The following is a 56,868-nucleotide window of genomic DNA, read 5'->3' on the forward strand; positions in this document are numbered from 1 at the left end:
GGCTGTGGGGGGCCGAGGGGTGGAGCTGAGGCGTTGAAGAGAGGCGGGCCGTCAGCGGCCGGTGTCGAAGACCTCGTCGCGTGTCGTCGCGAGCGCGCTCTCCAACGCACCCCGCAGTACGGGGTGTTCACGGACGTCGCCGACGACGAGGCGGGGGCGGGCCGCGGCCAGTTCCTCCAGCTCGTCCTGGACGAGGGTGCGCAGCACCTCGCCGCCGGCGGTGAGCGAGGCGCCGCTGAGGACGACCAGCTCGGGGTCGAGGACGGAGACCAGGGAGGCGAGACCGGTGGCCAGCCGGGTCGCGTAGGTCTGCAGGAGCAGCCGGTGCATGACGGTGTCCTCGGTGGCGGCCCGTTGGATGAGGGTCGCGGCGGCCTCGGGGTACGGCGTCGACGGGACGTGGGACATGCCGAGCTCGTGTGCGAGCCGGGGGATCGCCTGTGAACCGGCGAGTTCCTGGTAGCCGCCACTGTTGGCTTTGGTCACCTGCCGGACCAGGGGGGTGCCGGGAACCGGCAGGAAACCTACCTCGCCCGCGCCGCCGGTCCAGCCGCGGTGCAGCCGGCCGCCGAGGACCAGGGCGGCACCCAGGCCGCCCTCGTTCCACAGCAGTACGAAGTCCTCGTGACCGCGGGCCGCGCCGAGCCGCTGCTCGGCCACCGCCACGAGGTTGACGTCGTTCTCGTACTCGACCGGCATGGGCAGGGCCGCGGCGAGTTCGTCGAGCAGCGCGGGGGTGTGCCAGCCGGGGAGGTGGGAGGCGTAGCGCAGCCGGCCCGTGTTGGGGTCGAAGGCGCCGGGGGTGCCGATGACGAGCCGGCGGACGTCGTCGCGGGCGAGGCCCGCCGCCTTCACCGCGCCGTCCAGGGCGTCGGTGACCTGCCGGACCACGGGGTGGGCCGGGCGTCTGCCGGGGGTGGGCAGTTCGTACGACCCGATCGTGCGGCCGGTGACATCGGCTACGGCGGCGAGGATGCGTTCGGGAGTGACATCGAGCCCCGCGGCGTACGCGGAGGTCGGATTGACCTCGTACAGCTGGGCGTTGGGGCCGGGGCGGCCCTCCGTGGTGCCGGTCGCCAGCACGAGGCCGGCGGCCTCCAGGCGGGCCAGCAGCTGGGAGGCGGTCGGCTTGGACAGGCCGGTGAGCTTGCCGATCCGCGTGCGGGACAGCGGCCCGTGCTCCAGGAGGAGGTCCAGGGCGGCACGGTCGTTCATGGCGCGCAGGACGCGTGGGGTGCCCGGCGTACCGGCGGTTCCTGCCATGGGATCGACACCTGCCTCTCGGCTGACCAGCTTCTCAGCGATCTACGACGGAAGTCCATCCAGGATCACTGTTAGGAAAGTTTCCTGTCTGGTTGTCGAGGAACGTAGACCCGAACGGAAGGTGGCGTCAAGAGAGGTCTATACCAGGCGACCCAGTCGTTACGTGGCGCCGCTGTGCTGGGCCACCTGCTCGTGCCGGGGGAGCAGGAGCGGTGTCGCCAGCAGCAGGACTCCGGCGAGGGCGATCGCCGTGCGCGGACCGGTCTGCGACGCCAGCAGGCCCCACAGTGCCGTCATGGTCGCGGTCGTCGTCCTGCTGGTGATCGACCACGCCGACAGGGTGCGGGTCGTCCGGTCCGGCGGGGTCCGGTCGAGGCGGGTGGTGGCGAGCACCGGAGTGAAGACGCCCATGCAGGTGATCAGGCCGAACTCGACGGCCATGACGAGGAGCAGCCCGGGGGTGCCGGGGCCGACGAAGGCCAGGCCGACCGGCCAGCAGGCACGCAGGGTGCCCACGGTGAGGAGGACACGGTGTCGGCCGTGCCGGGCGACCAGCCGCCGGGACAGGCGCGAGCCCAGCAGGCCGCCCAGGCAGGGCACGGCGAAGGCGAGGCCGTACTGCCAGGGGGCGAAGCCGAGTTGGCCGAGCATGAGGACGGCGAGCAACGGGGCCGGCGCCATGATCAGGGCGTTGACCAGGAGGGTGTTGAGGAACAGGGGGCGCAGGGTGGGGTGGGTGAGGATGTGCTGCCAGCCTGCCGGGAGGTCACTCATGCGTAGACCGGCGGGGGCGGCGGGGGAGGGGTACTGCCTGTCGGTCGCCTGCCTGTCGGTCGCCTGCCTTTCGGCCGGGTGCCTTTCGGCCTGTCGGCTGCCGGTCTGTTGCCTTTCCTTACCGCTGATCGCGCGGATCCCCAGCGCCGACAGCAGATAGCTGGCCGCGTCCGCCAGTACGGTCGTCATCGGGCCGAACACGCCGATCGCCACCCCGCCGAGCGGTGGGCCGAGCGCGGTGGCCGTCCATGTCGTGGCCTCGAAGCGGCCGTTCGCGACGAGCAGGTCCTCCGGCGGCACGAGCGATTTCAGATACGCCCCGCTCGCCGCGCCGAACGTGATGTCCGCCGCGGCGACCACCACCGACACCACCAGCAGTTGGCCGAGGCCGAGCTCGTCCAGCGCGAACGCGGCGGGGACGCTCAGCAGCGCCGCGCACCGGACCAGGTCCGCCGCGATCATCACGGGCCGCTTCCGGCGGAACTCCACCCACGCCCCGAGCGGCACCGCCACCACCGCTCCGACCGCGAGCCCCGAGGCCGCCAGCAGCGCCACCTCGGTCGCCCCGGCGTGCAGGACGACGACCGCGATCAGCGGGAAGGCGTCGAAGGCCAGCCGCGTGCCGAACGTACTGACCGCGTACGCCGCCCACAGCCACCCGAACCGCCGCCCCAACGACCGCCCGCCGCCCGCCACCTGTCCACCGCCCTGCCCGTCCCGCCCCGCACAACCGCGCGTTGACCCGGGACATCCAAGCCAGCGGGACACGCCCAGGGCAAACAACCGAGGGGCAGAGCCGCACAACCGTTGGTTGTGTCTGCCCGTCGTGCCCGTCGCACCCGTCGCTGTCCTTCGTCCGGAGCTCGACCAGCGGGAGCGCGATCACGCGATCGTCGAGGGGCCGCTACTTCGTCACGCTCGGCGGTGCCAGCGGCGTCGCGGCCTGGGCCTGGGGTGAGGAGGTGTTGGCGTAGGCCGAGGGGGCGGCCATGCCCGCCGTCGGGTCCGCCGTGGGCTCGCCGTCCACCAGGACGGGAGCGCGGCCGACGATCGGGATGTCGGCCGCGTCGAAGGCGCGCTTGACGCGCCAGCGCAGTTCGCGTTCGACGGTCAGGGACTTGCCGGGCATGGTCTTCGCGGAGACGCGGACGACCATCGAGTCCAGCAGCACGCTGTCCAGGCCGAGGACCTCGATCGGGCCCCAGAGGAGCTCGTTCCAGGGCTCCTCCTTGCTCATCTTCTCGGCGACCGCGTCGATGGTGCCCTTGACCTTGTCCAGGTCCTCGGAGGAGCGGACGGTGACGTCGACGCCGGCCGTCGACCAGCCCTGGGAGAGGTTGCCGATGCGCTTGACCTCGCCGTTGCGGACGTACCAGATCTCGCCGTTGTCGCCGCGCAGCTTGGTCACGCGCAGGCCCACCTCGATGACCTCACCGGAGGCGACGCCGGCGTCGATCGAGTCGCCGACGCCGTACTGGTCCTCCAGGATCATGAAGACACCGGAGAGGAAGTCGGTGACGAGGTTGCGGGCACCGAAGCCGATCGCGACGCCCGCGACACCGGCGGAGGCGAGCAGTGGGGCCAGGTTGATGTCGAAGGCGGACAGGGCCATCAGCGCGGCCGTGCCCATGATCAGGAAGCTGGCCACCGAGCGCAGGACCGAGCCGATCGCCTGGGAGCGCTGACGGCGGCGCTCGACGTTGACCAGGAGGCCGCCGATCGCCGTGCCGTCGACCGCCTGCACGGTGCGGTTCATCCGGTCTATGAGCTTGGTGATCGCCCGTCGGATCGCCACTCTCAGCACCGCCGCGATCACCAGGATCAGCAGGACCTTGAGACCTATCGCGAGCCAGGTCGACCAGTTCTGCTCGACCCAGCTCGCGGCCTGGGTCGCGCTCTCGTGGGCGTCCTGGATCGAGGGAACCGCGGGGGTCGTCGACTCCGAGGGGGTGGGTGACGGGGTCGAAGCGGCGGCGAGTAGGCCGGCGGGCAAGGACACGGAAGGTACCTCCAGGTGCAGCGTCCGCCCCATCGGCATGCGGTCAAGGTCACGAAAAGGTCACCGGCAGGGCAGGCCCACCACACTATCGGGGCATCGTGTGTGGATCGGCGCCATGTTCGAGGGAGAAATGGTGCCCACCTGGGGATGAACTGGTGGGATGAACAGTTCGTCGTCCTGGGGATGAATCAGATGTGGTCGAAAACACTCCCAGCCCGTTACCGGCACATGGTGGCGCTTTCACCAGGCAAGAGGGGAGACTGACTACAGATCGTCCCGGCGCGAGCCACGCGCCGCCGACGCCCAAGGAGGCATCCGTGCCGCATGTCCTGGTCCTCAACGCGTCGTACGAGCCACTCGGCGTCGTACCGCTCCGCCGCGCGCTCGTCCTCGTCCTCGAGAACAAGGCCGTATGCCTCGAGGAGTCCGGCGCCTTCATGCACAGCGCGACCGTCACAGTCCCCGCACCCAGCGTGGTCCGGCTCAAGCGATTCGTCCGGGTTCCCTATCGGGGGCCCGTTCCTCTTACCCGCAGGGCGCTCTTCGCGCGTGACGGGGGCCGGTGCATGTACTGCGGTGGCGTCGCAACCAGCGTCGACCACGTCATCCCGCGCAGCCGCGGGGGCAAGCACGTCTGGGACAACGTGGTGGCCTCGTGTCGCCGCTGCAACCACGTGAAGGCCGACCGACACCTGTTCGAAATCGGCTGGCGGCTGCGCCACAAACCCGCTCCACCCACCGGTCTCGCCTGGCGCATCATCGGCACCGGGCATAGGGACCCGCGCTGGCTGCCGTATTTGCAGCCATTCGGCGCGGAGGACGCCATGGCCCGGATCGACGGCATTTCCGCCTGACGACCCGGGCCTTCGCATACCTGCTGTGCGGCGCCTGCAACCGTCCGGCCCCGAGGGTCCCCCGTGCCCCCGGGGCCGGACGGCTGCGTGGCCGTGCGGCCGTTCTCCTCCGGGCCGCGGCCCGGTTCTCGCGCGGGCCGCGGTACCGCTGTCACACGTACCGCAGCTCCGCCGGGCGCACCGAGCGGTGCAGCAGGGGCAGTGAGGTGGCCGCCGCAAGCAGGCAGCAGGCGTACACCGCGAGGGGAACCAGCAGGGAGACGTACGGCACGTCCGGCACCACGTACTCCGTGGTGATCGACGCGTACCCAGCCCCGATCGCCATGCCGCCGGCGCCCGCCGCCACGACCGCCGGGATCAGCGGGAGCGCGGTCTCCAGGAACAGCGCCCGGGCCAGCACCCCGCGCGGCACCCCGGCCGCGTTCTGCACCGCCAGGCCCCGGCGCCGGGTAGCCAGGGACTCGGCGGTACCGACGGCGAGAGCCGACAGGACGATCCCGAGGGCGACGAGGATCGCGGCCGCCGTCAGATCGAGGCCCGCCGTGTAGAACTCCATGCGCATGCCCAGTTGGCCTTCGCGCCGCATGCCGTGCAGATCGGCGAGCAGCACCTGCCGCACTCCCACGAAGCCGGTGCCGACCACGGTCACCAGCAGCACGGCCCCGTGGGTGCGGGCCGCCGCCCACGGGTCGTCACGCAGCCGTTCCGCAGCGATCAGCAGGGCCGGGCGCTGGGCCCGGACCGCGAGGGTGCGGCCCAGCAGGCCGGAGGACCAGCCCGTCAGCCACACCGCCGCGGCACCGACGAGCAGGGTCATGGCCAGGATGATCACCGGGAGGGGGGAGAACACGTGGGGCCTGTCGAACACGGGGGTCAGCAAGGTCAGTACCGCCAACACCGCGAGCAGCCCGGCCCCCGCCAGGAACACCCGCCCCGGACGCTGGGCGGTCCGCACCCGGCGCACCCAGCCGAGCGGTGACGCCACCACCCGGCGCAACGCCAGCGCGGCCGCCGCCGCGCCCAGCGCCGGTACCGCCAGGGCGACCAGGGTCATCCCCGCCCAGGCGAGAGCGGTCGGACTGGTCCACAAGGACAGCAGTACCGGAACCGCGACCGCGGTGGCGAGCGCCGAGCCCAGCAGACAGGCGATCCCCGTCTCCAGCGCGGCGATCCGGCGCACCTGCCAGGGAGCGGCCCCGGCCAGCCGCAGCCCGGCGAGCCGCCGGTCGCGGTGGACGGCGCCGATCCGCGCGGTCTGGCCGAGGAAGCCGAGCACCGGGATGAGAAGGAGTGCCAGGCTGAAGATCACCCCGGAGCGCTGTCCCGGGGCGTGCAGCAGGCCGTGCGCGAGCGGCACGCTGTTGTAGCCGTCGAGCGAGGCCAGCGCGACGCCCGCCTGCGCGAACCCGGTCGCCAGCGCCGCCCCGACCGCGGTGAGTCCGACCCGCCACCACTCGCGCCGGTCGGATCCCCGGGTGAGCTGCCAGGCCAGCCGAAGGTCGGTGCTCATGAGGTCACCTCCGGGCCGGTCACGGTCGCGCCGCGACGTCGGAATCCGTCGCCGAGTCCGGCGGGTCTCACTACCGCCGCCTCCGGTCGGGCGGCGATCCTCCCGCCGCCGCAGAGCTCGTTCCTCATGCCGCCACCTCCAACGGCGCCACGGTCCCGTCGGCCAGCCGCACCTCGCGGTCCGCGTACGCCGCCACCTGGGCGTCGTGCGTGATCAGCAGCACCGCCGTACCCGACTCGCGGGCCGTGTGTGTCAGGGCCGTCATCACCTGCTCGCTCGCCAGTGAGTCCAGCGCCCCGGTCGGCTCGTCCGCGAAGACGATCTTCGGGCCGGTGACCAGCGCACGGGCCAGGGCCACCCGCTGCGTCTGGCCGCCGCTCATCTCGCCCGGCCGCAGCTCCTCCTGCCCGCGCACCCCGAACCGCTCCAGCCACTCACCGGCCCTCGCCTGCGCCTCCTGCCGTCGGGCACCGGCGAGCAGCAGCGGCAGGGCGACGTTGTCCAGGGCCGTCAGCTCGGGGATCAGCTGCCCGAACTGGAAGACCACGCCGAACTCCGTACGCCGCAGCTCGCTCAGCCGTTTCTCCGGCAACTGGTCCAGCCGCTCCCCGTCGTACGTCACCGCACCGGTGTCCGGGCGGACGATGCCGGCCAGACAGTGCAGCAGCGTGGATTTCCCGCCGCCGCTGGCGCCGGTGACCGCGAGGATCTCGCCCGCCCGCAGCTCGATGGAGGCGCCGCGCAGGGCCTGTGTCCTGCCGTGCGCCTTGACGAGGTCACGGGCCGCCAGCAGCGGCACCGCGCTTCCCGTTGTATTGCTCATCCTGCGTCGACCTCCGCGGTCAGGGTGGTGAGCCGGGCCGCCGTGGTCGTCATCCAACGGAGGTCGGCGTCGAGGTGGTTGAGGGCGTAGTCCGCCGAGAGGACGGTCGCGAGATCGCTGCCCTGCGCGGTCTTGACCGCCGTGAGCTCGCGCATCCGCGTCATATGGGCGGCGCGCTGGGCGCGCAGATAGGCGTCGGGGTCGCCGCCGGACAGGATCGAGACGACGACCTTGGCGAAGATCTCGTTCGTCACGAACGGCGCGGGTGGCGCGATCTTCCCGGCCCACTCGGTCAGTTCACGCGCTCCGTCCTCCGTGGAGCGGTACACGGTCCGCTCCGGGCCGCCGTCCGAGTCGATGCCGTCGACCTCGGCGAGTCCGTCGCGGACCAGCCGCTGCAAGGTCGTGTAGACCTGCCCGTAGGCCAGCGGGCGGGCCTGCGGGAAGCGTTCGTCGTGCCGTCGCTTGAGGTCGTAGCCATGGCTCGGCCCCGTGGCGAGCAGCCCCAACAGGATGTGGCGGGTGCTCATGCGGATCATTATGTACTGAGTACATGTACTGAGTGAATAGTGATCAGGAAAATGGTCCGGGAGGGGCTGCCTTCGCAACAGGATGTGCGGAACAGAATGTGAGGAGAGGCACGTTGTTTCTCTTTGCACGTCTGCCGTCGCGTCCGCTGGGTAGGGCTGCGGTAACCCACGTCGTACTCGACAAGGAGGTCCCCGTGGCCACAGCATCGGCCCTGTCCAAACCTGAGGCGCCCATCGAGCCCGAGATGTACGAAGGCGTCTTCACCGAACCCGGGATGCACGCCTGCGTCTTCAGCGCCGAGGGCGCCTGCTTCGAAACCCCCCTCACCAGCGAACCACCCCTCCCCGACGCCGAGCCCCTCACCAGCGAGCCGCCGCTCGCCGACGCCGCGCCGCTGACGAGCGAGGCCGCGACCTGGGACATGGGCATGGACCTGGGTATGGACACCGGTATGGACTTGGACATGTACTCCACGAGGCCGTAGATGACAGGACAGCGGTCGGCCGAAGCCCCTGCCGAGGACCCAGCGGGTCCCGAAGGTCTCCCTTCCGACGACCTGTCGCGGCTCGCAGAGCTGCACGGCGTCGCCACCTCCTACCAGCCGTCCGCCGACCGCACGGTCACGGCCTCCGCCGCCGCCCTCACCCTCGCGCTGGCCGCCCTCGACGTCGACGCGAGCACGCCCGGTGCCGTCGCCGCCGCGCGCGCCGCGCGGGAGCGGGAGCTGCGCGAGCGGCTGCTGCCGCCGACGACGGTGTGCTGGGGCGGCACCGAACCCGACGCGCTGGCCACGCTGCCCTCCGGCACCCGGCTGCGCATCGAGACCGAACAGGGCGAGACCCGCACCGCCGTCGCCCAACTCCCGCCCGGCGTGCACCGTTTGACCGCCACCACCCCGGACGGCCGTACGGCGACCAGCCACCTGGTCGTCGCCCCGCCCCGCCTGCGCACGCCCGCCGGCCGCTCGTACGGCCTTCTGGTCCAGCTCTACTCCCTCCTCTCCCGCCGCTCCTGGGGCATGGGCGACCTCGGTGACCTCGCCGAGCTGGCCGCCTGGGCCGGCCGGGCGCTCGGCGCCGGATTCGTGCAGGTCAACCCGTTGCACGCGGCCGTGCCCGGTGCCCCGACCGACCCGTCCCCGTACCGCCCGTCCTCCCGGCGCTTCCCCGACCCGGTGCATCTGCGGGTCGAGGGCGTGCCCGAGTTCGCGTACGTCGAGGACCGCGAGCGGGTGCGGGCGCTGCTGGAACGGGCCGGGCGGCTGCGTGCGGCGGTGCTGGAGAAGGGGGAACTGATCGACCGGGACGCGGTCTGGGAGGCCAAGCGGGAGGCGCTGGAGCTGCTGCGCGAGGTGCCGCTCGGGCCGGGACGACGGGCCGCGTACGTCGACTTCCTCGCGCGGGAGGGCCAGGCGCTGGAGGACCACGCCACCTGGTGCGCGCTGGCCGAGGTGCACGGCTCGGACTGGCCGCGGTGGCCGGCGGGGCTACGGGATCCACGGTCGCCCGAAACCGCCCGCGCGCGGGGCGAGTTGATGGACCGGGTCGACTTCCACTGCCGTCTCGCGTGGCTCACCGACGGCCAGCTGGCCGAGGCCCAGCGGGTCGCGCGGGAGGCGGGGATGCCGGTCGGGATCGTGCACGACCTGGCGGTCGGCGTGCACCCCGGGGGCGCGGACGCCTGGGCACAGCAGGAGTACTTCGCGGCCGGGATGTCGGTGGGCGCCCCGCCGGACGCCTTCAACGCCCGCGGCCAGGACTGGGGGCTGCCGCCCTGGCGGCCGGACCGGCTGGCCGAGTCGGGATATGAGCCGTACCGCCGCCTGCTCAGGGCGCTCTTCCGCTATGCGGGCGCGCTGCGCATCGACCATGTGATGGGGCTGTTCCGGCTGTGGTGGGTGCCGCAGGGGCAGCCGCCCACGGAGGGGACGTACGTCCGCTACGACGCCGAGGCGATGCTCGCGATCCTGGTGCTGGAGGCATCCCGGGCCGGGGCGGTGGTGATCGGGGAGGACCTCGGCACGGTGGAGCCGGGGGTGCGGGAGACGCTGCGCTCGCGGGGTGTGCTCGGCACCTCGGTGCTGTGGTTCGAACGGGACTGGGACGGCGACGGCCGCCCCCTGTCGCCGGACTCCTGGCGCGCCGACTGCCTCGCCACCGTCACCACCCACGACCTGCCGCCCACCGCGGCCCGCCTCACCGGCGACCACGTCGAACTCCGCGACGGCCTCGGCCTGTTGACCCGCCCCCTGGAGCAGGAGCGGGCCGAAGCGGCGGCGGACACCGGCGAGTGGCTGGAGCTGCTGTCCCGGCTCGGCCTGCTGCGGGGCACCCATGGCGGGCAGTGCACCTCGGAGGAGGAGGCCGAGATCCAGGCCGTCCACCGCTTCCTGCTGCGCACCCCGGCCCGCATGGTCGGCGTCTGGCTCCCGGACGGCGTGGGCGACCGCCGCCCGCAGAACCTGCCGGGGACCTGGGACCAGTACCCGAACTGGCGGCTGCCGATCGCGGACGCGGAGGGCAAGGCGGTGACGCTGGAGGAACTGGCGGGGTCGGCCCGGGTGCGGGCGTTGGTGGAGGTGCTGCGGGCGGGATCGGGAGCGGGATCCTGACCTGTCGGGCGGGACTGACCGCACCCCCAACGCTGGGGGGCGGATCGCCTCATACGGCACCCCGGGCGCGCGGCCCCTCGTGGGGTTCGGTACTTTTGGCCCCGTGGACAAGAAGAACGCCCTGCGCGCCGGCGCCCTGGCCGCCGGTACGACGCTGATGATGCTGCTCATGTCGTCCCCCGCGCTCGCGCTGACGCGTGACGACGGTGACGACCCCGGCCCGGGCCTGAGCGTCATCGAGACGCTGGGCCAGTTCGTCCTGGCCCCCCTCGTGGTGTTCGCGGTCATCGCGGGCCTCGTGATGGTCCTGGACCGCTCCACGGACCGCCAGCCGAAGGCCAAGGCCAAGGCGAAGGCCTGATCAGGGCTTCCGCCCGGCTCGGCCCCTCCTCAGCTTTCCCCGAGGGCGCCGGCCCCGTCGTGCGTACGCGCATCCGCCGTACGTCGACGAGGTCGGCGCCCTCGGCATGTTCTCCGGCGGGACCCTCACGCCCGGTGATGCTCACGCCGGGTGGCTCTCACGCCGGCTGACCCTCACGCCGGGTACGGCGCCGTCAGATACCGCTGCACCGTGGGCGCCAGCCACGCCACGATCTCCTCGGGGGCCAGGGCCACGGAGGGCGGGAACCGCAGCACGTAGCGTGTGAGCGCCAGCCCGAGCAGCTGCGACGACACCAGCGCGGCCCGCGCCGGAGCCTGTTCAGGGTCGGGGCAGGCCCGACGGGCGACCGGCAGCAACTGGTCCGCGAAGATGCCCCGCATCCGCTCGGCCCCGGCCTGGTTGGTCGCGCCGACCCGGAGCAGGGCCGTGAGCACCTCGTTCTTCTCCCACATGTCCACGAAGTGGGTCACGAGCGTCCGTCCGGCGTCGTCCCGGGACAGCGACGCGGGGTCCGGCAGTTTCAGGTCGATGGAGACGGCCGCCGCGAACAGGCCCTCCTTGTTGCCGTAGTAGCGCATCACCATCGACGGGTCGATGTTCGCGTGCTTGGCGATCGCGCGGATGGTGGCGCGCTCGTAACCGTCGGCCGCGAAGCGCTCGCGGGCCGCTTCGAGGATCGCCGTGCGGGTGGCGTCGGAGCGGCGTGCTGGGGTGGAGGGCTTGCCCTGCATCATGCCAACAAGCGTAGGTCAACATGCGTGGGCCAACAAGTGTTGACGTCTTCATCGGTGCGGCTCTATCGTTGCCAACAAGCGTTGACCAACAACTGTTGGCATCCAGGAGGCCACTATGAACGGCACCGGCACCAACCCCACCCACCCCGTGCTCGTCGTCGGCTCCGGCCCCACCGGGCTTCTCCTGGCCGGCGACCTCGCCGCCGCCGGAGTCCCCGTCACCCTCGTCGAGAAGCGCCCGCACGAGATCAGCAACCTCTCCCGCGCCTTCGGCGTGCACGCCCGGACCCTGGAACAGCTCGACGCCCGCGACCTGGCCGACGAGTTGCTCGCCACCGGCAGCACCATCACCGAACTGCGCCTCTTCCGCCGCCTCTCTCTCGACCTGGGCACGCTGCCGTCCCGCTTCCCGTTCCTCCTCATCACCCCCCAGTACGAGGTCGAGCGGCTGCTGGAGCGGCGGGCGCGTGAGCTCGGCGTCGAGTTCCGCCACGAGAGCGAGGTCGTCGGGCTGCGGCAGGACGACAGCGGGGTCGACCTCGACGTGCGCGGCCCGGACGGGGAGGTCGTCACCCACCGAGCCGCATACGTCGTCGGCGCGGACGGCCACCGCAGCGCCGTACGCCGGGCGGTCGGCCAGCCCTTCCCCGGCGTCTCCGTCATCAAGTCCCTGTTCCTGGCGGACGTACGCCTCGCCGAGCGGCCGGACAGCGTGCTCACCGTCAACGGGGCCGGCGACGCCTTCGCGATGATCGTGGCCTTCGGTGACGGCTGGTACCGCGTGATGGGCTGGAACCGTCGCCACGAGGTCCCCGACGACGCCCCGCTCGCCCTCGACGAGGTCAAGGAGGTCACCCGTCGCGCCCTGGGCACCGACTACGGCATGCGTGACGCGCGCTGGCTCTCCCGCTTCCACAGCGACGAGCGTCAGGCGCCCGAGTACCGGGTCGGACGGGTCCTCCTCGCCGGTGACGCCGCGCACGTCCACTCGCCGGCGGGTGGCCAGGGCATGAACACCGGCCTCCAGGACGCGGCAAACCTCGGCTGGAAGCTCGCCGCCGTCGTCAAGGGCCGCTCGCCCGAGAGCCTTCTGGACACCTACCAGGCCGAGCGCCACCCGGTCGGCGAGGCGGTGCTGCGCAGCAGCGGCGGGCTGGTCCGGCTGGCGCGGGCCCGGAACCCGGCCCTGCGTGCCGTACGCGCCCTCGTCTCCGCCTTCGTCAACGCCGCCCGGCCCGCTCAGGCGAAGGCCCTGGCCCAGATCTCGGGCATCGGCTACCGGTACGCCGCTCCGCGCGGCTCCCACCGCCTGGTCGGCACCCGCGTCCCCGACGTCCCGCTGGAGGGCGGCCGGCTGTACGAGGCACTGCGCGGCGGGCGGTTCGTGCTGATCACCCCGAAGGCCGCGGAGGTGTCCTCGGACCAGGGCTCCCGCGAGGACCGGCTGTCCGTGGAGCGCTGGGCGAGCGACCGCCGTACGACCGTGCTGGTGCGGCCCGACGGATACGTGGCGTGGGCGGCGGACGGGGTGGACACGCGGGCGGTCTGGGCGGCCCTCGCCGCGCACGTGGGGTGAACGGGGCCTCCGCGTACCGCCCGTCGGCCGGTTGGCGACTACCTGGTTGGCGACTACCGGGTTTCGGGCGTCCCCGCCAGCAGCTCCCGCAACAGGTCGGCCAATCGGTCGGCCTGTTCGTCGTCGAGGGCCGACAGGGCCTCCGTCTGGACGGCGAGGCCGGCGCCGACCGCCTCGTCGATGAGGTGCAACCCCTTCTCGGTGAGGGTGACTTGCAGGCCGCGGCGGTCGTGCGGATCGGGGGAGCGGCGCAGCAGGCCGGCCCGTTCCAGCTTGTCGAGGCGGCCGGTCATGCCGCCGGTGGTGAGCATGAGCGTCGCCGAGAGCTGGCGGGGCGAGAGCGTGTGCGGCTCACCGGCGCGGCGCAGGGTCGCCAGGACGTCGAACTCGCCGCGCGAGATGCCGTGGGGCGCGTACGCCTTCTCCATGCGGTCGCCCATCGTGCGCGAGAGGCGGAAGATCCGCCCGAAGACCTCCATCGCCTTGGTGTCGAGGTCGGGCCGCACGGCCGCCCACTGGTCGATGATCGCGTCGACGGGGTCCTTGGGCTGCGGACGTTCGCTCATGCGCCGAGTATCGGCGGTCGGACGCTCGGTCGCAAGAAAGTGGCTTGACGGAAAGTAGCTTACGACTAAGCTACTTTCCATCGACCTACTTTGAAGGGTGTGTGTGCCGTGCGTGCACTGATACTCCTCACCGCGCTCGCCCCCGTCTCCTGGGGCACGACCTACGCGGTCACCACCGAGTTCCTGCCGCCCGACCGCCCCCTGTTCACCGGCCTGATGCGCGCTCTGCCCGCCGGTCTGCTGCTGCTCGCCCTGGCCCGGGTCCGCCCGCGCGGTGCCTGGTGGTGGAAGTCGGCGGTGCTGGGCGCGCTGAACATCGGCGCCTTCTTTCCGCTGCTGTTCCTGTCCGCCTACCGGCTGCCCGGTGGCATGGCGGCGGTCGTGGGCTCGGTCGGGCCGCTGTTCGTCGCCGGGCTCGCGGCGGTGCTGCTGGGGGAGCGGCCGACCGTACGGACGCTGCTCACCGCGGTCGTGGCCGCGTTCGGGGTCAGCCTCGTCGTGCTGCGGGCGGCCGGTGCCCTGGACGCGCTGGGCGTCCTGGCGGCGCTCGCCTCCACCGCCTCGATGTCCACGGGCACGGTGCTGACCAAGCGCTGGGGGCGCCCGGACGGCGTCGGCCCGCTCGCCCTCACCGGATGGCAGTTGACGGCCGGCGGCCTGCTCATCGCCCCGCTCGCCCTCCTGGTCGAGGGCGCGCCGCCCGCGCTCGACGGCCCGGCGATCGGCGGCTACCTCTATCTGGCGCTGGCGAACACGGCCCTCGCGTACTGGCTCTGGTTCCGCGGCATCGGCCGCCTCACCGCCACCCAGGTCACCTTCCTCGGGCCGCTGTCCCCGCTGACCGCCGCGGTGGTCGGCTGGGCCGCGCTGGACCAGGCGCTGACGCCGCTCCAGCTGGTGGGCATGGCGCTCGCGTTCGGGGCGACCGTGGTGGGGCAGACCGGGGCGGGGCGCCGGGCGGCTGTCCGCGGGGTGGCTGTGAGCGCGGCCGGTGGCGAATCTTTCAGTTCTACTGAAGAGAAGCATCGAAAAGATTCGATGGACGTGACGGTTCAGGCGCTGCGACGGTAGATCGAGCCCGATCACCGACCAGCGAAAGGATTTCCGTGACCGTCGTCCTCCCCAGGACAGCAACCCCGACCTCCCTCCCCAGGACAGCCGTCCTCGGCGTCGCGCTCGCCGCCCTCGCCACCGTCGTCTGGTCCGGCAGCTTCGTCACCTCCCGCGCGCTGCACGACAGCGTGCCGCCGGTGCAGCAGGCGTTCTGGCGGTGGCTGGTGGCGCTGGTCGCGGTGGCTCCGTTCGGGGCCCGGCAGGCATGGCGGCAGCGGAAGGTGATCCGCCGTCACCTCGGCTTCGTACTCCTCGCCTCGCTCCTCGGTGTCACCGTCTACAACACCCTCGTCAACCAGGCCGGGTTGACCACGTCCGCCGCCAACATGGGCATGATCATGGCTGCTTCACCGGTGCTGATGGCCGTGTTCGAGCGGGCCGCGGGGGTACGGCCGGGTGCGCGCCGGGTGGCGGGACTGGTGGTGGCCTGCGCGGGGGTCGTGCTGCTGATCGGGGGTGGCGCGGGCGGGGCCCGCTTCGCGGCCGGGGACCTGTGGATGGTGGCGGCGGCCTGCTGCTTCGGGTCGTACAGCGGACTGTTGCGGCGCAAGCCGGCGGAACTGGGCGGAACGGCCTTCCTGTTCACCGTCTTCCTGGTGGGTACGGCCCTGCTGCTGCCCGCGCAGGGGGTGAGCGTGGCGGTGCAGGGCGGCTTCGACCCGACACCCGGGACGGTCCTGCCGATCCTGTACGTCGGGGTCGCCTCGTCCGCTGTGGCCTTCTTCGCCTGGAACAGGGCGATCGCGCTGGTCGGCCCGAGCCGCGCCGGGGTCGTCTACTACCTCCAGCCGGTGTGCGTGTCGCTGCTGTCGTGGGCGGTGCTCGGTGAGACGACCGGCTGGGCCCAGGTGCTGTGCATGGCGATGATCCTGGGCGGGGTCGTACTGGGGGCGGGGGCGGGAGCGCGTCGGTGACGTAGGTTGCCGCCATGGTCGAGTGGGACATCCGGAAGCTCCAGATCCTGCGGACGTTGCGGGAACGGGGGACCGTGACGGCGACGGCCGAGGCGTTGCGGATGACGCCGTCGGCGGTGTCGCAGCAGCTGACGAATCTCGCCAGGCAGGTCGGGGTGCCGTTGCTGGAGGCGCAGGGGCGCCGGGTGCGGCTGACGGACGCGGCGCGGCTGGTGCTGCGGCATGCGGAGGCCGTGTTCGAACAACTGGAGCGGGCGGACGCCGAGTTGGCGGCGTACGCGCACGGTGAGGTCGGCGAGGTGCGGGTGGGTGCCTTCTCCACGGCGGTGCCGGCGCTGGTCGTCCCGGCTGTGCGGGCGCTGCGTGCGTCGCATCCCGGGGTGGTCGTACGGGTGCGGGAGGCCGAGGCCGGTGAGGCGTACGAGCTGCTGGCCGCCGGGGAGGTCGATCTCGCCCTGTCGCTCGCGGCGCAGGCACCGGTGGTGGGGGACGCGCGCTTCACGCGGGTGCCGTTGCTGGCGGATCCGCTGGACGTCGCCCTGCCCCAGGGGCACGGGCTGGCGGCCGCCGAGGGCCTTCGGCTGGCCGATCTCGCGGGGGAGGACTGGATCTTCGGCGGGAGCGGGCCGTGGTCGGACATCACCCGGGGGGCGTGCGAGGCAGCGGGGTTCAGCCCGCGACAGGGACATTCCGCGGCCGGGTGGACGGCGATCCTGGCGATGGTCGAGGCGGGGATGGGGGTGGCGTTGGTGCCGCGGATGGCTGCCGTGCCGCGGGGCGGGGTCGTGATGCGGGAGCTGGGGGAGGAGCGGCCGGTGCGGCATGTGGTGGCGGCCGTGCGCAAGGGCGGGGCGGATTCACCGGCGGTGGCGAGGATGCTCGACGCACTGCGCGGTCTCGACGCTCCGCGGAGTGCCACCGCCACGTAGCCGGGCACCTCGGCCCTGAGCCGGATCGGCGGCACTTCCGTAACGGGACCTCAGGGGCGGCGCACCTCATAGAGGAAGCATCCGTACTCGACGGCCCTGACGTGGACGAGCGCCACGGCCGGATCGTCGAACGCCTCCCCGAACGCCGCGGCGAACGCGTCCGCGTCCCCGACCAGCCGGCCGCCGAGGATGTGCCCCTCGGCCGAGTACCGGCGGACCACGCGGTGCGCGTTCACGAAGGGCAGGCCGGCCGGCTGCGGCCCGGCGCACTCCGCCGCGTGGACGAAGACGGGGCCCTGCTCGTCGTACGCGCCCGGATCGACGCCGTTCGCGGCCGCCCAGCGGCGCAGCGGGGCGTACGAGACGAGGGCGACCCGCTCCCCGGGTGCGCTTCTGCGCAGGCAGCAGCGCAGGGGCGACCCGCCCTCCTCGTCGGTCACGGGAACCGTCCGGCGTCCCGCGTCGTCAGCAGAGCGAAGCTCCTTCAGGGCCGTCGGATCGATGGGACGTGCGAGGTAGGTCGTCATGACCCCAGCCTCACGCGCGTGCGCCCCGTCCCACCGGCGGTAAACGGACATCGCGCTCCGTGCAGGTCCCGTGGAAGGATGGCGCAACCCACACATATCGAGGAGATGACCGCGTGCCTGGCACAAACCTGACTCGCGAAGAGGCGCAGCAGCGGGCGAAGCTGCTCACCGTTGACTCTTACGAGATCGATCTCGACCTCTCCGGCGCGCAGGAAGGCGGCACCTACCGGTCCGTGACCACGGTGCGCTTCGACGTCACGGAGAACGGCGCCGACTCCTTCATCGACCTCGTGGCACCGACCGTCCACGAGGTGACTCTCAACGGTGACACGCTCGACGCGGGCGAGGTCTTCAAGGACTCCCGTATCGCGCTGCCGGGCCTGCTGGAGGGCCGCAACGTCCTGCGGGTGGTCGCCGACTGCGCGTACACCAACACGGGCGAGGGCCTGCACCGCTTCGTCGACCCGGTCGACCAGCAGGCGTACCTCTACACCCAGTTCGAGGTCCCGGACGCGCGCCGCGTCTTCGCGTCCTTCGAGCAGCCCGACCTGAAGGCCACCTTCCAGTTCACCGTGAAGGCCCCCGAGGGCTGGACGGTGATCTCCAACTCGCCCACCCCGGAGCCCAAGGAGAACGTCTGGTCCTTCGAGCCGACGCCGCGCATCTCGACGTACATCACGGCGCTCATCGTCGGCCCGTACCACTCCGTGCACAGCGTCTACGAGAAGGACGGCCAGTCCGTCCCGCTCGGCATCTACTGCCGGCCGTCGCTGGCCGAGTACCTCGACTCGGACGCGATCTTCGAGGTGACCCGGCAGGGCTTCGACTGGTTCCAGGAGAAGTTCGACTACGCGTACCCCTTCCAGAAGTACGACCAGCTGTTCGTGCCGGAGTTCAACGCGGGCGCGATGGAGAACGCCGGTGCGGTCACCATCCGGGACCAGTACGTCTTCCGGTCGAAGGTCACCGACGCCGCGTACGAGCAGCGTGCGGCCACGATCCTGCACGAGCTGGCCCACATGTGGTTCGGCGACCTGGTCACCATGGAGTGGTGGAACGACCTCTGGCTGAACGAGTCGTTCGCCACCTACGCGGAGGCGTCCTGCCTCGCGTACGCCCCCGGATCGAAGTGGCCGAACTCCTGGACCACCTTCGCCAACTCCATGAAGACCTGGGCCTACCGGCAGGACCAGCTGCCCTCCACCCACCCGATCATGGCCGAGATCCGGGACCTGGACGACGTCCTCGTCAACTTCGACGGGATCACCTACGCCAAGGGCGCCTCCGTCCTCAAGCAGCTCGTCGCGTACGTCGGCATGGACGAGTTCTTCCGGGGTGTGCAGGCGTACTTCAAGCGCCACGCGTTCGGCAACACGCGCCTGTCCGACCTGCTGGGCGCCCTGGAGGAGACCTCCGGCCGCGACCTGAAGACCTGGTCGAGGAAGTGGCTGGAGACGGCGGGCATCAACATCCTGCGTCCCGAGATCGAGACGGACGCCGACGGCGTCATCACGTCCTTCGCGATCCGCCAGGAGGCCCCGGCGCTGCCGGCCGGCGCGAAGGGCGAGCCGACCCTGCGCCCGCACCGCATCGCGGTCGGCCTGTACGACCTCGACGGCGACAGCGGCAAGCTGCTGCGCGCCGAGCGCGTCGAGCTGGACGTGGACGGTGAACTGACCGCCGTTCCGCAGCTGGTGGGCAAGCGCCGCGCGGACGTGATCCTCCTCAACGACGACGACCTGTCGTACTCGAAGGTCCGCCTGGACGAGCAGTCCCTGGCCTTCGTCACGGAGCACCTCGGCGACTTCGAGGCGTCCCTCCCCCGGGCCCTGTGCTGGGCGTCGTCCTGGGACATGACGCGCGACGCGGAACTCGCCACCCGCGACTACCTCTCGCTGGTCCTGTCGGGCATCGGCAAGGAGTCCGACATCGGCGTCGTGCAGTCGCTGCAGCGCCAGGTGAAGCTGGCGATCGAGCTGTACGCCGCCCCGGCCGCCCGCGAGGCCCTGCTGACCCGCTGGACGGACGCCACGCTGGCCCATCTGCGGTCCGCCGAGGCGGGCAGCGACCACCAGCTGGCGTGGGCGCGGGCGTTCGCGGCGACGGCCCGTACGCCGGAGCAGCTGGACCTGCTGGAGGGCCTGCTGGAGGGCTCCCAGTCGGTCGAGGGGCTGGCCGTCGACACGGAGCTGCGCTGGGCGTTCGTACAGCGTCTGGCGGCCGTGGGCCGCTTCGACGAGACGGAGATCGCGGGCGAGTACGAGCGGGACAGGACGGCGGCCGGCGAGCGGCACGCCGCCACGGCCCGCGCCGCCCGCCCGACCCCCGAGGCCAAGGCCGAGGCCTGGGCGTCGGTCATCGACTCCGACAAGCTCCCGAACGCCCTTCAGGAAGCGGTCATCGTCGGCTTCGTCCAGACCGACCAGCGCGAACTCCTCGCCCCGTACGCGGACAGGTTCTTCGAGGTGGTCAAGGACATCTGGGACTCCCGCTCCCACGAGATCGCCCAGCAGATCGCCACCGGCCTCTACCCGACGATCCAGGTCTCCGCCGAGACCCTGGAGAAGACGGACGCCTGGCTGTCGTCGACGGAGCCGAACGCGGCCCTGCGACGCCTGATCTCGGAGTCCCGGGCGGGCGTGGAACGGGCCCTGAAGGCCCAGTCCGCGGACGTGGCGGCCGACCAGCCGTAGCCGACGCGGCCGACCCGGCCGACCGGCCGGGGCGGCCGTACGACGCCAAAGGGGCGCCCACCGTCATCGGTGGGCGCCCCTCGGCCGTGGGCAGGGGCGTCAGCCCTTGAGCTCCGCCGCCACCAGCTCCGCGATCTGCACGGCGTTCAGCGCCGCGCCCTTGCGGAGGTTGTCGTTGGAGAGGAACAGGGCGAGGCCGTGCTCGACCGTCTCGTCCTGGCGGATCCGGCCGACGTAGGACGGGTCCTGGCCGGCCGCCTGGAGCGGGGTCGGGACCTCGGTGAGGGCCACGCCGGGGGCGCCGGCCAGCAGCTCCTTGGCGCGCTCCACGCTGATCGGGCGGGCGAAGCGGGCGTTGACCTGGAGGGAGTGGCCGGAGAAGACCGGGACGCGCACACAGGTGCCGGAGACCTTCAGCTCGGGGATCTCCAGGATCTTGCGGGACTCGTGGCGGAGCTTCTGCTCCTCGTCCGTCTCGTTCAGGCCGTCGTCGACGATGGAGCCGGCCATGGGAAGGACGTTGTACGCGATCGGGGCGACGTACTTGTTCGGCTCGGGGAACTCCGCCGCCGAGCCGTCGTGGGTGAGCTTGGGCGCGTCGTCGCCGACCTTCTTGACCTGCTCGAACAGCTCGTCGACGCCGGCCAGACCCGAACCCGACACCGCCTGGTAGGTGGCGACGACCAGGGCCTGAAGGCCCGCCTCGGCGTGCAGCGGCTTCAGGACCGGCATCGCGGCCATCGTCGTGCAGTTCGGGTTGGCGATGATGCCCTTGGGGCGGTCGGCGATCGCGTGCGGGTTCACCTCGGAGACGACCAGCGGGACCTCGGGGTCACGGCGCCAGGCCGAGGAGTTGTCGATCACGACGGCGCCCTGGGAGGCGACCTTCGGCGCCAGGGCCTTGGAGGTCGAGCCGCCCGCCGAGAACAGGACGATGTCCAGTCCGCTGTAGTCGGCCGTCGTCGCGTCCTCCACGGTCACGCCGTCCAGGACCGTCCCCGCCGAGCGGGCCGAGGCGAACAGGCGCAGCTCGGTGACCGGGAAGTTCCGCTCCTTGAGGATCCTGCGCATGACCGTGCCGACCTGACCGGTGGCTCCGACGATTCCGACCCTCACGGCGACTCCTTCTACGTGAACTGCGTGGCTTGTCTGTGTCTGCTGCATGGCCGAGGCGTTTCCATCATGCGGTCAGCCTTGGTCCGCCTGTCCAATCGTTTGACCGGGATGACCGAACGGTGGAACGCGACGCACCCCGGTGGGAGCCGCGGTTCTGCGGCTCCCACCCGGGCTGAGCTGGAGATATTCGCCCCGCGGCGGCCCCGCACCGCAAGCTCGCCTGCCCGCGCGCAACCGGCCTACGCGGCGGTGTGACGTACGCCTCTGTCCCTGTCTGTGTGCAGCGGCGGGGCGTCCCGGGAAATTCCGCCGGCCGATGTCGAACGTTTTGGCCCGCCCCGGCGTCACAGTCACCACACGGCGAGGGGAGGGGTGGCTGTGCTGCGCAGAAAGGCCCGCCGCGACCAGGGGGGCGGTGCCGTCCAGGACGTACTGGACGATCCGCTGGACGCGGCCCAGGAACGTCGGGTGCGGGCGGTGCTCGCGCTGGGCGGGGTGCCGCAGGCGGACCTGCCGGACGGGGTACAGCAGGTCCGCCTGCGGCTGCTGGAGCGGGCCGCGAGCGGCCGCGAGGCACCGCGGGACGTGTCGGCGTGGGCGGCGGTCGTCGCCTCCAACCTCGCCATGGACTGGCACCGGGCCAAGAAGCGCCAGGAACGGCTCGGCGAACGCCTTGCCTCCCTGCGCCAGCCGGCCGCCCACCCCTCCGGCGAGGAGACGAGCCTGCTCTCCCTCGCCGTCGCCCGGGGCCTGGACGAACTGCCCGACGCCCAGCGTCAGGTCCTGGTCCTGCGCTTCTACGGCGATCTCCCCGTGCGCGACATAGCCGAGGAGCTGGGCATCCCGGAGGGCACGGTCAAGAGCAGGCTGCACACGGCGGTACGGGCCCTGCGCGCCCGCCTGCACGAGGACGAGGTGGTGTGACATGACCGCCGAGAACGACGGCCGCAACGGTCGCGAGGGCTACGACGGCCGTACCGGCGTCGACGCGCTGATGGCCGCGCTCACCGACGAGCCGCTCACGGCCGAGGCGCGCGCGGACGCCGCCTTCATGGCGGAGCACCGGTCGGCAGCCGCCGATGTGGTGCTGCTGCGGGAGCAGCTGGAGATCATCGGGCACGCGCTCGCCGAGCCGCCGGCACCGGCCTCCGATCCGGAACCCGACCCCGCTCCCCCTCTCGCCCCGATTCGCGTACGACAGCCCTCCCGCGCCCGGCGCCGCGTGTTCGCCGTCGCCTTCGGCGGGCTCGCCGTGGCCGCCGCCGGGTCCGTGCTGGTGGGCATGGGCTGGCTGCTGGCCCAGGGCGAGGGCGCCCAGTCCGACTCCGGTACCGCCGCCGACAAGCAGGTCTCCTCCGAGGCCGGCGGCGGCACAGCCTTCGGCAGCCCTGGCTACCTCGCCTGCTCCAGCCTGGTCGCCGAGGGGAAGGCCACCTCGGTGGAGCGGCTCCCCGGTACGACGTCCCTGCGCGTCGTCCTGCACATGACCCGCTACTACAAGCCGGACAAGGGCGGTGAGCCGGAGCTGACCTTCGTGGTCGACGAGAACCTCGTCCCGGGCCTGCGCGTGGGCGACCAGGTGCTCCTCGGTATCCCTGAGGGCGCCCGTCAGCCCGACTTCTGGGCCGTCGGCGAGCAGGACATCGCCCCCGAGCGGGCCTGGATCACCGCCTCGCTGCCCAAGTCGAACGGCCGGACCTGCGGGGGATGACGAAGAAAGGGGCGGGCGCCCGCACGGACGCCCGCCCCACTGCCGTACCGCGAAGCTACGGCGTGACCTTCTCGATCTTCACGTTGCCCAGGCCCGCGGCCGTGCCGCGCGCGTTCAGCAGCCGGACCTGGCCGAAGAACTCACGTCCCTCGGGCGCGGCCGCCGCGGCGGTGACGCTGCCCGCGACCGTGGCCGAGTCACCCGTGCCGAGCTTCACCGGGGTCGACTCGTCGACCGTGACGGTGCCGAGCGCGGCGGAGTAGAACACGTCCAGGTAGTCGTAGGCCGTCGAGCCGGCCGGCACCGAGTAGCCGACGACCTCGATGCTGTACTTGCCGGCGGCGGGCTTGGCGATCGAGACCGCCTCCTCCGAGTCGCCGTCGGCGGAGCTGCCGACCTGGGTGCCGGCCGCGTCGTAGACGACCAGGTCGAGGTCGGCGGCCGCGTCGGAGACGTTGCCGATGGAGACGTCGAGGGACGTGGCGCCCTCGGGCACGTCGACCGTGGTGGTCTGCGTGTCGCCCTCGGCGATGGCCGGACGCGCCGTCTTGGACGAGCCGAGCGGGCCGCCGGCCAGCTTGCCGTCGATCGCGGCGTACTTGTTCGTCACCTTCCAGGAGGCGGCGGCCGGGGTGCCGACCTTGGCCTCGGGGAGGGTCACGGTCTCCGGGTCGAAGGCCGCGCCCAGGACGGTGACGTCGAGCTTGTACGGGTTGTCGAGCAGCGGCGACGTACGGCGCGACTCGACCTCGATCTCCCAGACGCCGGGCTGCGGGTCGGCGTAGGCACGCACGTCCGGCTTGCAGCCGTTGCCGCCCTGGTAGTTGTTGTAGCAGTTCGGCGTGCCGGTCGGGTCGGACGGGACGCCGTACGGGTGGATGGCGATGAACCGGGTCTGGCTCTTGTCCTTCAGCCCGCCGATCGCGATCTCCAGGGACTTCGCACCCTCGGGGACGGTCACGAAGTGCGACTTGGTGCTGTTGCGCTGCACCGAACCGGCCGCCGAGTACGTGTACTTGAGCGGTGCCGAGACCACGACCGTGTTGAGGACCTGCTGGTCGATGCCCTCGGTGCGCGGGTCGTCGACCTCCAGGATCGCGCTCTTGATGCCGGCCGAGGACGGCTTCGCGGCGACCTTGACGGTGACCGGCTTGTTCAGGCCGAGGCTGATCTCGTCGGAGCCGACGATCCGGAAGGTGTCCCCGGCGTTGTTCTCGAAGTGCAGCTCGTGCCGGATCGCCTTGTCCGCGCCGGACGTACGCGTGATGGTGACGTCGTACGTCTTCTTCTGCCCGGCCTTGAGGCCGCCCTCACGGTCGTAGACGCCCGTGCCGTAGCCCGGGGTCTTCAGGAACTGGTCGATCGCGGTGTCGACCGGCGCCTTGACCGTGTACTCGTGGGCGGTGGCGCCGTCACGGATGGAGTCCCAGGCGTCCGGGATGTTGATGAGGCCGACACCCTCCTCGTACGCCTGCACACCCTTGATGTGGTCGGCGGTCGAGGTGAGGGCCGTGCGCAGCTTCGCCGGCGTCAGGGCGATGCCCTTCTGCTTGGCGGCCGACAGCAGCAGCGCGCTCGCGCCCGCCGCCTGCGGGGACGCCATCGAGGTGCCCTGGAGCATGCCGTAGCCGGCCGGGAGCGAGTAGCCGGCCTCGGCGACCGGGGCGCCCGGCAGCCAGGTCTGGATGGTGTTGATCGCGGCACCCGGCGCGGAGAGCGTCGGGGTGAAGCCACCGTCCTCACGCGGGCCGCGCGAGGAGAACGGCATCATCGCGTACTTCTTCTCCACGGCCGAGCCGTAGTTGGCGGCCCAGGTCTCCTTGGAGATGGTCGCGCCGACCGAGATGACCTTGGCGGAGAGGGCGGGGTCGCCGATGGTGTTGGCGCCCGGCCCGGAGTTGCCCGCCGAGATGACGAGCTGGACGCCGTAGGTGTCGATGAGGCGCGTGTACAGCTCGGAGCGGGCGTTGTTGCCGTCGTTCAGCGCCGGGAGACCGCCGATGGACATGTTGACGATGTCGACGCCGCGGTTGACGACGAGATCGATCATGCCCTCGGTGAGCGCGACGTTGGTGCAGCCGCCGGTCCAGGTGCAGGCACGGGACGCGACGAGCTTGGCGCCCGGCGCCGCGCCGTTCATCTTGCCGCCGAACAGGCCGTTCGCGGCGGTGATGCCGGCGACGTGGGTGCCGTGCTCGGACTCGATGACGCCGATGTTGACGAAGTCGCGCTTCTGGCCGACCCAGTCGCCGCCCAGCGGGTCCATCGGCACGTCCTTGCGGATCTGCACGACGAACGGCTGCCGCTCGGCGACGTCGGTGGCCGGGTTGTCGGTGCCGAAGTACCCGATCTGGTAGCCGTCCTTGTACGGCTTCATCGGGGTGTCGTCACCGAAGTCGTTGTTGTTGTTGAGGTCGACCCGGACGGTGCCGTTCGCGGCGTCGTACAGGACGCCCCACGAGTCGGTCTTGTCGCCGTCGCGGTTGGCGTCGCCCGCCGCGTCGCCGCCCGTGGTGTACGACTCCAGGAAGGTGCTGACCTGGTAGGAGCCGGCGGGCGCGGTCCAGGTCTTGCCGCCGTAGGTGAAGGTGGGCCCGGAGACGGAGGTCACCATCGGGCGCCAGGTGCGGTCGTTGTCGACGAGCGGGTCGGTGGCGGTGACCCAGTCGACGATCTTGCGCTCACCGGTGGTGGTCTTCTGCAGCGCGGGATGCCCGAGGTCCACACCGCTGTCGAGGATGCCGATGGTGATGCCGCGGCCGTCCGCCTTCGGGTGGTCCTTCACGAAGTCGACGGCGCCCGTCTCGAAGGACGGGTTGTACGGGTTCTCCGCCGGGGTGTTCTTGTCCGGGGCGGAGGCCGCGGTGGCGGCGGCCGTCGACTTCTTCGTGTCGACGGCGGGGTCGTCCAGGGGTATCTCCTCGCGCAGGTCGATGCCGTGCACCGAGGAGAGCTTCGTCGCGGCGGCGATGGCCGAGTCGGCCTTGCCGGTCGGGACGGTGGCCCGGACGTAGCCGAGCTTGTCGTACGTACGGCCCACAGAGCCGACCGCGTCCAGCTGCTCGGCGACCTTCTCGGTCTGACCGGGCGCGGTCGCGATCATCATCGTGACGTTCTTGTCGCCGCCGGCCTTCGCCTCGGCGAGCAGGTCGGCGTCGTCCGAACCGAGCTTGTCGTGCGCGGACTTGACGCTCGGGTCCGTCGCGGTGGGCGCGGGATCCGCGGCCATGGCCATGGGTATCGGCCCGGCCGCGGAGAGCGCGGCGACGAGACCGGCGGCCACGGCTATGCGGGCCGCGCGTCTCGGACCCGGCTTCGGTTCGCGCTGGGGGTTGAGGGTCATCGGCATCCCTTGTTGGTAAAGGAGCATTGGCCGTCCGGTATGTGATCCCGGACGACCGCACAGCCTTACGCAAGGGAAGGATGTTTGGGAAGAGTTGACCGAATCGAAATGGAGGGATGGGGGAAACCCGCTATGCAATTGGGGTGAGAGGACCGAAAGGGGCAAGTCGCCCGCAAGCTGAAAAACTGTCTGCGCCCTGCGTCCCCGGCCGTCTAACGTCCGTATGTGCGGAAGAAGTTGAGGGTGGCGGCCTACGCCATTTGCGTACGTGACGGACAGCTCCTCCTCGCGCGCTCCCCGGCGCCCGGCGGCGGCTTCGAGTGGGTGCTGCCGGGCGGCGGTATGGAGCACGGCGAGGATCCCTACGACACGGTCGTGCGGGAGGTGGAGGAGGAGACCGGCTACCTCGTCGAACCGACCGGGCTGCTCGGCATCGACTCCTCCCACCGCACGTTCCCGAGCGGCCGCTTCGGCCGGCCCGTCGACCACCACGGCGTACGGCTCGTCTACGAGGCCCGGATCACCGGTGGCGACCTGCGCTACGAGGCCAACGGCTCCACCGACATGGCGGCCTGGCATCCGATGGACGACGTGACAGCCCTGACCCGCGTCGCCATGGTCGACAAGGGGCTGTCGCTGTGGCGTGAGCGGCCCGCGGCGGGGCGGATCGGAGCCGCCGGGAAATAGCTTCCCTACCCCCGAAGATGAACACGGAGTGACCGCGTCCCGGCCGTTCGAGGAGCGGCCGTGGACGCGGAAGGTAGTCCAAGATCCACGTACGGTGATCGGCGCTGCCCGTTGCGGTCATGTTCATGCGCAGGTCATCCCCGCTGCCAACGATCCACAGTGAGCGGGAGGTTCGCTTCGGCGACCGCCCGCGACCACTGCCGACGCGTTCGCACTCGGGGAGATCGCGCCATGTCGCGCATACGCTCTGTCGCCAGCTCCGCGCTGGGGATCCACCGCCGTACCCTGCTCGCCGCCACCGGTGCGGTCACCCTCTCCGCGGGCGTCGGCTACGCCTTGCGGCCCACGGAGAGTGAGGCCGCGACCACCACCAGCACCGCGAACGCGCCGGGTGCCGGCACGGGCGACGCCGCCGCCGAGGCCCCTGTCGGTGCCTCCCGCAGGCTGCCGGCCGCGCTCGCGCCGTACACCAAGGGCACCACCGTCGCCTCGGTCGCCACCCCCACCGGCAGCTCCGGCTACCGCCGGCTCGGCGACGGTCCCGGCTGGAAGCGGGTCGTCCGCGAGAACCTGGCCGCGGCCAAGCCGGGGCGCGAGAAGCGGCGTACGGCACTCGCCGCCTTCGTCCAGCTCACCGATCTGCACCTGATCGACGCCCAGCACCCGCTCCGCCTCGAGTACCTGCGCTCGACGGACGTGCACGCCTGGCGGCCGCAGGAGGCGCTGACCGTGCCCGGCGCGGTGGCGCTGGTCGAGCGCCTCAACGCGCTGCGGGGCGCCCCCGTCACCGGCGCCCCGCTGCACTTCGCCATGACCACCGGCGACAACACGGACAACAACGCCAAGTCCGAGCTGGAGTGGTTCCTGACGGTGATGAGCGGCGGCCGCGTCACCCCGAACACGGGTGACCCGCGGCGGTACGAGGGCGTCCAGAACAGCGGCCTGAAGCTGTACTGGCAGGCCGACGACAGCGTCCGCGACGCCGACAAGCAGCTCGGCTTCCCGCACATCGAGGGCTACCTCGCCGCCGCGATCCGCGAGCTGCGCAGCCCCGGCCTGAACATCCCCTGGTACTCGACGGTCGGCAACCACGACGCGATGCCGCTCGGCACCTACGCCTCGCACGCCGACTCCTACCTCACCGACCTGGCCGTCGGCGGCAAGAAGCTGATGAGCGTGTCGGCGTCGGACGCCAAGAAGCTCCAGGACTCCCTCAAGCAGGACAAGGACCCGAGGGGCACCGTCTTCAAGGACTTCCTCAAGGCCCACGCCCGCTCGATGCGCTCGGTCACCCCGGACGAGAGCCGGGCCCCGTTCACGCCCCGGGAGTATCTGCAGGCCCACCTGAACCCGGCCCACCGCGGCCACGGCCCGGTCGGCCACGGCTACTCGGCGGCCAACCTGGACGCGGGCACCCAGTACTACAGCTTCCGTATCGCCGACGACGTCCTCGGCATCAGCCTCGACACCACCGACCCGGGCGGCCACTACGAAGGGTCCATCGGGGCGGCGCAGTTCAAGTGGCTGGACCGGACGCTGCGCGAGAACAAGGACTCGTACGCGATCGTCTTCAGCCATCACACCAGCAAGACGATGGGCAACCTGCGCCGCGACCCGGCCCGTCCGGGCGAGCGGCGGGTGGGCGGTGCCGAGGTCGTCGAGCTGCTCGCGAGCCACCGCAACGTCCTCGCCTGGGTGAACGGCCACATCCACAAGAACGTCATCACCCCGCACTCCGCCGCCGGGGGCCGCTCCTTCTGGGAGATCTCCACCGCCTCCCACGTCGACTTCCCCCAGCTCGCCCGGATCATCGAGGTGGTGGACAACAAGGACGGCACGATCTCCGTCTTCACCACCCTGATCGAGTCCTCGGCCCCGCACCGCACGAACTTCACCGACCACTCCCAGACCGGACTGGCCGCCCTCTACCGCGAGCTGTCCCTCAACGCCCCCGGTGCCAGCACCAAGCTGGCGGGGGACCGGAAGGACCGCAACACGGAGCTGGTGCTGAAGAAGGGCTGAAAGCCGCCCAACCGCTGTACAGATCCTCAACCTTCGTCCCGCACCCAGGGTCTCCCTCCCCGACCACGCTCGACGTGAGCGGGAAGCAGGGGGAACAGGACATGACCGTACGGATGACACGCGCGACCCTGGTGGCGGCGACTGCTGTGGCGTTGTCGGTGGCCCTCGCGGCCCCCGCGGCGGCCACGCCCGCCGGAGCGGGCGGCCACGACGCGACGCGCAAGGCCATTCAGGCCGCGGTCGACGCCGGTGTGCCCGGCGTGACCGCGACGGGGAAGGACGGGCACCGGACCTGGTCGGCGACGGCCGGCGTCGGCAACCTCAAGACGGGGAAGCCGCGTTCGGCCGACGACCGCTACCGGGTGGGCAGCATCACCAAGACCTTCGTCGCCACGGTGCTGCTCCAGCTGGAGGCGGAGGGCAGGCTGTCCCTGGACGACTCGGTGGAGAAGTGGCTGCCGGGCCTGGTCCGGGGCAACGGCCACGACGGCGGCCGGGTCACCCTCCGCCAGCTCCTCAACCACACCAGCGGCATCTTCAACTACACGGCCGACGACGACTTCGGCCGAACGTACTTCCTCAAGGACGGCTTCTTCGAGCACCGCTACGACACGCACAGGCCCGAGGAGCTGGTCGCCCTCGCCATGACCCACAAGCCGGACTTCGAGCCGGGTACGTCGTGGAACTACTCCAACACCAACTTCGTGCTCGCCGGAATGGTGGTCGAGAAGGTCACGGGCCGCCCGTACGGCGACGCGATCCGCGCGCGCATCATCGAGCCCCTGCACCTGACCGCCACCTCCGTCCCGGGCACCCGCGTGACGGTCCCGGGCCCGAGCAGCCGCGCCTACTCCAAGCTGGCCGAGACGGCGACCGGCCCGACCTACGACGTCACGAAGATCAACCCGTCTCTCGCCCACGCGGCCGGCGAGATGGTCTCCAGCTCCACCGACCTGGGCCGCTTCTACGCGGCCCTCCTGCGCGGCAGGCTCCTCCCGCGCGAGCAGTTGGCCGAGATGACCACCACGGTCCCCATGAGCGAGACCAACGGCTACGGGCTCGGCCTGATGAAGGCCGAGCTGACCTGCGGCGTCACGGTCTGGGGCCACGGCGGCGGCATCCACGGCTCCATCTCCGAGGCGGTCACGACCAGGGACGGCCGCAAGTCCCTGGCCTTCAACTTCAACGGCGACTGGTCGGGAGACGCGGGGGCGGTGGTCGAGGCCGAGTTCTGCGGCAAGGAGCCGGTGCGGGCCGGAAGCCGAGCGGGCGCGGACCCGGAGCGCCGAGCCGGTTCGGGCGTGAGGTTCGCGCCGCCGCGGATCGGCTGACCGGCGTTGGGGGAAAGCGGTCTCACCGAGGCGGGCTGAACCGTACATTCGGAATACAGCACTCCGAATGAGGAAAGGCCGCCCCCCAGCGATGAAACTCGACATCTTCAGCGAGATACAGAACCCCCGCCCCTGGCCCGGTGACCACGACCACCAACACCACCGTATCCAGCAGGCGATCGAGCAGGCGGTGCTCGCCGACGAGCTGGGATACGGCTGTTGGTGGCAGGTCGAGCACCACGGCGCGGAGGAGTTCAGCCTCTCCTCCGCGCCGGAGCTGCTCCTCGCCGCACTCTCCCAGCGGACCTCGCGCATACGTCTCGGCCATGCCGCCGTGCTCGCGCCGCGCGAGATCAACCACCCCATCCGGATCGCCGAACGCGCGGCGATGCTGGACCAGTTGAGCGGCGGGCGGGCGGAGATCGGACTCACCCGGTCGACCCCGCCCGAGTGGCGGCTGTTCGGGGCCGACCCGGCGACGGTGCGGGACCGGACGCGGGACGCCTTCGAGGCCGTACCGAGGATGTGGACCGGGGACACGTCGGTGAGCGGCGGAGTGCCCGTCGTGCCGGCGCCGTACCAGAGCCCGCATCCGCCGCTGTGGCAGGCGGCGTCGAGCCCGGCGTCCTTCGAGGAGGCGGGGCGGCGCGGGGTCGGGGTGCTGGGCACGACCTTGTGGGAGCCGCTGGACCGGGTGGCGAGGCTGGTCGAGCTCTACCGGGCGGCCGCCGCGGAATGCCGTGAGCCCGTCGGCGCCGCCGTCAACGACCAGGTCGCCTTCTTCACCTTCGTGCACTGCGCCGAGACCGACGAGGAGGCCGTGCGGGGCGGCGCGGCGGCCGCCGCGGCCTGGTACACGGCCCGCGCGCTCACCTTCTTCGAGGCGGCCGACGCCTTCATGGAGACCATGGAGAGGGAACGGGCCCTCATGGCCGACCCGGCCGGCGGCGGCCTCGCCGGTGAGTTCCTGCGCCGGGAGGCGACAGCGGGAGGCGGGCCCAGTGCCGCCACGCTGGTCATCGGGCGCATTCTGCAGGGCGAGACGGTCCCCGACGACGAGGTCTACAACGCCCTCGCCGAACAGGACTCCCTGATAGTCGGCAGCCCCGAGACCGTCCGCAAGAAGCTGCGCGCCTACGCCGACCTGGGCATCGACCGGCTGATGTGCTTCCAGCAGGTGGGTGCGCTGCCGCACGAGAGCGTGCTGCGGAGCATCCGGCTGGTGGGCGAGCTCATTCCGGAGTTCGACGACTGCGCCACACCCGCGCCCGGGTGGCCTGTTGCGGCAACGTGACACATCAGACAGATCTGTAACGAAAGAGAGCACAACGGATGCGGGCGGCGGCGGGTCGTATGAGGCGTGGGGCGGGAAAGCACCGGTTTCCCGGGGTGACCCGCCCGCGCAAACGACCGCTGACCAGCATGGGGGAATCATGAACGTCCGAGCACGAGGCACCCGACGCACCGCTGCCGCCGCAGCCGCCGCCGTGGCGGCCGGAGTTGCCGTCGCCCTGGCCGCAGTCCCGGCTGCCGCCGCGTCGACGTCCGACGACACACCGCGGTACCTGGACGCGAGCGAGCTGCCGCCGCACCCGACGTCGCCCTGGTACGCCGGCCCCGTCACGTCCGGGCAGCCCGACCCGCTGCCGGCGTGCGGGGGCGACCCGCTGCCGTCGATCGCCGGCCACCGTCAGTACTGGACCGAGTACGACACCAACGCGACGCAGGTGACGGTGGTGGAGCGCAGCGAGCAGCGGGCCAAGGACTTCGCGGCCCTGCTGCGCAAGGACCTCGCCGACTGCGCGGCGAAGCTGATGCGGCAGAACCCCGATGTGACCGCCACCGAGAAGTACTACGGCAGGCTGAACGTGGAGGAGGGCGCCCATGTCTACGGCATCCACACCACTTCCTCCACGGTGGGGTCCTCCGACATCGGCCTGTACTCGGTCGGTCGGGACGGGGCGACCGTGACACTCGTCAGGTGGGCGCAGATGGGCAACTTCCAGCACGCCCAGGTCGCCGACTTCAAGAAGACCACCGTCACGGCCGTCAACAAGCTCTACTGAACGGCATGAGGAGGGGCCACCGACGCCGCCCGGCCCCGGTGGCCCCTCCTCTCCCCTCCTGGTGCTGCCTCCCGGTCCGTCACTACCTCGGCAGCACCACGACATACGCGGCCGGATCGCGGTCCGCCGCGGCCATCAGCGCCGTACGGACCACCGCCGCCTGCTGCTCCATCGCGTCCCGGAGCTTCTTCGGGGTGATGTAGACGACCGTGATGCCGAGACGCTCCAGATGCTCGCGCTTGCGGGCGTACTCAGACCAGAGGGCGTCCTCGTCCTGGCGGGGCGCGCGGGTGTCGAGTTCGACGGCGACGGCCTGGTCGGGCCAGTAGGCGTCCAGTCCGCCGAGGTGGGGGCCGCCGGGCAGGCGCAGGTCCACGTTCCAGACGGGGTCGGGCAGGCCGTGCACGTGGACCATCTCGTACAGGCGGTCCTCCGCGATCGCGCGGCCCTCGGCGAGCAGGGAGTCCACCGCGTCCACCACGTGCGGTCGGGAGAGCAGCTTCGCCTGGTTCAACTCGCGTACCACCGACGCCGGTTCGCAGTGGCCGGCGCGGACGGCCTCGGTCAGCAGGCGGCGTACGGCGCCCGCGTCCGTCAGTTCGGCCACCGCGTCGGCCAGGGCGCGGGGGACCGGCGCCACCGGGAGGCCCGTCACCTGCTGGGGGGTGGGCAGCGAGGAGGTGCGCAGGACGCGGGCGCAGCCGGTGGAGCGCAGGCGTCGCATGCGGGGGACCAGGACGTCGACCGTGTCCAGGGCGGTCAGCGGCGGCGTGGCGGAGAAGCCGTGCAGGGTCAGCGCCGCGAGGCCCGTGATCACCGCGTCGGGGTAGGCGGGGGCGGCGTGTTCCTCGCCCGGGTTCGGCTGGGACGGCACCCCGGGTGACCGTTCCCGGGCCGCGTACATCAGCACCGCGTGCAGGCGCTCCTCGCTGGTCGGCGGGCCGGGGTGGAGCAGCAGGACGCCGGGGAGGATCTGCTGCCAGGGACCGCCGGGGCGGCACTGCTCGTTCATCTCGGCGGTCGCCACGCCGTGCGACTTCAGCTGGGCGGCCGTCATGACACGGCGGTGCACCTCGGAGAGGTGACGCAGGGGGCGGGGCGAGAGCGGGGGGAGCGGGGCGTTGTGGTTCATGACCCGGAGGTTCCCGCGTCCCGTCGGCCCTTTAACCGCTGTTACACGCCCGTCGACAAATACGGACAACCCGGCACTAAAGGACGGATGTTCGGATGCCGAGTAGGCACGGAAAACCCCTGGTCCGTTCGGGTTGGACCAGGGGTTACGGCTGCTATTGCCTGAATTCCGTAACGGTCACGGAGGGCCGTGATCGTTGGCCAAAGGTCTTATGCGGTTGACGCCGATCCGGATGCCGCCGCGTCACACGCCTGCCCCCGCAGCACCCGCGCCAGATCGTCCCGCGCCTCCAGCACCAGCCGCCGCAGCGCCGGCGCCGCGTCCTCGTGGGCCGTGAGCCACGTGTCCGTGGCGTCCAGCGTGGCCCGCGACTGCTGGAGCCCCGGGAACAGGCCCTGGACCACGTCCATGCCGATCTGGATCGACCGCTCCGCCCACAGCCGCTCGATCGCCGCGAAGTACTTCTCGGCGTACGGCGCGAGCAGCTCCCGCTGGGACGGCTGGGTGAGGCCGGCGATGGTCGCCTCGACCAGGGCGTTGGACAGCGCGTCGGACTCCACGACCTGCGCCCACGCCTGGGCCTTCACCGCCTCCGAGGGCCGGGCGGCGAGGCACCGGACCTGGTGACGCTTGCCGGACGCCGTGTCGTCCCGGGCCAGTTCGGCCGCCAGTGCCGACTCGTCCACCACACCGTGCGCGGCCAGCGGCTCCAGGAACGACCAGCGCAGCTCCTGGTCGACGTCCAGCCCCTCGATCTTCTCCGTGCCCTCCAGCAGCCCCCGCAGCAGCCCCAGGTCCTCCGCCCGCGACGCCACCGACGCGAGGAACCGCGCCCACGCCAACTGCTGCTCGCTGCCCGGCTCGGCCGCCCGCAGCTCCCGCAGGCCACACTCCGCCAGCAGCCGTTCGCCGGTCGTGCGCCACGCGGGCGCCGCGTAGTGGACCAGGGACGAGTCCGCCCACGAGTGCAGCACCTGGAGCACACCGATGTCGGACTCGCGGCCCGCGAACCGCAGCACCAGGTCCACGAAGTCCCGCGCCGGCAGCAGCGCGTCCCGCGTCATGTTCCACAGCGCCGACCAGCACAGGGCCCGGGCCAGCGGGTCGGTCATGTCGCCGAGACCGGCACGCAGCGTCGCCAGCGACGTCTCGTCGAAACGGGTCTTGCAGTACGTCAGGTCGTCGTCGTTGACCAGCACCAGCTCCGGGGCCTGCGCGCCCGCCAGCTCCCCCACGACCGTCCGCGGACCCTCGACGTCCACCTCGGCCTGCGCGTACCGCTCCAACGCCCCGTCCGCGCCCCGCCGGTACAGGCCCACGGCGATCCGGTGCGGGCGCAGCTCGGGGTGCGACTCGGGGGCCTCCTGCACCACCGCCAGCTCGTCGATCCGGCCCTCGGCGTCCAGCAGCACCTGCGGGGTCAGCGAGTTCACGCCGGCCGTCTGCAGCCAGGTGCGCGCCCACGCGCCCATGTCCCGGCCACTGGTCTCCTCCAGTACCGACAGCAGATCGCCGAGGCGCGTGTTGCCGTACGCGTGCCGCTTGAAGTAGCGCCGCGCGCCCTCCAGGAACGCGTCCTGCCCGGCGTACGCCACGAGCTGCTTCAGCACGGAAGCCCCCTTGGCGTAGGTGATGCCGTCGAAGTTGAGCTTCGCGTCCTCCAGGTCACGGATGTCCGCCGTGATCGGATGCGTGGAGGGCAGCTGGTCGGCGCGGTACGCCCACGCCTTGCGCCGGTTGGCGAAGGTGATCCAGCCGCCCTTGAAGCGGGTCGCCCCGACCAGCGCGAACGCGCCCATGAAGTCGGCGAAGGACTCCTTCAGCCACAGGTCGTCCCACCACTCCATGGTGACCAGGTCACCGAACCACATGTGCGCCATCTCGTGCAGGATGACGTTCGTCCGGCGCTCGTACGACGCCTGCGTCACCTTGCCGCGGAAGATGTACTCCTCCCGGAACGTCACCATCCCCGGGTTCTCCATCGCGCCGAGGTTGTACTCGGGCACGAACGCCTGGTCGTACTTCCCGAAGGGGTACGGATAGTCGAAGTGGTCGTGGAAGAAGTCCAGGCCCTGCTTGGTGACCAGGAAGACGTCGTCGGCGTCGAAGTAGGGCGCGAGACCCTTGCGGCACATCGCCCCGAGGGGGATCTCCAGCGTCGTGCCGTCGGCGAACGTGCGCGCGTACGAGTCCGTGACGTAGTGGTACGGGCCGGCCACGATGCACGTGATGTACGTCGAGATCGGCTTCGTCTCCGCGAACCGCCACACCCCGTCCGTCTGCGAGCCCGCCCCGTTGCTCCACACCGTCCAGCCCTCGGGCGCCCGCACCTCGAAGCGGAACGGCGCCTTGAGGTCCGGCTGCTCGAAGTTCGCGAAGACGCGGCGGGAGTCGGCCGGCTCGTACTGCGTGTAGAGGTAGACCTCGCCGTCCTCGGGGTCGACGAAGCGGTGCAGGCCCTCACCGGTACGGGAGTAGGCGCACTGGGCGTCGACGACGAGCTCGTTGTCGGCGGCCAGGTCCTCCAGGACGATCCGCGAGCCGTCGAACACCTCACTCGGGTCCAGATCCCTGCCGTTGAGGGAGACGGCCGTCACACTCGGCGCGATCAGGTCGGCGAAGCTGGTGGCGCCCGGCTCGGCACAGCGGAAGCGGATCGTGGTGACCGAGCGGAAGGTGCGCGGCGCCCGGCTCCCGGAGTCCCCGGCGCCCGCGTCGCCGAGCGCGGAGCGCACGTCGAGGGACACGTCGTACCCGTCGACGGCCAGCAGGGCGGCCCGCTCCCGGGCCTCGTCACGGGACAGATTCTCACCGGGCACGAGTGGCGCTCCCTCGGGTGGTGTTCAGTATGCGGACAGCGCTGATCCTGCCATGCGCTCCTGGTCCGCGGCACCGGCGCCACAGTCGTACGGCACCGGGAATGACCGGGCTGGAAGCGGCGTTCCCCAGACGTTCCGCGGACACACCCTTGCCTCATGAGGAGAGACATGTCGGAGAAGACACCCGTCGACTTCTGGTTCGACCCGCTGTGCCCCTGGGCCTGGATGACCTCGCGTTGGGTGCAAGAGGTGGAGAAGCTCCGCGACATCGAGGTCCGCTGGCACCTGATGAGCCTCGCCGTCCTCAACGAGGACAAGCTGGACGACCTTCCCGAGGAGTACCGCGAGCTGCTGGAGACCAAGGCGTGGGGCCCGGTCCGGGTCGTCATAGCGGCACAGGAGGAGCACGGCGCCGACGTCCTCGGCGACCTCTACACCGCGCTCGGCACCCGCATCCACAACAAGGAAGAGGGCCCCGGCAAGGAGACCGTCGCCGCCGCCCTGAAGGACGTCGGTCTGCCGGAGTCCCTCATGGAGCACTGGGACGGCACCCCGTACGAGCCGCAGCTGCGCGCCTCCCACAAGGAGGGCATCGACAAGGTCGGCCAGGAGGTCGGCACCCCGGTCATCGCCGTCCCCGGCGCCGACGGCGAGCAGATCGCCTTCTTCGGCCCCGTCGTCACCCCGGCCCCCAAGGGCGAGGACGCCGCGAAGCTCTGGGACGGCAGCCTCGCCGTGGCCTCCGTGCCGGGCTTCTACGAGATCAAGCGCACCCGCACCAAGGGGCCGGACTTCAGCAACCTGTAGGGCCTCGGGGTCACCCCGGTTCGGTGACGGCGGCCTGGATCCTCAGTTCCTCCGGGAGCAGGCCGCCGTCGCTCCGCTTGTGCCAGGGCTGGTACCACCGGCAGCCCTCGGCGGTGCAGCGCCACAGGTCTCCACGGTCCGCCTTGATCGCTCCCCGTTCCTCGGAGGTGAGCGGCCTGAACACCTGTGTGCGGCTGCCACCACACGTCCGACAGTGCTTGTCCCGGAAAAACATCAGCCCCTCCTAGCCATCACCGCCAGATCGGGGAAGTCGGTCACCACGGCGTCGACCCCCATCCCGTAGTACAGCGCGTACTCCGCGAACGCGTCCCCGAAATCGTTCGCTCCGCTACCGCGCCGGAACTGCGCCGGCAGGAACTGGTTCTCCGCCCGGAAGGTGTACGGCCCCACCCGCAGCCCCGCCGCGTGCGCGTCCGCGAGGACCGGCGTGCCGACCAGCGACGACTTGTCCGGCCCGATCCACTCCGCGTACCCGGCGATCCCCGCCAGCCCCGCCGGGGTCATCATGTCCTTGTACGTCGTCGGATCACCGGACGAGACCAGGTCGTACGGCCCGCCCGTGGTCCCCAGCGCCTGCCACAGCGGCACCCCCAGCCGCTCGGCCGCGATCCGCTTCAGGCTCGTCGGCTCGAAGGACTGCACGACACACTCGCGCCGGCCCAGGCGGTTGCGGCGGATCACCTCCGCCAGCTTCGGCTCCAGGGGCAGGCCCAGCCCGCGGAAGTACGTCGGGTGCTTGGTCTCCGGGAAGACGGCGACCGTCCTGCCGTACGTCTTCGAGAGCTTCCGAGCGAGGTCCACCACCTCCTGGAAGGTGAGGACCCGGTCCCGGCCGTCGAAGACCGTGTTGCGGTTGCGTACCAGCGGCAGCCGCTCCACCGCCCGCAGCGTCTTCAGCTCCGCCAGCGTGAAGTCCTCGGTGAACCAGCCGGTCACCGCCCGCCCGTCCACGGTCCTGGTGGTACGGCGGTCCGCGAACTCCGGATGCGACGCCACGTCCGTCGTCTGCGAGATCTCGTTCTCGTGCCGGACGACCAGGACGTGGTCCTTCGTCGGGACGAGGTCCGGTTCGATCCAGTCGGCGCCGGTCTGCACGGCGTACGTGTAGGAGGCCGCCGTGTGCTCGGGGCGCCAGCCGGCGGCACCGCGGTGGCCGATGACGAGCGGTCGTCCCGGGGGGTGGGAGGCGGCGGCCGCGGTGGTGGGTGCGGTGGCGGCCACGGTGGTGCCCACGGCGGCCGCGAGCAGCAGGGACCTACGTCTCGGGTGGTGCTGGTGCATGCAACTCCCCTTCCTCGTAAGGCTCTTGAGTGCACCTGGTAGCGCTTGAGTGCGCCTCCTCAGTTCCGTGCCCGGCCGCGCGCCTCGGAAAGGCGGGCCAGGTGTTCCTCATAGCCCTGTGCGTAGTACGCCGCCCGCCCCGAGTCCGGCTCGACGACCGCCGTCGGTCGCGTCCACGCTTCCGCGTCCAGCGCCACCCCGTACCGCTCGGCCGCCGCCAGCACCGCGCCCCGCGCGCCCACCTCGCCCTCGACCACCCTGAGCGGCCGCCCGAGGACATCGGCGAGCAACCGCATCCAGGCCGGGCTGCGCGTACCGCCGCCGCACACCGCCAGCGTCCCGGTGAGCCCCGCCGCCTGAAGGCAGTGCCGGGCCGCGTAGCCGATGCCCTCGCAGGTCGCCCGGACCAGATCGGCGCGGGTCGACTCCAGGGAGACGCCGGTCAGTTCGGCCCGCAGACGGGGTTCGACGAAGGGGGCGCGTTCGCCGGAGGGGGCGAAGTAGGGGAGGACGCGCACGCCGTTCGCCCCGGGCGGCGTCTCCGCCAGCAGCCCGTCGACCTCCTCGTGCCGGACGCCCGTCGTCGACAGCACCCAGTCCAGCGCCGCCGTGCCGACCATCGCGGGCATCGCGCGCAGCCAGTGCCCGGGCCGGTCCGTGTTGATGTACAGGCCGGCCGGCTCGCCCGTCAGATCGAGGTCGGTGGTCGCGACCAGGCTGGCCAGGCAGGTGCCGACGATGAGGAGCCCGTCGCCGGGTGAGGTCACCCCCGCGCCGCGTGCGCAGGCCGGCAGGTCGTACGGTCCGTTCGCGATCCGCGTCCCGGGGGGAAGCCCCTCGCCGCGTGTCCGGGCGGTCGCGATCGGGTCGCTGACGGGGGCGAGGAGCCCGCGGCGGTGGGTCAGGCCGAGGAGTTCGACGACACGGTTGTCGTACGTCCGGGTACGGGGGTCGAGGAACGGCATGGACGCGTCCGACACGTCCGTCGTCGCCCCGCGTCCTCCCGTCAGCCGTTGGAACACCATGTCCTTGCAGTACACGGCGGCACTGGCGGCATCCAGCGCCTTCGGGTCATGGCCGTCCAGCCACGCCAGCAGCGGTCCCGGACACCCCGGGAACATCGCGCTCCCCGTCCGCCGGAACACCGTCTCGAACGTGCCGTCCGCCAGCCAGCGGTCGACGAGTTCGTGTGCCCGGCCGTCCATCCAGGAGGCCGCCGCTCGTACCGGGCGGCCCTCGGCGTCCACCAGCCATACGCCGTCGCCCTGACCGGTGAGCCCAGCCAGCTCGACCGGGTCGGGGGCGCGGTGGGTGACCTCGCCGAGGACGGCCACCACCGCCTCGTAGATTTCCTCCATGTCCTGCTCGACGACCCCGCCGTGCAGGGCGAGTCCCACCGGGCGGGACGCCACGGCCAGTTCGCGGCCCTCGGCGTCGAACGCGGCCGCCTTCACCGTGGACGTGCCCACATCGATGCCTACGTACATTCCCACCCACCTCTTTGACTCGGCCGGCTGTGCTGTGCCTTTTGCGGTTGGCGTGCTCGGGCCTCCGCGCTCCCCCAGAGGGGGGACCCCCAGCCCTCTCGACACCGGCGCGCCCCTCCGGCTCCCTCGCGGCCGGTGTCGTCGGCCCGGTTCAGGTTGGTGGGCCCTCACCGGCACCTCACCTGGCCCTCGCCCTCAGGTCAGACAGTGCGCAAGCTGTTCCCCCCGTGCCCAGCGGCCCACCTCCGCGGCGGCGATGCGGGCCGCCTTCTCCGCCACCGCGCGGGACGCCCCGCCCAGGTGCGGGGTGAGGACCACGCGGTCGGCGAGGGCGTGCAGGCGGGAGGCCGACGGGAGCGGCTCCCGTACGTAGGTGTCGAGCGCCGCTGCCGACAGGCGTCCGCTCGCCAGCGCGTCGCACAGCGCCTCCTCGTCCAGCAAGGGCCCCCGCGCCGCGTTCACCACCACCGCGCCCTCCGGCAGCAGGGCAAGTTCCCGGGCGCCGATGAGGCCGCGGGTCTCGGTGGTGAGGCGGGCGTGCAGGGTGATCACCCGGGAGGTGCGGAGGAGTTCGTCGAGGGACGTCACCCGCAGGCCGTGGATCTCGCCGTGGACGTACGGGTCGAAGACCATGACCCGTGCCCCGAACGCGCACAGCACGCGCGCGACCCTGCTGCCCACGGCCCCGTAGCCGACCAGTCCGACGGGCAGGTCCTCCAGCTCCAGGCCGCTGTGCTCGTAGGTGTAGTAGGTCGCGCCCTCCCAACTGGCCTGGCGGGCGAGGAGGTCGTGGGCCTGGGGGATGCGGCGCAGGGCCGCCAGCATCAGGCCGACGGTGAACTCGGCGGTGGCGGCGGCGTTGCGGCCGGGGGCGTAGCACACCCGGACGTCGTGCCGTTTGGCCGCGTCGAGGTTGACGTTCACCGGGCCGCCCCGGCAGACGACCACCAGCCGCAGGTCCGGGCAGGCGTCGAGGACGCGTTCCGTCACCGGGCCCATCTGGGTGACCAGCACCCGGGCTCCGGCGAGGGCCTCGATCAGCTGGTCCTCGGCGTCGCTCGCCTCCGTCACCTCGGCCACCGGGCCGAAGGGGTCCAGTGGCCAGCCGAGGGTCAACTCGCGTACATCACAGGTGAGTTCGTGACCGATTGCCTGGCTGATGAGCGACGGCAGGATGAAGTGGTCGCCCGCGGCCACCACGCGCACGCTGTTCCCGTTGGTCATCGTAGGGAGTCTCCTGTCTCGGCGTCGAAGACATGGGTGAGGTGAGGGTCGGCGGTGACGTGGACGCGGTCGTCGTGGGCGAGGCGGACCTCGGGGTCGGTGAGGACGACGAGGGGCTTCTCGACGCCGTCCAGGGTGAGGGTCGCGATGCCCGACTCCAGGAGGGGCTCGTGGGCGACCACGCGGGCGGGCAGGCCGTCCTCGCCGGTGAGGGTGAGGTCCTCGGGGCGGATTCCGACCACCACGTCCCGGCCCTCCGGTACGGGGAGCGGGAGTGCGACGCGCGCCGCGGGGGAGAGGCGGGCGTGGGCGTCGGCCTCCGTGGTGCCGGGGAGGAGGTTGATCGCGGGCTCGCCCACGAAGTCGGCCACGAAGACGTTGGCGGGGCTGTCGTAGATCTCGTACGGGGTGCCGAGCTGCTGGATGACGCCGTCCTTCATCACCGCGATCCGGTCGGCGAGGGACAGGGCCTCCTCCTGGTCGTGGGTGACCAGGATGGTGGTGTGGCCCAAGTCGCGTTGGATGCGCTTGAGTTCGCGGCGGGTGGTGTCGCGCTGGGCCGCGTCCAGGTGGGAGAGGGGCTCGTCGAGGAGCAGCACGTCCGGTTCGCGGATCAGGGCCCGGGCCAGGGAGACCCGCTGCTTCTGGCCGCTGGAGAGGCCGGCGGGGCGGGCGTCCAGGAGGGTGGTCAGGTCTACGCGCGCGGCGATCTCCCTGACCTTGCGGTCGACGTCGCCCCGGTCGGCCCGGCTGCGGGCCTTCAGCCCGAAGGCCAGGTTCTCCGCCACGGTGAGCGGTGGATAGAGGGCGTAGTTCTCGAAGGCGACGCCGATGTTGCGTTGTTGCGCCGGGCGGGCGGTCACCGACGAACCGCCGACCAGGATGTCCCCGCCGGTCACCTTCTCCAGGCCGGCGATCATCCGCAGGGTGGTCGACTTGCCGCAGCCCGACGGGCCGAGGAGGCCGAGCAGTTCCCCGGAGCGCAGGATCAGGTCGATGCCGCGTACGGCGTCCACCGCCGGGCGGCCCCGCGCCGAAAAGGTCTTGCGCAGTTCACGTAGCTCCAGCTCGGTCATCGCTGCCCTTCGTCACGTTCGCCGGCTCAGGACCTGTCCTGGCGCAGACTTCGTAGGTGACCTTGTGCTCGTCCAGGTCCCGCAGCGCCTCCGCCGACGCCCCGTCGTCGACGAGGAGCAGGTCGAAGCGGGAGAGCGGGACCACCCGGTGCAGGGCGACCCTGGCGAGCTTGGTGTGGTCGATCAGCAGGACGTTGCGGGCGGCCGCGTCGAGCATGGCCCGCTTCACCGACACGATGTGCTGCTCCTGGTGGTAGGCGTAGCCCCCGCGCACGGCCGACGTCGACGCGAAGCAGACGTCGACGCGCAGCTGCTCGATCGCCTCGACGCAGGACACGCCGAGGAAGGAGGAGTGCAGCGGGTCGTAGTCGCCGCCGAGGGCCATGAGGTGGATGCCGCGCTGGTCGGAGAGGAGGTTGATCGCCTCCAGGAAGTTGGTGACGATCGTGAGCGGGGTTATCTCGCCCAGGCGCAGCCTGCGGGCTATCTCCAGGGTGGAGGTGGAGTCGTCCAGCATGATCGCCATGCCGGGCTCGACCAGCTTCAGGGCGCGGTCGGCGACGGCGGCCTTCTCCGCGCGCATGGTCTTCAGGCGGTACTGCACGTTCGACTCGAAGACACCGGACGGCTGGGCCGTCACCCCGCCCCTGAACTTCCTTACGATGCCCTGCCGTTCGAGCTCGTCGAGGTCCCGGTGGATCGTCATCAGGCTGACGCCGAAGCGCTCGGCCAGCTCGGCCGCCGTCGCCGTTCCGTCGGCGAGGACCCGCTCGGCCATGGCGGACTGGCGGGCGGCGGGGCCCTGCTGTGCGTTGTTCAATCCCCGGTTCATGGTCCGATCCTTCGTCCTGGACGCTCCGGCCGGTCGGCCTCGAACAGCATCAGGTTCTCAGGCCGCACCGACAGCCGTACCGGATCGTCGGGCCGAAGACCGGCCGCCGCCCCGCGCGGGGCGACCAGCGACACGTGCTGCTCACCCAGCCGGACGGTGACCTCCACGGACCGGCCGAGCACCTCGGTGACGTAGACGGTGCCGGTCAGCTCGTGACCGGGGCCCTCGCCGAGGGTGAGGTCGCGGGGGCGGACGCCGATCAGTGTCTGCGCGCCGGGGGCCGCCGGGGCCGGTAGCGGCAGTTCGACCCCGCCGTCCGCGGAACGGAAGCCGCCGGCGGGTGTGACCGCCCCGGGGAGGAGGTTGATCCGGGGGCGCCCGAAGGCACGGGCGACCTCCGTGTCGTAGGGCCGGTACCAGATCTCCTCCCGGGTCCCCGTCTGCACGATCCGCCCGTCCCGGATGACCCCGATCCGGTCGCCGAGCGCCAGGGCCTCCACGGAGTCGTGGGTGACGTAGAGGGTCGTGGTGCGCCGTACCGCCCCGATCGCCTTCAGTTCCGCCCGCATCTGCTGGCGCAGCTTGGCGTCCAGGTGGGACAGGGGCTCGTCGAGGAGGAAGGCTCGGGCGGGGCGGACCAGGACGCGGCCGAGGGCGACGCGCTGGCGTTGGCCGTTGGAGAGGTGGCCCACGGGGCGGTCCAACAGGGCGGAGATGCCGAGGAGTTCGGCGATCTCACCGATCCGCTCCCGGGCCTGGGCGGCGGGCAGGCGGTGGCGTGGGGAGCGGAGCGGGGAGGCGAGGTTGTCGTAGGCCGACTTGTGCGGGTAGAGGGCGTAGCTCTCGAAGCACATCGCCACGCCACGGTCGTAGGGCTCGACGCCGCGCATGTCCCTGCCGTCGAGTTCGACCGTGCCGGCGTCGGGCTGTTCGAGGCCGGCGACCGTCTTGAGGGTGGTCGTCTTGCCCGCGCCGGACGGGCCGAGCAGGCAGAAGAACTCGCCCTCCGCCACCTCCAGTTCCAGGCCGTCGAGGGCCGTCGTCTTCCCGTACGTCTTGCGGATCCCCCGCAGTGCGACGGCCGTGCTCACGACTTCACCGCCCCGAACGACAGGCCCCGCACCAGATACCGCTGGATGGTCAGCGCGAGCAGCAGGGGCGGAACGACGGAGACCAGCGCGGCGGCGGCCGTCAGGTTGTACTTGGGGCGGTCCCCGCCGAGGAAGGACAGGGCGCCCACGGTCACGGTCTGGGCCTCGTTGGAGGTGAGGATGAGGGGGAAGACGAAGTTGTTCCAGGCGAAGATGAAGGCCAGGAGGGACACCGCCGCCACTCCCGGCTTCACCAGCGGAAGGGCCACCCTCAGGAACGCCTGTTTGCGGGTGTAGCCGTCCAGCAGCGCCGCCTGCTCCAGTTCGGGGGTGAGGTCGGCGAAGTACGACCGCATGATCCACACGATCAGCGGGAGGGTGACCAGCTGGAGCACCCAGACCATGCCGACGTACGTGTCGAAGAGTCCGAGCTTCTGGTACAGCACGAACAGCGGGATGATCACGGTGAGTTCGGGCGCGAACCGGAACGACAGCAGCGTGAACATCAGGTTCTCGGAGCCCTTGAACCGCCAGCGCGCCGAGGCGTACGCGGCCGGGAGCCCCACGAGGAGCGACAGGACCACCGCTCCCACCGACACCACCAGGCTGTTGACGAAGAACCGCACGAACGGGATGCCCTCGCTGTCGCCGAGGACCGTGCGGTAGCCGTCGAGGGTGGGGGAGAAGGAGAAGTAGGTGGAGAAGAGCTGGTTCGTGGGCTTCAGGGAGAGGATCACCATCCAGGCGATCGGGAAGAGCGCGAAGAGGAAGTAGAGGATGAGGGCGGCGTCGGCCAGCCATCCCAACAGGCGTTTCCTTACCGTCATTTCGCCTCGGCCGCCTTCCGCTGGATCTTCCCCAGGTGCTTCACCAGCACCATCGCGGCGAGATACACGACGGCCCACAGCACGATCGTGTAGCTGATGCCGAACGAGTACCGCTGGAACCGGATCGCCTCCAGGTACGCCCGGATCTGGAGGACGACGGTCGAGTCACCCGGGCCGCCCTCCGTCAGGGCGTAGATGATGTCGAACACCTTCAGCGAGTCCATGAAGCGGAAGATCACCGCGACGAGGACGTACGGCCACAGCATCGGCAGCGTGAGGCGCCGGAAGGTGTACCACCAGCCCGCGCCGTCCACGGCCGCCGCCTCGAAGGGGGAGGTGGGCAGCGACCGCAGTCCGGCGAGGGCGAGGATCGCCACGAACGGGGTGTAGACCCAGACGTCCACCGCGATCGACGACAGCAGGGCGCCGGTCGGGGTGTCCGTCCACTGGACTCCGCCCAGGCCGAAGGGTCTCAGCAGGTAGTTGATCACCCCCACCGACGGCTGGAGCATCAGCTTCCAGATGATCGCCGCGATCACCGGCGCGATCATCAGCGGCAGGATGAGGATCTTCTCCAGTACCCGTCCGACGATCGTCGACCGGTGCAGCAGCAGGGCGACGGTCACGCCCAGCACGGTCTCCACGGCGGCCGCCCCGACCGCGTACAGCACCGTCACCCACGCCGAGTTCCAGAAGGCCTCCTGCGTGAAGACGGCCTCGTAGTTCTCGAACCGCACCATGTCCGGCTGCGGCTTGCTCGCCGAGAAGTCGAACAGCGTGTAGTAGAGGCCGAGTCCGAAGGGGTAGAGAATCCCGCAGGTCAGCAGCAGGGCGGGGACGATCAGGACGTACGGGCGAAGGGCGAGCCGCCATCCCATCGGCTAGCCCACCTTGTCGGCGAGGTCGCCCGCCAGCCCGTCGAGCACCGACTTGGCGCCCTGGCCGCCGTAGATCTCCTGGAGGGCGGACGCCCAGCTGGTGGTGGCGTCGAAGAACTGCGCCTGCGGGGTGAACTGGATCTTCGTCTGGTCGACGACCGTCTCGAAGGTCTCGATGAAGCCGGGCAGGTGCCGCATCTTGTCCTTGTAGGCGGAGTCGTCGGCGATCGATTTCCGCACCGGGTCGATGTGGTTGTGCGTGATCGCGCTCTTGAGCAGGTGCTCCTTGCCGGTCGCCCACTGGAGGAACAGCCAACTGGCGCTCTTCTTCTTGCTCTTGGCGTTCATGCCGAGCGACCAGATCCACATGTTGGTGGCCAGCGACCCGTCCGGTCCCTTCGGGCCGGGGTGGAAGGCGATCTTCCCGGAGGCGGGGCTGGCGCCCTCCACCGCCTGGAAGTAGGCCGCCGTGTCCGCGTCGAACAGCATCCCGGCCTTCTTCGCGCCGAGGTCGCTGGAGCACTGGTACCAGGTGTACGACGTCCAGGACGGCGGCCCGCCCTGCTTGACCATGCCGGCCCAGTCCTCGGTGAAGGCGACGGCCTCGGGGCTGTTCATGGCCGGTGTGAGCTTCCCGCCCTCGACCGTGAAGTCCTTGAGCCCGTTGCGGGCGTACATCGTCATGAAGCCGGGGTGGATCGTCGCCCAGCTCCGCGATCCCCGTACGGCGATCCCGTACATGCCGTCGAAGCCCGCGCCCGGCGCCTTGCGCTTGATGGTCCCGGCGAGTTCGCGCAGCTCGTCGAAGGTCTCGGCGGGCTTGAGGCCGAGCTTCTTGAAGACGTCCGTGTTGTAGGCGACGACGTTGGTCTCCCAGCCCCACGGCAGCGCGTACTGCCCGCCCTGCCCGAGCGGCGCGCCCGCCTTCAGCGACCACTGGTCGGCCTGGAGGAGGTTCGGGAAGAAGTCGGCCTGGTCCCATTCGGAGCCGGTGGCCGAGGAGTTGCGCATCCAGGGGCCGAGGTCCTCCAGCCAGCCGGGCGGGCCGTACTGCCAGACCATGTACGCGCCCAGCATGAAGACGTCGTACGAGGCGCGTCCGCTGGACAGGTCGACGGTGAGCTTGTCGAAGTAGTTGTCCTCGGGGAAGACGTCGTACTCGACCTTGATGCCGGTCTTCTCGGTGAACGACTTCAGGTCGGCGATCAGGGCGTCCGTGTAGGGGTGCTTGTTGAGGAGCGCCTTGACGGTCGTGCCCTTCTCCCGCTTCCAGTCGAAGGAGCCGGTGACGTCGTCCGCGGCCGAGCCGTCGCTCTTGTCGTCGTCACCGCCGAATCCGGCCCCGCAGGCGGAGAGGAGGGGAGTGGCGGCCAGGGCGGCGCCCAGCGCCAGGAAACGTCGGCGGTCGTGCGCGTGCATGTCCATCCGTGACCTCCACGTGGGGTTCGGCCATCCGGGTGTGCTCGATTAACACGGCGAGTCGACTCGTTAACAGAGGGTGGAACGGCGGAAGTTGGGCGTCAATCCCTCGCGCACGGGAAAATCTCAGGGCAGAGTGAGAAGTTCACGACTCGGATCGCGATGTACGGGAGGTCCGGATGGTGCACGAGCACTTCGAGAGCGAGGCCTGGCTCGGGATCGACCTGGGCACCCAGAGCGTCCGGGTCCTGCTGGTCACCGGGGACGGCACCGTCCTCGGCAGCGGCTCGGTCCCCCTCGGCGGGCGACGGGACGGGGTGCGGCACGAGCAGGATCCGGCCGAGTGGTGGGACGCGCTGCGCGCGGCGTCCCGTGCCGCGCTGCGAGGCCGGTCGAAGGTGCGGGTCGGCGGGCTCGCGGTGTGCGGGACGTCCGGGACCGTGCTGCTGACGGACGGGGCGGGGCGGCCGATGAGCCCCGCGCTGATGTACGACGACGGGCGCGCGACGGCGCAGGGGGCGCGGGCGAGGATGGCGGGGCTCGCGGTGCAGGACACCTGGGCGTTGCCGAAGGCGCTGTGGCTGGCCGGGACGTACGGGCAGGGGCGGATCACCCATCAGCCCGACCTGGTCGTCTCCCTGCTCACCGGCGAGCTGCCCCCGGCCGACTCCAGCCACGCCCTGAAGACCGGCTACGACGTGGAGCGCGACGCCTGGCCGTCCATGCTGTCGCGCCTCGGCCTGTCCGACACGGCGATCCCCGACGTCGTCCGCCCCGGCACCCTCCTCGGCGAGGTCACCGCGACCGCCGCCGAGGCCACCGGCATCCCGGCCGGCACCCCCGTCCTGGCCGGGATGACCGACGGCTGCGCGGCCCAGATCGCCTCCGCCGCCCTGCGCCCCGGCGCCTGGAACTCGGTGCTCGGCACCACGCTGGTCCTCAAGGGCGCCTCCCCCAGCCCCGTCCGGGACCCGGCCGGCGTGGTCTACAACCACCGTGCCCCGGACGGGAGTTGGCTGCCAGGCGGTGCCTCCAGCGTGGGCGCGGGTGTGCTCACGGCGGCGTTCGCGGGCGCCGACCCGGCGGCCATGGACAAGCTGGCCGCCGCCCATGAGCCGTCCGGCGCGATCACCTACCCCCTGGTTTCCCCCGGCGAGCGCTTCCCGTTCCTGGCCCCGGACGCCTTCGCGCTCGTCCTCGGCGAACCCGAGTCGGACGCCGACCTGTGGGCCGCGCTCCTCCAGGGCGTCGCCTTCACGGAACGCCTGTGCCTGGACTACCTGCACCACCTGGGCGCCCCCCTCGACGGCCCCCTCACCCTCACGGGCGGTGCCGCCCGCAGCCCGTACTGGAACCAACTTCGCGCCGACATCCTGGGGCGCCCGGCCCGCGTACCCGAACAGACCGAACCGGCTCTGGGGATGGCCGCGTTGGCGGCGTACGGGGCGGGCGCGGCACCGGATCTGGCGGCGGCCGCGGAGGGCATGGTCCGCATCGGCACGACCGTCGCGCCCCGCCCCGACCGCACCGCCCGCTTCGCCGAGCCGTACGCCCGCCTGGTGAAGGAACTGGAGGAACGCGGTTGGCTGCCGACCCCGGTCGCGCGCCACGCCCGCGGCCGCCTGGGCGGCGGGCCTCCGCCGGGCCCGGATACTACGGATTCATGAGCCCACCCTCGCCACAACGCCACCGCGGCCCGATGCCGCACGCTCCGCGCGGCCTGCGGCCCGTGAGCCCCGTCGCGCCGGGCTGCGCGACCTCCCCGCGCCGGCACCGGCGCCGAATGAAACCGGACGGCCCATGACCACAGCCACGACCCTCCTCCTCGCCCGGCACGGGCAGACGATCTGGCACGCCGAGAACCGCTACGCCGGGATCAGCGACGTGCCCCTCACCGACACGGGCCGCGCCCAGGCCGAGGCCCTCGGCCGCTGGGCCGCCGCCCACCCGGTCGACGCGATCTGGACCTCGCCCGTTTCCCGTGCGGTCGTCACCGCCGAGCCCGCCTGCCGGGCCCTCGGACTCACCCCGCACCGCGAACCCGGCCTGCGCGAGTGTGACTTCGGCGTGCTGGAGGGCCGTACCCTCGCGGAGTTCGCGGCCGAGGACCCGGCCGCCGCGGAGGCTTTCCGCACCGACCCGGTGGCCCACCCGTTCCCGGACGCGGAGAACCCCGCCGCCGCCGCCGAACGCGGTGCCGCCGCGCTGCGCCGCATCGCCGCCGCCCACCCGGGCGGCCGGGTCCTGGTGGTCGCCCACAACACGCTCTTCCGCCTGGTGCTGTGCACCCTGCTGTCGATCCCGGCCGGGGAGTACCGCAGAGTGTTCCCCCGGTTGCGGAACGCGGCGATCAGCGAACTCCTCATGAAATCCGACGGATCCGCCGCACTTCTCTCCCTCAATGTGCCGTGCGAGCCGGACGTCTCGTAGCACCATGTGCCCATGACGGAGATCGACACCTCGGTACCCCACTCGGCCAGGATCTGGAACTACTGGCTGGGCGGCAAGGACAACTACCGCGTGGACGAGGAGGCCGGCGACGCCTACACCGCCGTCTTCCCCGGCATCGTCACCATCGCCCGCAGCAGCCGTGCCTTCCTGGGCCGCAGCATCCGGTACCTGGTCACGGAGGCGGGCATACGCCAGTTCCTCGACGTCGGCACGGGCCTGCCCACCGTCGACAACACCCACGAGGTCGCCCAGCGCCTCGCCCCCGAGTCGAAGATCGTCTACGTCGACAACGACCCGCTGGTGCTGGCCCACGCCCGCGCCCTGCTCACCTCGGCGCCCGAGGGGGTGACGGCGTACGAGGACCTGAGCCTCTACGAGCCGGAGAAGATCCTGGAGGCGGCCTCCCGGACCCTCGACCTCTCCCGGCCCACGGCCCTGATCCTCAGCGGCATCCTCGGCCATGTAGCCGACCACGAGCAGGCCCGCGACATCGTCCGCCGCCTCCTGGCCGGCCTGCCCTCCGGCAGCTACCTCTCCCTCAACGAGGGCTCCCGCGGCACCGACCCGGCCTACGAGCAGGCCCAGGACGCCTACAACGAGACGGGGGCCGTCCCCTACTTCCTCCGCCCGGTCGACCAGATCGCCGCCTACTTCGAGGGCCTGGACCTGGTGGAGCCCGGCCTGGTCTCCGTCCCGCTGTGGCACCCCGAGCCGGGCGAGGAGGAGCCCCGGCCGATCGGCCAGCACGGCGCCCTGGGCCGCAAGCCCTGACGCCCTCCCGGCACGGGGAAGCCCCCGCGAGTCACGTCCTCGCGGGGGCTTCCTTCATTCCGCCTGCCGTGCGTGAAAGGTGAGAAGACGATCACGAGGCAGGACGCCGGGGACTCCGTTACGGAGCGAGCAGCAGCACGTCGGCGCGGGACTTGGCGGCCTCGTAACGCCGGGCCACGTCCTGCCAGTTGACGACGGCCCACATGGCGTCGATGAAGTCGACCTTCTGGTTCTTGTACTGGAGGTAGAAGGCGTGCTCCCAGGCGTCGAACACGAGGATCGGCGTGGCGCCCTGGCCGACGTTCCCCTGGTGGTCGTAGACCTGCTCGACGATCAGCCGCCCGCTCAGCGGTTCGTAGGCCAGCACACCCCAGCCGGAGCCCTGGGTGGTCGCGGCGGCCTTGGTGAGCTGCGCCTTGAAGCCCGCGAACGACCCGAACGACTCGGCGATGGCGTCCGCCAGGTCGCCCACGCCGTCCGCCGCGAGCGGCTCGCCGCCGCCGTCACCGGTCATGTTGTGCCAGTAGATGCTGTGCAGGATGTGCCCCGACAGATGGAACGCCAGGTTCTTCTCCAGGCCGTTGACCGACCCCCACTGCTCCTTGTCCCGCGCCTCCGACAGCTGCTCCAGCGTGTCGTTCGCGCCCTTGACGTACGCCGCGTGGTGCTTGTCGTGGTGCAGTTCGATGATCTCGGGGCTGATCACCGGTGCGAGCGCGGAGTAGTCGTAGGGCAGTTCCGGGAGTGTGTAGACGGGCATGAAGGGTCCCCTCAGGAGCTCTTGTTGCAAGTGGCTTGCAATAACAAGCTAACAGCAAAAGGCCCCCGTGTGGATCACGCGGGGGCCTTTTGCTGTCGGGACGGCGTCAGCCTCTGGCGCGCGCCTTCTGCCACGCGTATCCCGCCACCGCGAGGAACACCGTCATCCCTCCGGTCGAGTACAACTGCACCCGCGTGTCCGGCTCCCGGGCCATCAGCACGAAGATCGCCGCCATCCCCGCCAGCGCGACCCACGTCAGCACCGGGAACGCCCACATCCGCACGACCAGCTTCTCCGGGGCCTCGCGCTCCAGGCGGCGCCGCAGTCGCAGCTGGGAGACGGCGATGAAGATCCAGACGACGAGGATGACCGCGCCGATCATGTTCAGCAGCCAGGGGAAGACGTCATCCGGCCGCCAGTAGCTCAGCACCACGCACACGAAGCCGAACACCGACGAAGCGAGTACGGCGATGCGCGGGACGCCGCCCGAGACGCGGCCCAGCGCCGCGGGACCCTGGCCGCGCTGGACGAGCGAGTACGCGATGCGCGAGGAGCCGTAGATGTTGGCGTTCATCGCGGACAGCAGGGCCACCAGGACCACGACGTTCATCAGCTGGCCGGCGCCGGGGATGCCGAGGTGGTCGAGGGTGGCGACGTACGGGCCCTTCTCGACGACCTCCTTGGAGTCCCAGGGGACCAGGGTGACGACGACCGCCATCGAGCCGATGTAGAAGAGGGCGATGCGCCACATGGCCGTGCGCACCGCGCTCGCCACACCGCTGACCGGGTTCTCCGACTCCGCGGCGGCGATGGTGACCGTCTCCATGCCGCCGTACGCGAAGACCGAGGCGAGCAAGCCGATGATCAGACCCTCGGTGCCGTTCGGGAAGAAGCCGCCCTCGCCGGTGAGGTGGGCGGTGCCCGGCGCGTCCGTGCCCGGCAGGACGCCGGCGATCGCCAGCCCGCCCAGTACCAGGAACAGCGCGATCGCGCCGACCTTCAGCGCCGCGAACCAGAACTCGAACTCACCGAAGTTCTTCACGGCGGCCAGGTTCGCGCCGCAGAAGACGACCATGAACAGGGCCACCCACGCCCACTCGGGCGTATGCGGCAGCCAGGTCGTGACGATCTTCGCGGCACCGATGCCCTCCAGGCCGACGGCCGTGCAGAGCAGGACCCAGAAGGACCACCCGGCCGTGAAGCCGGCCCACGGGCCGATCGCCTTCTCGGCGTGCGCGGAGAACGAACCGGAGGAGGGATACGCGGCCGACATCTCGCCGAGCATCCGCATCACCAGCATCACGAGGAGGCCGGAGAGGACGTAGGCGATGACGATCGACGGCCCGGCGGCGGCGATACCGGCGCCGGAGCCGACGAACAGGCCCGCCCCGATGACACCGCCGAGGGCGATCATCGACAGGTGACGCTGCTTGAGGCCGTGGTTCAGTCCGGGGGAGACGTCGTCCGCCTTCGCGGGCGTCTCCGTGGAGGTGCTGGGCATGGGCGCGGCTCGTCCAATGCGTGAGAGGGCAAAAAACGCCCACAGTCTGGGCAGCCTCTCCGCTCAGAAGGAGAGCCTGCCCAGTATGCGGACACTCGCCGCACGGTAAGTGACGTACCGGCTACACGGTGGCGGCGCGAGGGCTATGCGGCGGCCGGGGTGGCGGCGGCCGTGTAGTGCGACGCGTCCCCCTCGATCGAGTAGCTCGCCTTGCCCTCGATGCCGACCGGCACGTCACCGGCGACGGTCACCCGGTGCAGCCGGCACGGCAGACCGTCGTAGTTGTCGATGGCGTAGTGCTGGGTGATGCGGTTGTCGAAGACGACCAGCTGGTTCTCGGAGGCCGGCAAAGCGGACCACCGCTGCCCAGACGGCGACCGACGGGCGAGACGCCTCTTCACCCGGGGGCTGCGTGATTGGCGTGTTCCTACAGTCGGCTCGAAGGCCCGCCTGTGAGCTTGACGTCCCTGCCTCAGTGACCGGCATCACCCCGTACCCGGTGTAACCCCCACCCTTTGTCCGGAGCCAACCAACCCCGGGTTCGGGCCTTTGTCGACCACTGACGGTGAGGGACCGAAACACCCTGGGATAGCGTCACAGCGTCCCGTACCGCCCTCACCCTCGCGGAGTCCCCATGAGCACCGCTGCCGTCGCCCCCGCCCGCACCGGGCAGGTCCTCGCCGACCTCCTCCCGGCCTCCCGCGTCCGCGACATCGCGCTCGTCGTCGGCGGCGCCGCGTTCACCGGCCTCGCCGCCCAGATCGCCGTGCCCGTGCCGGGCTCCCCGGTGCCGGTGACCGGCCAGACCCTCGCGGTGCTGCTGGTCGGCACGGCCCTCGGCGCCGGCCGCGGCTTCCTCTCCCTCGCGTTGTACGCGCTGGCGGGCATCGCGGGCGTGCCGTGGTTCGCGGACGGCACCTCCGGCGCCGCTGCCCCGTCCTTCGGCTACATCCTCGGCATGATCCTCGCGTCCACCGTCGTCGGCGCCCTGGCCCGCCGCGGCGCCGACCGCACCGCGCTGCGCACCGCGGGCGCGATGCTGCTGGGCGAGGCGATCATCTACGCCGTCGGCGTCCCGTACCTGGCCCTCGCGACCGGCATGTCGGCCACCGCCGCGATCGCGGCCGGGCTCACCCCGTTCCTGATCGGCGACGCCCTGAAGGCGGCCCTGGCGATGGGCGCGCTGCCCACCGCCTGGAAGCTGCTCAACCGCTGACGCCGAAGTCGGTTCGGAAGAGGTTCGCCGGGTCGTACCGCGACTTGATCCCTGCGAGCCTCTTCGACGTCTCGACGTCGTACAGCCCCTCGCCCCGATCCCCGGCCCCGAAGGCGAAGTTGACGGCCCGCCCGAGCGTGACGGGTGCGAGCAGGGCGAAGGCGGGGTCCAGGATCTCCCGGCCCCGCACCCGGTCCGCCATGGTCAACACCCGCACCAGGAACCTGCCTTCGCGGTACGGCACCGAGTTCGGCACCGAGTCGGGCGCGGGCCGGGCCAGCGCCCCGCCCAGATGGTTGACCTGTACGACGCACATGGCACCGGCGGCCTCCGGACCGGTCCGGGCGAGCACCCCGGCCACCGCGTCGAGGTCCCACTCACCCAACACCGCGCTGTCCCCGTAGTAGGAGTGCGGAAAGTCCGGGTCGCCGTGGATGGTGTGGCTCTCGGCGTACGGCATCTCGCGCAGCGAGTCGGACAGCACCGCCCCGATCCTGCGCAGCGGGGCGACGACCCGATCACCGTCGCCTCCGGTCCAGGCGACCCGCACCGAGAGGACGTACCGCCCCCGCAGCCGCGGCGGCAGCGCCGGGATGTCCGGATACGGTACGGCGGCGAAGGACGACGTCAGCCCCTCGGGCACGGTCCGCGTCCACTCCTCGTACGCCCGCAGCACGACCGCAGGATCGACGTCCCGTCCGTCGAAGGCGAGGGAGCCGCCGTAGAGCGTGCGGACCGGAACGAGGCCGATCTCCAGCTCGGTGACGACACCGAAGGCGTGTCCGGCGCCGAGCAGCGCCCAGTACAGATCGGCGTCGGATTCCGAAGTGACGTGGCGCAGCCGTCCGTCGGCGGTGACGACGTCGAGCGAGCGCACATGGTCGGCGGCGTACCCGAACTCCCGGGCCAGGATGCCGAGTCCGCCGCCCAGCGTGTACGACACGGCGCCCACGGAGGGAGCCGACCCGTTCAGCGGCGCGAGCCCGTACGGCGCGGCGGCCGCCACGACCTGCCCCCAGCGGACGCCCGCCTGGAGACGCACGGTGCGGGCGTCGGGGTCGACGCTCACCCCGTCCATACGCCGGGTCGAGACGACGACACCGCCCTCGACCGGGCCGGGCAGCCCGTGCCCGGTGGCGTGGACGCCGAGCGGCAGCTTCCGGTCGGCCGCGTGACGCACGGCGGCGACCACGTCATCGGCCGAGGACGCGGTGAAGACCACGTCGGGGCGTTGTACGAAGCCGGTCTGGAATCCGGCGAGTTCCGCTACGTCGTTCATGGCGCCCAGGCTCGCCGCATTACCTGACATCCGCCGTCATGTTTTCGGCGAAGACCCGGGGTGCGGTACGGCTACCGCACCCCGGGCCGTTCCGAGTGTCCGGCTCAGCCCTCCAGCGAGCGCCCGGGACGCCGCAGTTGGGACCACCACAGCCCGGCCGCGCCCGCCGCGATCAGCGTCGCGCCGGCCGCGCCCAGCGGCAGGACGTCCCGGCCGAGGCCGGTCTTGGGCAGTTCGTCGGCGCCGGGTGCGACGGGCCTGTTGTCGGTGCCGAGGAGCAGCGGGGTGGCCGGGGCGTCGGGTGACGGGTTCGCCGTACCGAACGGCACGGGGCCCTGCTGCCAGTACGTCTTCTTGCCGTCGCCGCTCTGCACGGGCAGGCAGATCTTCCCGGGCTTGCTCAGGTCGTACGTCGCGTCGACGGCGTATGACTTCGACTCACCGGCGGCGAGATTGTCGATGGGACAGGAGAAACCGCTGTTGGAGCCTTCCGGAAGGCTGTTTTTCTCGATAGCCGAGCAGCCCTCGACATTCTTGACCGTCAGGCCGTCGAAACCGACGACCAGAAGCTGGATCTTTCCGCTGTCCTTGGTCCCTTCATTCTTCGCCGTGGCGGTGATCTCCGTTTCTTGCGAACTGTTGTCCACAGAGATTTTCTCGGGCAGCCCAGTAGTGAGCTTCACCCCCGCCGGTGCCTCGTCGATGACCTTTCCCCCCTTGCTGCTGCCAGGACCCTGGTCGTCCGCACCGGCAGTCGCGGAAAGGATCAGTACTGCCGAGAAAGCTGTCGCGACCAGCGATCCCGCGATGGCCGTCGTGCGACGAGAACTCATGTTCGTCCCCCTTGCCTGCGCCTGAATTCGCAGTACTCGAAGAGGTACCACAAGATTTCTCCGCACTATGCTGGTACGGCACGAAGTGTGACCATTGTGTTTCAATGGCGGATGTCCGATGTGGCATCGAGGGGGGTGCAGCGGATTGCCGGGAAATATGGGGGACATGGGGAATACGAGGAGCGGCGGGGTTCCAGGTCTACTGGTGACGGGCCGTTATCGACTGGTCGAGAGTATCGGTCAGGGGGGAATGGGGCGCGTGTGGCGAGCGGTCGACGAAATACTCGATCGGCTCGTCGCCGTCAAGGAAATGCGTATCGACGGCCTCGACCCCGAGGACACGCGCACCCGCCGTGAACGCACCCTGCGGGAGGCGAGGGCGACGGCACGCATCGACCACCCCAACGTCGTCCGGGTCTACGACGTGGTCGACGAGGGCGAACGCCTTTGGATCGTCATGGAGTTGGTGGTCGGCCGCTCCCTGGAACGCATCATGGCGGAGGAGGGCCCGCTGGGCCCGTGCGAGACGGCCCGGATCGGCATCGGGCTGCTGGCAGCACTGCGCCAGGTCCACGCCCGGGGCGTACTCCACCGGGACATCAAGCCGGGCAACGTCCTGGTGGAGACGGAGGTGACGCGGCCGCGCGGGCGGGGCCGCGTGGTCCTGACGGACTTCGGCATCGCGGCGATCCAGGACGCGAAGGCCCTCACCATGGTCGGCATGCTCGTCGGCTCCCCCGACTACATGGCTCCCGAACGCATCTCCGGCCGCCCTCAGGGCCCACCGTCCGACATCTGGTCCCTGGGCGCCACCCTGAGCGCGGCCCTCGCCGGCCGCTCCCCCTTCTCCCGCGACACAACCCTGGCAACCCTGCACGCGGTCCTGTACGAGGAGCCCGAACTCCCGCCCACCGCAGGCCCCTTGCGGACCATCCTCACCGCCCTCCTGCAAAAGGACCCAACCCTCCGCCCCGGCCTGGACAACCTGGAAACGGCCCTGGAACCGGTGGCGTTCCCGACGCCCACGCCGACGATGCCGGTGGTGGCGGGACGGAGACCGGGGCGAGGGCTGGGGCGACGGCTGGTCC

Annotated in this window: 49 protein-coding genes and 1 pseudogene; 22 read left to right on the top strand and 28 right to left on the bottom strand. The window is 71.4% G+C overall.

The window, feature by feature from the left end:
- Window positions 1-51: 51 nt before the first annotated feature.
- The 3 genes from ADK36_RS35035 to ADK36_RS35045 all read right to left on the bottom strand — a co-directional run bounded on the left by ADK36_RS35035 (window position 52) and on the right by ADK36_RS35045 (window position 4,036).
- Window positions 52-1,263 (bottom strand): ROK family transcriptional regulator, encoded by a 1,212-nt coding sequence (locus tag ADK36_RS35035; RefSeq protein WP_048585438.1) that lies wholly within the window; start codon window positions 1,261-1,263, stop codon window positions 52-54.
- A gap of 159 nt (window positions 1,264-1,422) precedes the next feature.
- On the bottom strand, window positions 1,423-2,733 hold the full coding sequence (locus ADK36_RS35040; RefSeq protein WP_053200440.1) for an MFS transporter: 1,311 nt from the start codon (window positions 2,731-2,733) through the stop codon (window positions 1,423-1,425).
- Between the two features lie 208 nt (window positions 2,734-2,941).
- The gene (locus tag ADK36_RS35045; protein ID WP_048585481.1) at window positions 2,942-4,036 is read right to left on the bottom strand and encodes a mechanosensitive ion channel family protein; all 1,095 of its coding nucleotides are present in this window, start codon (window positions 4,034-4,036) and stop codon (window positions 2,942-2,944) included.
- A gap of 317 nt (window positions 4,037-4,353) precedes the next feature.
- Here ADK36_RS35045 and ADK36_RS35050 point away from each other — a divergent pair, with 317 nt between their 5' ends.
- Complete coding sequence (locus tag ADK36_RS35050) at window positions 4,354-4,890, top strand: HNH endonuclease (RefSeq protein ID WP_030049754.1); 537 nt, start codon at window positions 4,354-4,356, stop codon at window positions 4,888-4,890.
- A 151-nt stretch (window positions 4,891-5,041) separates the two neighbouring features.
- Here the strand turns inward: ADK36_RS35050 and ADK36_RS35055 are convergent, their stop codons facing one another.
- From ADK36_RS35055 to ADK36_RS35065, 3 genes are all read right to left on the bottom strand, one after another.
- On the bottom strand, window positions 5,042-6,400 hold the full coding sequence (locus ADK36_RS35055; protein WP_048585440.1) for an FtsX-like permease family protein: 1,359 nt from the start codon (window positions 6,398-6,400) through the stop codon (window positions 5,042-5,044).
- Between the two features lie 124 nt (window positions 6,401-6,524).
- Window positions 6,525-7,223 (bottom strand): ABC transporter ATP-binding protein, encoded by a 699-nt coding sequence (locus ADK36_RS35060; protein WP_048585441.1) that lies wholly within the window; start codon window positions 7,221-7,223, stop codon window positions 6,525-6,527.
- Window positions 7,220-7,753 (bottom strand): PadR family transcriptional regulator, encoded by a 534-nt coding sequence (locus ADK36_RS35065; RefSeq protein ID WP_048585442.1) that lies wholly within the window; start codon window positions 7,751-7,753, stop codon window positions 7,220-7,222. Before ADK36_RS35065 ends, ADK36_RS35060 begins: the two co-directional genes overlap by 4 nt.
- 245 nt (window positions 7,754-7,998) lie before the next feature.
- Here ADK36_RS35065 and ADK36_RS35070 point away from each other — a divergent pair, with 245 nt between their 5' ends.
- The 3 genes from ADK36_RS35070 (at window position 7,999) to ADK36_RS35080 (ending at window position 10,726) form a co-directional block, all read left to right on the top strand.
- Window positions 7,999-8,238, top strand: coding sequence for a hypothetical protein (locus ADK36_RS35070; RefSeq protein WP_048585482.1), 240 nt, complete (start codon window positions 7,999-8,001; stop codon window positions 8,236-8,238).
- The gene (gene malQ / locus ADK36_RS35075; protein ID WP_199830314.1) at window positions 8,239-10,365 is read left to right on the top strand and encodes a 4-alpha-glucanotransferase; all 2,127 of its coding nucleotides are present in this window, start codon (window positions 8,239-8,241) and stop codon (window positions 10,363-10,365) included.
- A gap of 103 nt (window positions 10,366-10,468) precedes the next feature.
- Window positions 10,469-10,726: a hypothetical protein gene (locus tag ADK36_RS35080; protein WP_048585443.1), complete on the top strand. Its 258-nt coding sequence runs from the start codon at window positions 10,469-10,471 to the stop codon at window positions 10,724-10,726.
- Between the two features lie 173 nt (window positions 10,727-10,899).
- Here ADK36_RS35080 and ADK36_RS35085 read toward each other — a convergent pair whose 3' ends face one another.
- The gene (locus ADK36_RS35085; RefSeq protein ID WP_053200442.1) at window positions 10,900-11,481 is read right to left on the bottom strand and encodes a TetR family transcriptional regulator; all 582 of its coding nucleotides are present in this window, start codon (window positions 11,479-11,481) and stop codon (window positions 10,900-10,902) included.
- Window positions 11,482-11,596: 115 nt separating this feature from the next.
- On the opposite strand from ADK36_RS35085, the gene ADK36_RS35090 reads away from it, so the two are divergent.
- Window positions 11,597-13,057: an FAD-dependent monooxygenase gene (locus ADK36_RS35090; RefSeq protein WP_048585445.1), complete on the top strand. Its 1,461-nt coding sequence runs from the start codon at window positions 11,597-11,599 to the stop codon at window positions 13,055-13,057.
- A 53-nt stretch (window positions 13,058-13,110) separates the two neighbouring features.
- Here ADK36_RS35090 and ADK36_RS35095 read toward each other — a convergent pair whose 3' ends face one another.
- Window positions 13,111-13,623, bottom strand: a complete 513-nt coding sequence (locus ADK36_RS35095; RefSeq protein ID WP_048585446.1) for a MarR family winged helix-turn-helix transcriptional regulator — start codon at window positions 13,621-13,623, stop codon at window positions 13,111-13,113.
- Window positions 13,624-13,722: 99 nt separating this feature from the next.
- On the opposite strand from ADK36_RS35095, the gene ADK36_RS35100 reads away from it, so the two are divergent.
- From ADK36_RS35100 to ADK36_RS35110, 3 genes are read left to right on the top strand one after another with little or no spacing between them, the layout of a single operon-like run.
- Entirely contained in the window at window positions 13,723-14,694 is a 972-nt protein-coding gene (locus ADK36_RS35100; RefSeq protein WP_053200444.1) for an EamA family transporter, read from the top strand.
- A 35-nt stretch (window positions 14,695-14,729) separates the two neighbouring features.
- Window positions 14,730-15,650, top strand: coding sequence for a DMT family transporter (locus tag ADK36_RS35105; protein ID WP_053200446.1), 921 nt, complete (start codon window positions 14,730-14,732; stop codon window positions 15,648-15,650).
- A gap of 14 nt (window positions 15,651-15,664) precedes the next feature.
- Window positions 15,665-16,579 carry a LysR family transcriptional regulator gene (locus ADK36_RS35110; protein WP_048585449.1) on the top strand — a complete coding sequence of 305 codons (915 nt, stop codon included), beginning with the start codon at window positions 15,665-15,667 and terminating at the stop codon, window positions 16,577-16,579.
- A gap of 50 nt (window positions 16,580-16,629) precedes the next feature.
- Here the strand turns inward: ADK36_RS35110 and ADK36_RS35115 are convergent, their stop codons facing one another.
- Window positions 16,630-17,106 carry a DUF1203 domain-containing protein gene (locus ADK36_RS35115; protein WP_053200449.1) on the bottom strand — a complete coding sequence of 159 codons (477 nt, stop codon included), beginning with the start codon at window positions 17,104-17,106 and terminating at the stop codon, window positions 16,630-16,632.
- Window positions 17,107-17,219: 113 nt separating this feature from the next.
- Here ADK36_RS35115 and pepN (ADK36_RS35120) point away from each other — a divergent pair, with 113 nt between their 5' ends.
- Window positions 17,220-19,799: an aminopeptidase N gene (pepN, locus tag ADK36_RS35120; RefSeq protein WP_048585451.1), complete on the top strand. Its 2,580-nt coding sequence runs from the start codon at window positions 17,220-17,222 to the stop codon at window positions 19,797-19,799.
- Window positions 19,800-19,898: 99 nt separating this feature from the next.
- On the opposite strand, the gene ADK36_RS35125 is transcribed toward pepN (ADK36_RS35120), so the two are convergent.
- Complete coding sequence (locus ADK36_RS35125; RefSeq protein WP_048585452.1) at window positions 19,899-20,915, bottom strand: aspartate-semialdehyde dehydrogenase; 1,017 nt, start codon at window positions 20,913-20,915, stop codon at window positions 19,899-19,901.
- A gap of 372 nt (window positions 20,916-21,287) precedes the next feature.
- Here ADK36_RS35125 and ADK36_RS35130 point away from each other — a divergent pair, with 372 nt between their 5' ends.
- A complete protein-coding gene (locus ADK36_RS35130; protein WP_199830315.1) occupies window positions 21,288-21,839 on the top strand; it encodes an RNA polymerase sigma factor in 552 nt (183 codons plus the stop codon).
- Window position 21,840: 1 nt separating this feature from the next.
- Window positions 21,841-22,626, top strand: coding sequence for a hypothetical protein (locus ADK36_RS35135; RefSeq protein WP_053200451.1), 786 nt, complete (start codon window positions 21,841-21,843; stop codon window positions 22,624-22,626).
- Window positions 22,627-22,681: 55 nt separating this feature from the next.
- Here ADK36_RS35135 and ADK36_RS35140 read toward each other — a convergent pair whose 3' ends face one another.
- On the bottom strand, window positions 22,682-25,969 hold the full coding sequence (locus tag ADK36_RS35140) for a S8 family serine peptidase (protein WP_048585455.1): 3,288 nt from the start codon (window positions 25,967-25,969) through the stop codon (window positions 22,682-22,684).
- A 225-nt stretch (window positions 25,970-26,194) separates the two neighbouring features.
- On the opposite strand from ADK36_RS35140, the gene ADK36_RS35145 reads away from it, so the two are divergent.
- From ADK36_RS35145 to ADK36_RS35165, 5 genes are all read left to right on the top strand, one after another.
- Window positions 26,195-26,656, top strand: coding sequence for an NUDIX hydrolase (locus ADK36_RS35145; RefSeq protein ID WP_199830316.1), 462 nt, complete (start codon window positions 26,195-26,197; stop codon window positions 26,654-26,656).
- 231 nt (window positions 26,657-26,887) lie between these two features.
- Window positions 26,888-28,678, top strand: a complete 1,791-nt coding sequence (locus ADK36_RS35150; RefSeq protein WP_048585457.1) for a TIGR03767 family metallophosphoesterase — start codon at window positions 26,888-26,890, stop codon at window positions 28,676-28,678.
- Window positions 28,679-28,779: 101 nt separating this feature from the next.
- The gene (locus tag ADK36_RS35155) at window positions 28,780-30,009 is read left to right on the top strand and encodes a serine hydrolase domain-containing protein (RefSeq protein ID WP_078942778.1); all 1,230 of its coding nucleotides are present in this window, start codon (window positions 28,780-28,782) and stop codon (window positions 30,007-30,009) included.
- Window positions 30,010-30,100: 91 nt separating this feature from the next.
- On the top strand, window positions 30,101-31,303 hold the full coding sequence (locus ADK36_RS35160) for an LLM class flavin-dependent oxidoreductase (protein ID WP_048585458.1): 1,203 nt from the start codon (window positions 30,101-30,103) through the stop codon (window positions 31,301-31,303).
- A gap of 139 nt (window positions 31,304-31,442) precedes the next feature.
- On the top strand, window positions 31,443-32,075 hold the full coding sequence (locus ADK36_RS35165; RefSeq protein WP_048585459.1) for a hypothetical protein: 633 nt from the start codon (window positions 31,443-31,445) through the stop codon (window positions 32,073-32,075).
- A gap of 82 nt (window positions 32,076-32,157) precedes the next feature.
- Here the strand turns inward: ADK36_RS35165 and ADK36_RS35170 are convergent, their stop codons facing one another.
- Complete coding sequence (locus ADK36_RS35170; protein ID WP_048585460.1) at window positions 32,158-33,207, bottom strand: hypothetical protein; 1,050 nt, start codon at window positions 33,205-33,207, stop codon at window positions 32,158-32,160.
- Between the two features lie 209 nt (window positions 33,208-33,416).
- Window positions 33,417-36,026, bottom strand: coding sequence for an aminopeptidase N (gene pepN / locus ADK36_RS35175; RefSeq protein ID WP_048585461.1), 2,610 nt, complete (start codon window positions 36,024-36,026; stop codon window positions 33,417-33,419).
- Window positions 36,027-36,194: 168 nt separating this feature from the next.
- On the opposite strand from pepN (ADK36_RS35175), the gene ADK36_RS35180 reads away from it, so the two are divergent.
- A complete protein-coding gene (locus ADK36_RS35180; RefSeq protein ID WP_048585462.1) occupies window positions 36,195-36,833 on the top strand; it encodes a DsbA family protein in 639 nt (212 codons plus the stop codon).
- Window positions 36,834-36,843: 10 nt separating this feature from the next.
- Here ADK36_RS35180 and ADK36_RS48340 read toward each other — a convergent pair whose 3' ends face one another.
- The 10 genes from ADK36_RS48340 to ADK36_RS35230 form a co-directional block, all read right to left on the bottom strand.
- A complete protein-coding gene (locus ADK36_RS48340; RefSeq protein ID WP_234329997.1) occupies window positions 36,844-37,017 on the bottom strand; it encodes a hypothetical protein in 174 nt (57 codons plus the stop codon).
- 50 nt (window positions 37,018-37,067) lie between these two features.
- Window positions 37,068-38,135: a glycerophosphodiester phosphodiesterase family protein gene (locus ADK36_RS35190; protein WP_048585464.1), complete on the bottom strand. Its 1,068-nt coding sequence runs from the start codon at window positions 38,133-38,135 to the stop codon at window positions 37,068-37,070.
- Window positions 38,136-38,194: 59 nt separating this feature from the next.
- Window positions 38,195-39,622 (bottom strand): FGGY-family carbohydrate kinase, encoded by a 1,428-nt coding sequence (locus ADK36_RS35195; protein ID WP_048585465.1) that lies wholly within the window; start codon window positions 39,620-39,622, stop codon window positions 38,195-38,197.
- Window positions 39,623-39,817: 195 nt separating this feature from the next.
- Window positions 39,818-40,846 (bottom strand): 2-hydroxyacid dehydrogenase, encoded by a 1,029-nt coding sequence (locus tag ADK36_RS35200; RefSeq protein WP_048585466.1) that lies wholly within the window; start codon window positions 40,844-40,846, stop codon window positions 39,818-39,820.
- Window positions 40,843-41,922, bottom strand: a complete 1,080-nt coding sequence (locus ADK36_RS35205) for an ABC transporter ATP-binding protein (RefSeq protein ID WP_048585467.1) — start codon at window positions 41,920-41,922, stop codon at window positions 40,843-40,845. Before ADK36_RS35205 ends, ADK36_RS35200 begins: the two co-directional genes overlap by 4 nt.
- The gene (locus ADK36_RS35210) at window positions 41,900-42,754 is read right to left on the bottom strand and encodes a DeoR/GlpR family DNA-binding transcription regulator (protein WP_048585468.1); all 855 of its coding nucleotides are present in this window, start codon (window positions 42,752-42,754) and stop codon (window positions 41,900-41,902) included. The genes ADK36_RS35205 and ADK36_RS35210 overlap by 23 nt, the downstream gene beginning before the upstream one ends.
- The gene (locus ADK36_RS35215) at window positions 42,751-43,845 is read right to left on the bottom strand and encodes an ABC transporter ATP-binding protein (RefSeq protein ID WP_048585469.1); all 1,095 of its coding nucleotides are present in this window, start codon (window positions 43,843-43,845) and stop codon (window positions 42,751-42,753) included. The genes ADK36_RS35210 and ADK36_RS35215 overlap by 4 nt, the downstream gene beginning before the upstream one ends.
- Window positions 43,842-44,651, bottom strand: coding sequence for a carbohydrate ABC transporter permease (locus ADK36_RS35220; RefSeq protein WP_234329998.1), 810 nt, complete (start codon window positions 44,649-44,651; stop codon window positions 43,842-43,844). The genes ADK36_RS35215 and ADK36_RS35220 overlap by 4 nt, the downstream gene beginning before the upstream one ends.
- A 17-nt stretch (window positions 44,652-44,668) precedes the next feature.
- On the bottom strand, window positions 44,669-45,550 hold the full coding sequence (locus ADK36_RS35225; protein ID WP_048585471.1) for a carbohydrate ABC transporter permease: 882 nt from the start codon (window positions 45,548-45,550) through the stop codon (window positions 44,669-44,671).
- 3 nt (window positions 45,551-45,553) lie between these two features.
- A complete protein-coding gene (locus ADK36_RS35230; protein WP_048585472.1) occupies window positions 45,554-46,975 on the bottom strand; it encodes an ABC transporter substrate-binding protein in 1,422 nt (473 codons plus the stop codon).
- A gap of 173 nt (window positions 46,976-47,148) precedes the next feature.
- Here ADK36_RS35230 and ADK36_RS35235 point away from each other — a divergent pair, with 173 nt between their 5' ends.
- The 3 genes from ADK36_RS35235 to ADK36_RS35245 all read left to right on the top strand — a co-directional run bounded on the left by ADK36_RS35235 (window position 47,149) and on the right by ADK36_RS35245 (window position 50,191).
- On the top strand, window positions 47,149-48,636 hold the full coding sequence (locus tag ADK36_RS35235; RefSeq protein WP_053200453.1) for an FGGY-family carbohydrate kinase: 1,488 nt from the start codon (window positions 47,149-47,151) through the stop codon (window positions 48,634-48,636).
- A 133-nt stretch (window positions 48,637-48,769) separates the two neighbouring features.
- Window positions 48,770-49,399 carry a histidine phosphatase family protein gene (locus tag ADK36_RS35240; protein WP_053200455.1) on the top strand — a complete coding sequence of 210 codons (630 nt, stop codon included), beginning with the start codon at window positions 48,770-48,772 and terminating at the stop codon, window positions 49,397-49,399.
- Between the two features lie 12 nt (window positions 49,400-49,411).
- Complete coding sequence (locus ADK36_RS35245) at window positions 49,412-50,191, top strand: SAM-dependent methyltransferase (protein WP_053200458.1); 780 nt, start codon at window positions 49,412-49,414, stop codon at window positions 50,189-50,191.
- A gap of 118 nt (window positions 50,192-50,309) precedes the next feature.
- Here ADK36_RS35245 and ADK36_RS35250 read toward each other — a convergent pair whose 3' ends face one another.
- The 3 genes and pseudogenes from ADK36_RS35250 to ADK36_RS35260 form a co-directional block, all read right to left on the bottom strand.
- Complete coding sequence (locus ADK36_RS35250; protein ID WP_048585476.1) at window positions 50,310-50,951, bottom strand: superoxide dismutase; 642 nt, start codon at window positions 50,949-50,951, stop codon at window positions 50,310-50,312.
- Window positions 50,952-51,057: 106 nt separating this feature from the next.
- Window positions 51,058-52,452, bottom strand: coding sequence for an amino acid permease (locus tag ADK36_RS35255; protein WP_048585477.1), 1,395 nt, complete (start codon window positions 52,450-52,452; stop codon window positions 51,058-51,060).
- Window positions 52,453-52,595: 143 nt separating this feature from the next.
- Window positions 52,596-52,793, bottom strand: a pseudogene (locus tag ADK36_RS35260) (TauD/TfdA family dioxygenase); the annotation flags it as partial.
- A 293-nt stretch (window positions 52,794-53,086) separates the two neighbouring features.
- Here ADK36_RS35260 and ADK36_RS35265 point away from each other — a divergent pair.
- Window positions 53,087-53,668, top strand: a complete 582-nt coding sequence (locus tag ADK36_RS35265; RefSeq protein WP_030052259.1) for a biotin transporter BioY — start codon at window positions 53,087-53,089, stop codon at window positions 53,666-53,668.
- On the opposite strand, the gene ADK36_RS35270 is transcribed toward ADK36_RS35265, so the two are convergent.
- Both ADK36_RS35270 and ADK36_RS35275 read right to left on the bottom strand, forming a co-directional pair.
- Entirely contained in the window at window positions 53,658-54,947 is a 1,290-nt protein-coding gene (locus ADK36_RS35270; RefSeq protein WP_234329999.1) for an FAD-binding oxidoreductase, read from the bottom strand. The genes ADK36_RS35265 and ADK36_RS35270 overlap by 11 nt on opposite strands.
- Window positions 54,948-55,051: 104 nt before the next feature.
- Window positions 55,052-55,780 carry a hypothetical protein gene (locus ADK36_RS35275; protein WP_048585480.1) on the bottom strand — a complete coding sequence of 243 codons (729 nt, stop codon included), beginning with the start codon at window positions 55,778-55,780 and terminating at the stop codon, window positions 55,052-55,054.
- 250 nt (window positions 55,781-56,030) lie between these two features.
- Here ADK36_RS35275 and ADK36_RS35280 point away from each other — a divergent pair.
- On the top strand, window positions 56,031-56,868 hold an 838-nt coding region (locus ADK36_RS35280), incomplete at its 3' end, for a serine/threonine-protein kinase (RefSeq protein WP_234330000.1).

It is taken from the genome of Streptomyces viridochromogenes, assembly GCF_001270495.1.
Lineage (GTDB): Bacteria > Actinomycetota > Actinomycetes > Streptomycetales > Streptomycetaceae > Streptomyces > Streptomyces viridochromogenes_A.

Coding starts and splice junctions, on each gene's coding strand:
- ADK36_RS35035 (WP_048585438.1), bottom strand. CDS start 1,263: ATGGCAGGAACCGCCGGTACGCCGGGCACCCCACGCGTCCTGCGCGCC.
- ADK36_RS35055 (WP_048585440.1), bottom strand. CDS start 6,400: ATGAGCACCGACCTTCGGCTGGCCTGGCAGCTCACCCGGGGATCCGAC.
- ADK36_RS35060 (WP_048585441.1), bottom strand. CDS start 7,223: ATGAGCAATACAACGGGAAGCGCGGTGCCGCTGCTGGCGGCCCGTGAC.
- ADK36_RS35065 (WP_048585442.1), bottom strand. CDS start 7,753: ATGAGCACCCGCCACATCCTGTTGGGGCTGCTCGCCACGGGGCCGAGC.
- ADK36_RS35070 (WP_048585482.1), top strand. CDS start 7,999: ATGTACGAAGGCGTCTTCACCGAACCCGGGATGCACGCCTGCGTCTTC.
- malQ (WP_199830314.1), top strand. CDS start 8,239: ATGACAGGACAGCGGTCGGCCGAAGCCCCTGCCGAGGACCCAGCGGGT.
- ADK36_RS35085 (WP_053200442.1), bottom strand. CDS start 11,481: ATGATGCAGGGCAAGCCCTCCACCCCAGCACGCCGCTCCGACGCCACC.
- ADK36_RS35090 (WP_048585445.1), top strand. CDS start 11,597: ATGAACGGCACCGGCACCAACCCCACCCACCCCGTGCTCGTCGTCGGC.
- ADK36_RS35095 (WP_048585446.1), bottom strand. CDS start 13,623: ATGAGCGAACGTCCGCAGCCCAAGGACCCCGTCGACGCGATCATCGAC.
- ADK36_RS35110 (WP_048585449.1), top strand. CDS start 15,665: ATGGTCGAGTGGGACATCCGGAAGCTCCAGATCCTGCGGACGTTGCGG.
- ADK36_RS35115 (WP_053200449.1), bottom strand. CDS start 17,106: ATGACGACCTACCTCGCACGTCCCATCGATCCGACGGCCCTGAAGGAG.
- ADK36_RS35135 (WP_053200451.1), top strand. CDS start 21,841: ATGACCGCCGAGAACGACGGCCGCAACGGTCGCGAGGGCTACGACGGC.
- ADK36_RS35140 (WP_048585455.1), bottom strand. CDS start 25,969: ATGACCCTCAACCCCCAGCGCGAACCGAAGCCGGGTCCGAGACGCGCG.
- ADK36_RS35150 (WP_048585457.1), top strand. CDS start 26,888: ATGTCGCGCATACGCTCTGTCGCCAGCTCCGCGCTGGGGATCCACCGC.
- ADK36_RS35155 (WP_078942778.1), top strand. CDS start 28,780: ATGACCGTACGGATGACACGCGCGACCCTGGTGGCGGCGACTGCTGTG.
- ADK36_RS35160 (WP_048585458.1), top strand. CDS start 30,101: ATGAAACTCGACATCTTCAGCGAGATACAGAACCCCCGCCCCTGGCCC.
- ADK36_RS35165 (WP_048585459.1), top strand. CDS start 31,443: ATGAACGTCCGAGCACGAGGCACCCGACGCACCGCTGCCGCCGCAGCC.
- ADK36_RS35170 (WP_048585460.1), bottom strand. CDS start 33,207: ATGAACCACAACGCCCCGCTCCCCCCGCTCTCGCCCCGCCCCCTGCGT.
- ADK36_RS35180 (WP_048585462.1), top strand. CDS start 36,195: ATGTCGGAGAAGACACCCGTCGACTTCTGGTTCGACCCGCTGTGCCCC.
- ADK36_RS35190 (WP_048585464.1), bottom strand. CDS start 38,135: ATGCACCAGCACCACCCGAGACGTAGGTCCCTGCTGCTCGCGGCCGCC.
- ADK36_RS35195 (WP_048585465.1), bottom strand. CDS start 39,622: ATGTACGTAGGCATCGATGTGGGCACGTCCACGGTGAAGGCGGCCGCG.
- ADK36_RS35200 (WP_048585466.1), bottom strand. CDS start 40,846: ATGACCAACGGGAACAGCGTGCGCGTGGTGGCCGCGGGCGACCACTTC.
- ADK36_RS35205 (WP_048585467.1), bottom strand. CDS start 41,922: ATGACCGAGCTGGAGCTACGTGAACTGCGCAAGACCTTTTCGGCGCGG.
- ADK36_RS35210 (WP_048585468.1), bottom strand. CDS start 42,754: ATGAACCGGGGATTGAACAACGCACAGCAGGGCCCCGCCGCCCGCCAG.
- ADK36_RS35225 (WP_048585471.1), bottom strand. CDS start 45,550: ATGGGATGGCGGCTCGCCCTTCGCCCGTACGTCCTGATCGTCCCCGCC.
- ADK36_RS35230 (WP_048585472.1), bottom strand. CDS start 46,975: ATGGACATGCACGCGCACGACCGCCGACGTTTCCTGGCGCTGGGCGCC.
- ADK36_RS35235 (WP_053200453.1), top strand. CDS start 47,149: ATGGTGCACGAGCACTTCGAGAGCGAGGCCTGGCTCGGGATCGACCTG.
- ADK36_RS35240 (WP_053200455.1), top strand. CDS start 48,770: ATGACCACAGCCACGACCCTCCTCCTCGCCCGGCACGGGCAGACGATC.
- ADK36_RS35245 (WP_053200458.1), top strand. CDS start 49,412: ATGACGGAGATCGACACCTCGGTACCCCACTCGGCCAGGATCTGGAAC.
- ADK36_RS35250 (WP_048585476.1), bottom strand. CDS start 50,951: ATGCCCGTCTACACACTCCCGGAACTGCCCTACGACTACTCCGCGCTC.
- ADK36_RS35255 (WP_048585477.1), bottom strand. CDS start 52,452: ATGCCCAGCACCTCCACGGAGACGCCCGCGAAGGCGGACGACGTCTCC.
- ADK36_RS35265 (WP_030052259.1), top strand. CDS start 53,087: ATGAGCACCGCTGCCGTCGCCCCCGCCCGCACCGGGCAGGTCCTCGCC.
- ADK36_RS35270 (WP_234329999.1), bottom strand. CDS start 54,947: ATGAACGACGTAGCGGAACTCGCCGGATTCCAGACCGGCTTCGTACAA.
- ADK36_RS35275 (WP_048585480.1), bottom strand. CDS start 55,780: ATGAGTTCTCGTCGCACGACGGCCATCGCGGGATCGCTGGTCGCGACA.